This window comes from Bradyrhizobium sp. 40, from assembly GCF_023100925.1.
GTDB lineage: Bacteria > Pseudomonadota > Alphaproteobacteria > Rhizobiales > Xanthobacteraceae > Bradyrhizobium.
Map to the genome: position 1 here is coordinate 2550675 of NZ_CP064688.1, position 57671 is coordinate 2608345.

The 57671-nt window shown below is 64.6% G+C and carries 47 protein-coding genes (1 of these 47 only partly in view); 26 read left to right on the plus strand and 21 right to left on the minus strand.

Annotated elements, in window-relative coordinates; genetic code table 11:
* Window positions 1-250 precede the first annotated feature (250 nt).
* Window positions 251-580 (plus strand): hypothetical protein, encoded by a 330-nt coding sequence (locus tag IVB40_RS12155; RefSeq protein ID WP_197031123.1) that lies wholly within the window; start codon window positions 251-253, stop codon window positions 578-580.
* A 91-nt stretch (window positions 581-671) separates the two neighbouring features.
* Here the strand turns inward: IVB40_RS12155 and garD are convergent, their stop codons facing one another.
* The 10 genes from garD to IVB40_RS12205 all read right to left on the minus strand — a co-directional run bounded on the left by garD (window position 672) and on the right by IVB40_RS12205 (window position 15182).
* The gene (gene garD / locus IVB40_RS12160; RefSeq protein WP_247818925.1) at window positions 672-2213 is read right to left on the minus strand and encodes a galactarate dehydratase; all 1542 of its coding nucleotides are present in this window, start codon (window positions 2211-2213) and stop codon (window positions 672-674) included.
* Window positions 2214-2337: 124 nt separating this feature from the next.
* Window positions 2338-3786 carry an aldehyde dehydrogenase family protein gene (locus IVB40_RS12165; protein WP_027566860.1) on the minus strand — a complete coding sequence of 483 codons (1449 nt, stop codon included), beginning with the start codon at window positions 3784-3786 and terminating at the stop codon, window positions 2338-2340.
* Between the two features lie 20 nt (window positions 3787-3806).
* Window positions 3807-5150, minus strand: a complete 1344-nt coding sequence (gudD, locus tag IVB40_RS12170) for a glucarate dehydratase (RefSeq protein ID WP_247818926.1) — start codon at window positions 5148-5150, stop codon at window positions 3807-3809.
* Window positions 5151-5175: 25 nt separating this feature from the next.
* Window positions 5176-6120 (minus strand): 5-dehydro-4-deoxyglucarate dehydratase, encoded by a 945-nt coding sequence (gene kdgD / locus IVB40_RS12175; RefSeq protein ID WP_027518956.1) that lies wholly within the window; start codon window positions 6118-6120, stop codon window positions 5176-5178.
* Window positions 6121-6244: 124 nt separating this feature from the next.
* On the minus strand, window positions 6245-7150 hold the full coding sequence (locus tag IVB40_RS12180; protein WP_247818927.1) for a LysR substrate-binding domain-containing protein: 906 nt from the start codon (window positions 7148-7150) through the stop codon (window positions 6245-6247).
* 122 nt (window positions 7151-7272) lie between these two features.
* The gene (locus IVB40_RS12185; protein WP_247818928.1) at window positions 7273-8625 is read right to left on the minus strand and encodes an MFS transporter; all 1353 of its coding nucleotides are present in this window, start codon (window positions 8623-8625) and stop codon (window positions 7273-7275) included.
* 126 nt (window positions 8626-8751) lie between these two features.
* Window positions 8752-9870 carry a hypothetical protein gene (locus IVB40_RS12190; protein ID WP_247818929.1) on the minus strand — a complete coding sequence of 373 codons (1119 nt, stop codon included), beginning with the start codon at window positions 9868-9870 and terminating at the stop codon, window positions 8752-8754.
* An 8-nt stretch (window positions 9871-9878) separates the two neighbouring features.
* Window positions 9879-11849, minus strand: a complete 1971-nt coding sequence (locus IVB40_RS12195; protein WP_247818930.1) for a S8 family serine peptidase — start codon at window positions 11847-11849, stop codon at window positions 9879-9881.
* Between the two features lie 143 nt (window positions 11850-11992).
* Window positions 11993-13945, minus strand: a complete 1953-nt coding sequence (locus IVB40_RS12200) for a hypothetical protein (protein ID WP_247818931.1) — start codon at window positions 13943-13945, stop codon at window positions 11993-11995.
* 154 nt (window positions 13946-14099) lie between these two features.
* On the minus strand, window positions 14100-15182 hold the full coding sequence (locus IVB40_RS12205) for a YbhN family protein (protein ID WP_027566867.1): 1083 nt from the start codon (window positions 15180-15182) through the stop codon (window positions 14100-14102).
* A 426-nt stretch (window positions 15183-15608) separates the two neighbouring features.
* On the opposite strand from IVB40_RS12205, the gene IVB40_RS12210 reads away from it, so the two are divergent.
* From IVB40_RS12210 to IVB40_RS12220, 3 genes are all read left to right on the plus strand, one after another.
* Window positions 15609-16115 carry a ferritin-like domain-containing protein gene (locus IVB40_RS12210; RefSeq protein WP_247818932.1) on the plus strand — a complete coding sequence of 169 codons (507 nt, stop codon included), beginning with the start codon at window positions 15609-15611 and terminating at the stop codon, window positions 16113-16115.
* Window positions 16116-16274: 159 nt separating this feature from the next.
* Entirely contained in the window at window positions 16275-17678 is a 1404-nt protein-coding gene (locus IVB40_RS12215) for an MFS transporter (RefSeq protein ID WP_247818933.1), read from the plus strand.
* Between the two features lie 112 nt (window positions 17679-17790).
* Complete coding sequence (locus tag IVB40_RS12220) at window positions 17791-20190, plus strand: EAL domain-containing protein (protein WP_027566870.1); 2400 nt, start codon at window positions 17791-17793, stop codon at window positions 20188-20190.
* 2 nt (window positions 20191-20192) lie between these two features.
* Here IVB40_RS12220 and IVB40_RS12225 read toward each other — a convergent pair whose 3' ends face one another.
* Window positions 20193-20627: a hypothetical protein gene (locus IVB40_RS12225; protein WP_027566871.1), complete on the minus strand. Its 435-nt coding sequence runs from the start codon at window positions 20625-20627 to the stop codon at window positions 20193-20195.
* A gap of 79 nt (window positions 20628-20706) precedes the next feature.
* Between IVB40_RS12225 and IVB40_RS12230 the strand changes: the two genes are divergently transcribed.
* Window positions 20707-21294 (plus strand): hypothetical protein, encoded by a 588-nt coding sequence (locus IVB40_RS12230; RefSeq protein ID WP_247818934.1) that lies wholly within the window; start codon window positions 20707-20709, stop codon window positions 21292-21294.
* An 80-nt stretch (window positions 21295-21374) separates the two neighbouring features.
* Entirely contained in the window at window positions 21375-22028 is a 654-nt protein-coding gene (locus tag IVB40_RS12235) for a YdcF family protein (protein ID WP_247818935.1), read from the plus strand.
* On the opposite strand, the gene IVB40_RS12240 is transcribed toward IVB40_RS12235, so the two are convergent.
* Window positions 22029-23372, minus strand: a complete 1344-nt coding sequence (locus tag IVB40_RS12240) for a PLP-dependent aminotransferase family protein (RefSeq protein ID WP_247287368.1) — start codon at window positions 23370-23372, stop codon at window positions 22029-22031. It abuts the gene before it with no gap.
* A gap of 184 nt (window positions 23373-23556) precedes the next feature.
* Between IVB40_RS12240 and IVB40_RS12245 the strand changes: the two genes are divergently transcribed.
* The gene (locus IVB40_RS12245) at window positions 23557-23793 is read left to right on the plus strand and encodes a DUF1127 domain-containing protein (RefSeq protein ID WP_027566875.1); all 237 of its coding nucleotides are present in this window, start codon (window positions 23557-23559) and stop codon (window positions 23791-23793) included.
* A 421-nt stretch (window positions 23794-24214) separates the two neighbouring features.
* Here IVB40_RS12245 and IVB40_RS12250 read toward each other — a convergent pair whose 3' ends face one another.
* The 3 genes from IVB40_RS12250 to IVB40_RS12260 form a co-directional block, all read right to left on the minus strand.
* Window positions 24215-24682 carry a hypothetical protein gene (locus tag IVB40_RS12250; RefSeq protein WP_247818936.1) on the minus strand — a complete coding sequence of 156 codons (468 nt, stop codon included), beginning with the start codon at window positions 24680-24682 and terminating at the stop codon, window positions 24215-24217.
* A 47-nt stretch (window positions 24683-24729) separates the two neighbouring features.
* A complete protein-coding gene (locus IVB40_RS12255) occupies window positions 24730-25155 on the minus strand; it encodes a universal stress protein (RefSeq protein ID WP_007602088.1) in 426 nt (141 codons plus the stop codon).
* A gap of 70 nt (window positions 25156-25225) precedes the next feature.
* Window positions 25226-25759: a histidine phosphatase family protein gene (locus tag IVB40_RS12260; RefSeq protein ID WP_247287367.1), complete on the minus strand. Its 534-nt coding sequence runs from the start codon at window positions 25757-25759 to the stop codon at window positions 25226-25228.
* A gap of 92 nt (window positions 25760-25851) precedes the next feature.
* Between IVB40_RS12260 and IVB40_RS12265 the strand changes: the two genes are divergently transcribed.
* From IVB40_RS12265 to IVB40_RS12305, 9 genes are all read left to right on the plus strand, one after another.
* On the plus strand, window positions 25852-27375 hold the full coding sequence (locus IVB40_RS12265) for an FAD-binding oxidoreductase (protein WP_247818937.1): 1524 nt from the start codon (window positions 25852-25854) through the stop codon (window positions 27373-27375).
* A gap of 56 nt (window positions 27376-27431) precedes the next feature.
* Window positions 27432-27944, plus strand: a complete 513-nt coding sequence (gene msrB / locus IVB40_RS12270) for a peptide-methionine (R)-S-oxide reductase MsrB (RefSeq protein ID WP_247818938.1) — start codon at window positions 27432-27434, stop codon at window positions 27942-27944.
* A gap of 177 nt (window positions 27945-28121) precedes the next feature.
* On the plus strand, window positions 28122-30374 hold the full coding sequence (locus tag IVB40_RS12275; RefSeq protein WP_027566879.1) for a flagellar hook-basal body complex protein: 2253 nt from the start codon (window positions 28122-28124) through the stop codon (window positions 30372-30374).
* 35 nt (window positions 30375-30409) lie between these two features.
* Window positions 30410-32293, plus strand: coding sequence for a flagellar hook-associated protein FlgK (flgK, locus tag IVB40_RS12280; RefSeq protein ID WP_247818939.1), 1884 nt, complete (start codon window positions 30410-30412; stop codon window positions 32291-32293).
* A 21-nt stretch (window positions 32294-32314) separates the two neighbouring features.
* Entirely contained in the window at window positions 32315-34693 is a 2379-nt protein-coding gene (locus IVB40_RS12285) for a flagellar hook associated protein (protein ID WP_247818940.1), read from the plus strand.
* Between the two features lie 71 nt (window positions 34694-34764).
* Window positions 34765-35547 carry a hypothetical protein gene (locus tag IVB40_RS12290; RefSeq protein ID WP_027566882.1) on the plus strand — a complete coding sequence of 261 codons (783 nt, stop codon included), beginning with the start codon at window positions 34765-34767 and terminating at the stop codon, window positions 35545-35547.
* The gene (locus tag IVB40_RS12295; RefSeq protein WP_247818941.1) at window positions 35537-37186 is read left to right on the plus strand and encodes a hypothetical protein; all 1650 of its coding nucleotides are present in this window, start codon (window positions 35537-35539) and stop codon (window positions 37184-37186) included. Before IVB40_RS12290 ends, IVB40_RS12295 begins: the two co-directional genes overlap by 11 nt.
* A 1-nt stretch (window position 37187) precedes the next feature.
* Window positions 37188-38441, plus strand: coding sequence for a hypothetical protein (locus IVB40_RS12300; protein WP_247818942.1), 1254 nt, complete (start codon window positions 37188-37190; stop codon window positions 38439-38441).
* Window positions 38438-39934 carry an aspartate aminotransferase family protein gene (locus IVB40_RS12305; protein WP_247818943.1) on the plus strand — a complete coding sequence of 499 codons (1497 nt, stop codon included), beginning with the start codon at window positions 38438-38440 and terminating at the stop codon, window positions 39932-39934. Before IVB40_RS12300 ends, IVB40_RS12305 begins: the two co-directional genes overlap by 4 nt.
* A 121-nt stretch (window positions 39935-40055) precedes the next feature.
* Here IVB40_RS12305 and flbT read toward each other — a convergent pair whose 3' ends face one another.
* Window positions 40056-40496: a flagellar biosynthesis repressor FlbT gene (gene flbT, locus IVB40_RS12310; protein ID WP_106946838.1), complete on the minus strand. Its 441-nt coding sequence runs from the start codon at window positions 40494-40496 to the stop codon at window positions 40056-40058.
* A gap of 319 nt (window positions 40497-40815) precedes the next feature.
* Here flbT and IVB40_RS12315 point away from each other — a divergent pair, with 319 nt between their 5' ends.
* The 6 genes from IVB40_RS12315 (at window position 40816) to IVB40_RS12340 (ending at window position 51623) form a co-directional block, all read left to right on the plus strand.
* Window positions 40816-43089, plus strand: coding sequence for a DUF1522 domain-containing protein (locus IVB40_RS12315; protein WP_247807527.1), 2274 nt, complete (start codon window positions 40816-40818; stop codon window positions 43087-43089).
* A 359-nt stretch (window positions 43090-43448) separates the two neighbouring features.
* Entirely contained in the window at window positions 43449-45722 is a 2274-nt protein-coding gene (locus tag IVB40_RS12320; protein WP_247818944.1) for a DUF1522 domain-containing protein, read from the plus strand.
* Between the two features lie 325 nt (window positions 45723-46047).
* Complete coding sequence (locus IVB40_RS12325) at window positions 46048-48321, plus strand: DUF1522 domain-containing protein (RefSeq protein ID WP_247400452.1); 2274 nt, start codon at window positions 46048-46050, stop codon at window positions 48319-48321.
* Between the two features lie 214 nt (window positions 48322-48535).
* Window positions 48536-50824: a DUF1522 domain-containing protein gene (locus tag IVB40_RS12330; protein ID WP_027567590.1), complete on the plus strand. Its 2289-nt coding sequence runs from the start codon at window positions 48536-48538 to the stop codon at window positions 50822-50824.
* A 290-nt stretch (window positions 50825-51114) separates the two neighbouring features.
* Window positions 51115-51483 (plus strand): flagellar biosynthesis regulator FlaF, encoded by a 369-nt coding sequence (gene flaF, locus IVB40_RS12335; RefSeq protein WP_007612319.1) that lies wholly within the window; start codon window positions 51115-51117, stop codon window positions 51481-51483.
* Window positions 51480-51623: a hypothetical protein gene (locus tag IVB40_RS12340; RefSeq protein ID WP_155809706.1), complete on the plus strand. Its 144-nt coding sequence runs from the start codon at window positions 51480-51482 to the stop codon at window positions 51621-51623. Before flaF ends, IVB40_RS12340 begins: the two co-directional genes overlap by 4 nt.
* A 3-nt stretch (window positions 51624-51626) precedes the next feature.
* On the opposite strand, the gene IVB40_RS12345 is transcribed toward IVB40_RS12340, so the two are convergent.
* From IVB40_RS12345 to IVB40_RS12360, 4 genes are all read right to left on the minus strand, one after another.
* Window positions 51627-51986: a hypothetical protein gene (locus tag IVB40_RS12345; RefSeq protein WP_027567591.1), complete on the minus strand. Its 360-nt coding sequence runs from the start codon at window positions 51984-51986 to the stop codon at window positions 51627-51629.
* 159 nt (window positions 51987-52145) lie between these two features.
* Window positions 52146-52643, minus strand: a complete 498-nt coding sequence (locus tag IVB40_RS12350; RefSeq protein ID WP_027518929.1) for a hypothetical protein — start codon at window positions 52641-52643, stop codon at window positions 52146-52148.
* 11 nt (window positions 52644-52654) lie between these two features.
* Window positions 52655-53020, minus strand: coding sequence for a flagellar assembly peptidoglycan hydrolase FlgJ (gene flgJ, locus IVB40_RS12355; protein ID WP_027567592.1), 366 nt, complete (start codon window positions 53018-53020; stop codon window positions 52655-52657).
* Window positions 53020-54144 carry a flagellar basal body P-ring protein FlgI gene (locus tag IVB40_RS12360; protein WP_007602120.1) on the minus strand — a complete coding sequence of 375 codons (1125 nt, stop codon included), beginning with the start codon at window positions 54142-54144 and terminating at the stop codon, window positions 53020-53022. Before IVB40_RS12360 ends, flgJ begins: the two co-directional genes overlap by 1 nt.
* A 270-nt stretch (window positions 54145-54414) precedes the next feature.
* Here IVB40_RS12360 and IVB40_RS12365 point away from each other — a divergent pair, with 270 nt between their 5' ends.
* Window positions 54415-54828 carry a flagellar assembly protein FliX gene (locus IVB40_RS12365; protein ID WP_027567593.1) on the plus strand — a complete coding sequence of 138 codons (414 nt, stop codon included), beginning with the start codon at window positions 54415-54417 and terminating at the stop codon, window positions 54826-54828.
* A 4-nt stretch (window positions 54829-54832) separates the two neighbouring features.
* Here the strand turns inward: IVB40_RS12365 and IVB40_RS12370 are convergent, their stop codons facing one another.
* Window positions 54833-55204 carry a helix-turn-helix domain-containing protein gene (locus IVB40_RS12370; RefSeq protein WP_247287345.1) on the minus strand — a complete coding sequence of 124 codons (372 nt, stop codon included), beginning with the start codon at window positions 55202-55204 and terminating at the stop codon, window positions 54833-54835.
* A 149-nt stretch (window positions 55205-55353) separates the two neighbouring features.
* On the opposite strand from IVB40_RS12370, the gene IVB40_RS12375 reads away from it, so the two are divergent.
* From IVB40_RS12375 to IVB40_RS12385, 3 genes are all read left to right on the plus strand, one after another.
* The gene (locus tag IVB40_RS12375; RefSeq protein ID WP_247818945.1) at window positions 55354-55965 is read left to right on the plus strand and encodes an NAD(P)-dependent oxidoreductase; all 612 of its coding nucleotides are present in this window, start codon (window positions 55354-55356) and stop codon (window positions 55963-55965) included.
* 216 nt (window positions 55966-56181) lie between these two features.
* The gene (gene dksA, locus IVB40_RS12380) at window positions 56182-56547 is read left to right on the plus strand and encodes an RNA polymerase-binding protein DksA (RefSeq protein ID WP_008554760.1); all 366 of its coding nucleotides are present in this window, start codon (window positions 56182-56184) and stop codon (window positions 56545-56547) included.
* 519 nt (window positions 56548-57066) lie between these two features.
* Window positions 57067-57671, plus strand: the 5' portion of a protein-coding gene (locus IVB40_RS12385) for a fumarylacetoacetate hydrolase family protein (protein ID WP_247287342.1). 175 nt of this gene lie beyond the right edge of the window; 605 of the gene's 780 nt are visible here — the first part of the coding sequence; its start codon is at window positions 57067-57069; the stop codon falls past the right edge of the window.

Consider the following 57671-nt stretch of genomic DNA (forward strand, 5'->3'; position numbering starts at 1 on the left):
CAGCGGAGACCTTGGCGCGCGAGCAGCGGTCATACCCGTCGAAAGACCAATGGGTGCCGGACGCGCGCCAGTAGTTCCCCGGAATGCGCGGTGGCGCCGGATTTGCATAGCTATCCGCAAAGCTGTTGGGGGAATGAGTCGCCATCCTTGACGCCTTCGCCGAGTCGCGGAGGCGGACGGCAACTATCGCCCCGCGGCGATGACCTCGATCCGCGGAGACGACATGAGACGTGCAATACCGCGTGCCGCCATGCTGCTGGTTCTGACGGTGCTGCTGACCGCCCCGACGATGGCGCGTGACGACGGCCGCTACGCCAACTCGCCGTTAAAGCCCTGGTTCGAGAGCCTGCACAGCGAATACGGCCAATGCTGCTCGGATGCCGACGGCTATGTGGTCGCGGATGTCGACTGGGAATCCGACAGGGGCCGCTATCGCGTGCATCTCGAGGGCGAATGGGTCGTCGTGCCCGAAGGCGCCGTCATCACCGAGCCGAACAAGATCGGCCGCACCATGGTGTGGAAGCACTACATCGACGGCCATCCACGCGTGCGCTGCTTCATGCCGGGCAGCATGACGTAAACGGAAGCGTCATCCCAGGCGATGCGTAGCGCCGAAACGAGGCTCTCGCACCAACGCATCCGCGCGGCGAGACAGCGTCCGCGCCCAGTGCTCAGGTCACCGGCGCCGGATTGAACAGCGTCAAATCGTTGTGGATGCCCCAGCGATCCGACCAGGGTTGCGTGCGGCCGCTGGCGACGTCGAGGATCAAGCGGAACAGGTCCCAGCCGGTCTCCTCGATGGTCTTGTCGCCGGTGGCGATGCCGCCGGCATCGAAATCGATCAGGTCCTTCCAGCGTCGGGCCAGCTCGGTGCGGGTCGCGACCTTGATGACGGGCGCAGCCGCAAGGCCATAGGGCGTACCGCGGCCTGTGGTGAACACCTGCAGCGTCATGCCGGAGGCGAGCTGGAGCGTGCCGCAGATGAAGTCGGACGCCGGCGTTGCCGCAAACAGCATGCCCTTTTGCGTCGCCTTCTCGCCGGGCGAGAGTACGCCGGTGATTGCGGACGATCCGGACTTGACGATCGAGCCCAATGACTTCTCGACGATATTCGCCAAGCCGCCCTTCTTGTTGCCCGGCGTGGTGTTGGCGCTGCGGTCCGCGCCGCCGCGGGCCAGATAGGAATCGTACCAGGCCATCTCGCGGACCAGCGCGCGGCCGACGTCCTCGTTGATGGCGCGGCGGGTGAGCAACTGGATCGCGTCGCGCACTTCGGTGACTTCCGAGAACATCACGGTGGCGCCGGCGCGCACCAGCAGGTCGGCGGCGAAGCCGACGGCAGGATTGGCGGTGACGCCGGAGAAGGCGTCGCTGCCACCGCATTGCAGGCCAATGACGAGATCGGCGGCCGGGCAGGTCTCGCGGGTGCGCTTGTTGAGGATCTTCAGGCGGGCTTCGGCCTGGGTCATGATCGCATCGACGATGGCGCCAAAACCGTCGAAGGCTTCGTCCTGCATGCGCACGATGGCGTTGCTGACGCCTTCCGGCACCAGACGCTCGGGCGCGAGCTTCTCGCAACCGAGGCTGATGACCAGGATCTCGCCGCCGAAGTTCGGGTTCTGCGCGATGTTTTGCAGCGTGCGGATCGGAATCACGGCGTCGGGCGCGTTGATGGCGACGCCACAGCCATACGCATGCGTCAGCGGCACGACGTCGTCGACGTTCGGGTATTGCGGCAGCAGCTCGGCGCGGATGCGCTTCACCGCATATTCCATCGTGCCCTTGACGCATTGCACGGATGAGGAGATGCCGAGGATGTTCTTGGTGCCGACCGAGCCGTCGGAGTTGCGAAAGCCTTCGAACGTGAAACCATCGAGCGGCGGCAGCGGCGCGGGAACGGCGGTCGAGATTTCCAGCTTGTCGAGGGCAGGGGCCTCCGGCATGCGGATGCGCGCTTCGTCCACCCATTCCCCGGCCAGGATCGGCGCGAGCGCATGGCCGATCACCTCGCCGTAGCGGATGATCGGGGCGTCCTGCGGGATGTCGACCAGCGCCGTCTTGTGGCCTTGCGGCACGAAGGCGCGCAGCGTCAACCCGCTGGCGAAGCGGGAGCCGGCGGGAAGCCCGAAATCATTGACCACGATCGCGACGTTGTCGCGCTCGTTGAGCTTGATGTAGCGAGGCTGTTCCTTCGCTGCGACTGACTGGTCCATCTGCGCTTGCCTCCGAAGCCGTAGGGTGGGCAAAGGCGCAACGCGCCGTGCCCACCATCTTCACACCGAACGTAAGGCGGTGGGCACACTTCGCTTTGCCCACCCTACGATATCTGGCCCGTGGTTAGCCGGGAAAGGTATAGGCGGTCTTCACCGTCGTGTAGAACTCGCGGGCATAGGAGCCCTGCTCGCGGGCGCCGTAGCTCGAACCCTTCCGGCCGCCGAACGGCACGTGATAATCGACGCCGGCGGTCGGCAGATTGACCATCACCATGCCGGACTCGCTGTTGCGCTTGTAATGCGAGGCGTATTTCAGGCTGGTGGTGCAGATGCCGGAGGCAAGGCCGAACTCGGTGTCGTTGGAGATCGCCAGCGCCTCCTCGTAGTTCTTGGCGCGAATGACGGCGGCGACCGGGCCGAAGACTTCCTCGCGCGAAATGCGCATGTTGTTGTTGGCCTCGGTGAACAGCGCCGGCTGCAGGTAGTGGCCGGGCGTTTCGCGCTTGAGCAACTCGCCACCCCAGGCGAGCTTGGCACCCTCGTCCTGGCCGATCTTGATGTAGCGCAGGTCCTGGTCGAGCTGGCTCTGGTCGACCACGGGGCCGATATGCACGCCGGCCTTGAGCGCGTCGTCCACCGTCAGGCCTTTCAGGCGCTCGGTCATCGCCGCAACGAAGCGATCATGGATGCCTTCGGTGACGATCAGGCGTGAGGACGCCGTGCAGCGCTGGCCTGTGGAGAAATAGGCGCCGTTAACGGCGACTTCGACGGCGGTCTTGAGGTCGGCGTCGTCGAGCACCACCAGTGGGTTCTTGCCGCCCATCTCGAGCTGGAATTTCTTCATGTTGCTCGAGGTCACGCAGGCCTGCGCGATCTTGCGGCCGGTCTGCACCGAGCCGGTGAAGGTGATCGCGGCGACGTCGGGATGCTCGATCAGGGTCTGGCCGACCACGGAGCCCGAGCCGACAACGAGGTTGAACACGCCGGACGGGATGCCGGAGCGGGTGATGATCTCGGACAGCGCATGCGCCGAGCCCGGCACCAGCTCGGCAGGCTTGAACACCACGGTGTTGCCGTAGCAGAGCGCCGGGGCGATCTTCCAGGCGGGGATCGCGATCGGGAAATTCCAGGGCGTGATCATGCCGACGACGCCCATCGGCTCACGGGTGAGCTCGACGTCGATGCCGGGACGCACCGAGGCACCCTTCTCGCCGATCATGCGCAGCGCCTCGCCGGCGAAGAATGCGAAGATCTGGCCGGCGCGGGCGACCTCGCCGATACCCTCGGGCAGCGTCTTGCCTTCCTCGCGGGCGAGCAGGCGGCCGAGCTCTTCCTTGCGGGCGATGATCTCGAGCGAAATCTTGTTCAGCGCGTCGTAGCGCGCCTGCGGCGTCGACTGCGCCCAGGCGGGGAAGGCGGCCTTGGCGGCTGCGATGGCCTTCTCGGTCTGTGCCTTGTCGGCCTTGGCGTATTCGCCGACGACGTCGTTGGTGTTGGAGGGGTTGATGTTCTTGGTGACGGCGGAGCCATCGACCCATTCGCCGCCGATGAAGTTCTTCAGGATCGCAGTCATAATCTCTTCCTCCGAATTTTCTAACGCACGAGGCAGGGACGCTTGTCGTCGAAGGTCCAGCCGGGGATCAGGTCCTGCATGGCAATAGCGTCATCGCGGGCGCCGAGTCCATGCTGCTTGTAGAGGTCATGCGCGGCGTCGATGGCGGCCCTGTCGATTTCGATACCCAGGCCCGGCCTCTCAGGCACGGCGATCTTGCCGCCCTTGATCTGGAGTGGCTCCTTGGTCAGCGCCTGGCCGTCCTGCCAGATCCAGTGCGTGTCGATCGCGGTGACCTTGCCGGGGGCGGCGGCGCCGACATGGGTGAACATGGCGAGCGAGATGTCGAAATGGTTGTTGGAGTGCGAACCCCAGGTCAAGCCGTTGTCGCGGCAGGTCTGGGCCACGCGCACCGAGCCTTGCATGGTCCAGAAATGGGGATCGGCCAGCGGAATGTCCACCGCGCCGAGGCGCAGCGCATGGGACAATTGCCGCCAGTCGGTCGCGATCATGTTGGTCGCGGTCGGCAGGCCGGTCGCACGGCGGAACTCGGCCATGATCTCACGGCCGGAGAAGCCACCTTCGGCGCCGCAGGGGTCCTCGGCATAGGCAAGGATGCCGTGCATGTCCTTGCAGAGGCTGACAGCCTCGTCGAGCGACCATGCGCCGTTCGGATCCAGGGTCACGCGCGCATTCGGAAAGCGCTTGGCGATCGCGGTGACGGCCTCGATCTCCTGCTCGCCGCGCAGCACGCCACCCTTGAGCTTGAAATCGGCGAAGCCGTAATGGTCGTGGGTGGCTTCCGCGAGCCGCACCACGGTTTCCGGCGTCATCGCCTCCTGATGGCGGAGGTTGAACCATTCGCTCTTGCCGGTCTCGCCGCTGACATAGCCGAGCTTGGTTTTACTGATGTCGCCGACGAAGAAGAGATAGCCGAGGGTCTCGACGCTGTTGCGCTGCTGGCCCTCGCCGAGCAGGGCTGCGACGGGCAGGTTGAGATGTTGACCGAGCAGATCGAGCAGCGCCGATTCCACGGCCGTGACGGCGTGGATCATGACGCGGAGATCAAAAGTCTGCTTGCCGCGGCCGCCGGCATCGCGATCGGCGAATGCGGTCCTGATATCGGCGAGGATGTTGTTCATCGCGCCGACGGTCTTGCCGATCACGAGATCACGGGCGTCCTGCAGCGTCTGCCAGATCTTCTGGCCGCCAGGAACCTCGCCGACGCCGGTGTGACCGGCATTGTCGGTGAGGATGACGATGTTGCGGGTGAAGAACGGCGCATGCGCGCCGCTCAGATTGAGGAGCATGCTGTCACGGCCTGCGACCGGGATCACCTGCATCGCGGTGACGACCGGTGCGCCAGTGATCTCGGTCTTGGCCATCGCAGGCTCCTCGCTGTGTCGTTCGTTATTCTGCAGCCTGTTGTGACGATCGGATGGCGGGCAAATTCTTCACCAGCGCCGTGACTTCCGCGATCTCCTGCTCGGTGAGGTCGGTCAGCGGCGGGCGGACCGGGCCGGAATCACGGCCGATCACCTTCATGCCGGCCTTGATGATCGAGACCGCATAGCCCTTCTTACGGTTGCGGATCGCGATCAGCGGCAGGATGAAGTCCTTCAAGCCGGCGTGGATCGTCGCGTGATCGCGCTTGCGCACGGCGGCATAGAAGTTGGTGGCGAATTCCGGAACGAAGTTGAACACCGCCGAGGAGTAGGTGGTCACGCCCATGTCGAGATAGGGCAGCGCGAAGGTCTCCGCGGTCGGCAGGCCGCCGATATAGGTCAGGCGGTCGCCGAGCTTGGTGTAGACCCGGGTCATCAGCTCGATGTCGCCGATGCCGTCCTTGTAGCCGACGAGGTTCGGGCAGCGTTCGGCGAGGCGGGCGAGCGTATCGGGCTGGAGGATGGCGTTGTCGCGGTTGTAGACGATGACGCCGATCTTCACGGAGGCGCATATCGCTTCCACGTGGGCAGCAAGGCCATCCTGCTCCGCATGGGTGAGATAGGGCGGCAGCAGCAGCAAGCCGTCGGCGCCGGCCTTCTCCGCGCCGATCGCGATCTCGCGCGCGGTGGCGGTGCCGTAGCCGGTGCCGGCGAGGACGGGCACGCGGCCCTTGGTCTCGTCCACGGCGATCTTGACCACCTGCGGAACCTCGGCGGCCGTCAGCGAGAAGAACTCGCCGGTGCCGCCGGCGGCGAACAGGCCTGCGACGTCATAGCCGCAGAGCCAGTCCATGTTGGCGCGGTAGGTCGTCTCGTCGAAGGAGTAGTCCGCCTTGAACGGCGTGACGGGGAAAGACAGCAGGCCGGATCCGATCTTCTGGGCCATTTCCTGCGGGGTCATCTTGCTCATGGGCGCTGCTCCCTGGTCTCATGTTGTGGAGGACGCAAAGGCTGCGCGTCCATGCGCCGTGGTTTAGGAGACCGTTCGATGCGGGTCCAAGCCAAAGCCTATATCGACCGATGCGAATTCAGCATCAATCTTCCATCACCTCCGCCGAGGACAATTCGCTCGCGATCTTGACGAGCGCCGACAGCAGCGGATTCTCGTCGTCGCGGCGCCAGACCATGAACAGCTCGACCGGGACGCGGGTGCGCAGCTTCAGCGGCCGCAGGCGGACGTCCGCGATCTTCAGGCTCGCCGCCGCCGCCGGCACGATGGCGAGGCCGAGGCCGGCGCGCACCATGGCGAGGATCGAGTGGATCTGGCTCAGGTGCTGGACATAGCGCGGCAGGATGTCGGCGCGGGTGAACAGCGCCACCAGTACGTCGTGGAAGTAGCGGCTCTCATAGGGCGAATACATCACGAAGGGCTGGTTGTCGAAATCCTTGATCGTAATGGTCTCGGCATTCGCCAGCGGATGCCTTTTCGGGATCGCGGCGAGCAGGGGCTCGGCGACGACGCGGCGGCTGGCGATTTCGGGGCGCGCGATCGGGGGCCTGAGCAGGCCGGCATCGATCTGGCCCGAGGTCAGCGCCTCGAACTGGTCGCCCGAGACCATCTCCTTCAGCGAGAAGTCCACCTCGGGCAGCTTGGCGCGGCAGGCGGCGACGAGCTCGGGAAGGAAGCCGTAGGCAGCGGCCGCGGTGAAGCCGATCTTCAGCGAGCCGGACTTGCCGAGCGCGATACGGCGGGCGACCTGCGAGGCGCTTTCCGCAAGCTTCAGGATGCGCCGCGCTTCCGGCAGGAAGCTGCGCCCGGCCGGCGTCAGGCGCACCGAGCGGCTGGTACGCTCCAGCAGCGGCGCATCGATGATGTGCTCGAGCACCTGGATCTGCCGGGACAGCGGCGGCTGGGTCATGTTCAGCCGCGCGGCGGCGCGGCCGAAATGCAATTCCTCCGCCACCGTGACGAAACAGCGGAGCTGGTTGAGGTCGAACATCGATACATGCCTTAGATGGATAAGGCGTTTCCCCGGCGCTTCTAGCATCGATTACTCCCAAAACAAAGACGGCGGCCGTGAAGCCGCCGTTAAGTTGCCTGGTCAAGCTCCCATGGGAGCCCTCAGGAGGAACGTTTGAGCACCACGCGCTCGATCTTGCCGACGACCACGAGATAGGCGAATGCGGCCACCAGCGCATTGGCGCCGACGAATATCAGCGCTCCGTTGAAGGAGCCGGTCGCGGCCAGGATGTAGCCGATCACGATCGGAGTGCTGATCGAGGAGAGATTGCCGAAGGTGTTGAACAGGCCGCCCGAGACGCCGCCGGCTTCCTTCGGCGAGGTGTCGGAGACGACAGCCCAGCCGAGCGCGCCGATGCCCTTGCCGAAGAAGGCGAGCGCCATGAAGCCGACCACCAGCGCCTGGCCGTCGACATAGTTGCAGGCGATGATCGACATCGACAGCAGCATGCCGCCGACGATCGGGATCTTGCGCGCCATCGTCAACGAGCCGGTCTTGCGCAGGATCGCGTCGGAGATGACGCCGCCGAGCACGCCGCCGATGAAGCCGCACAGCGCCGGCAGCGTCGCGACGAAGCCGGCTTGCAGGATCGAGAGGCCGCGCTCCTTGACGAGATAGACCGGGAACCAGGTCAGGAAGAAATAGGTCAGCGTGTTGATGCAGTACTGGCCGAGATAGACGCCGAGCATCATGCGGTTGGAGAGCAGCTGGCGGATATGGTCCCATCCCGGACCGGAAGCGGCCGCGCGTTCATGCTTCAGGTCGTCTTTGGGAGCGTCGAGGTCGACCAGCGCACCACCTGCCTTGATGTAGTCGAATTCGGCCTCGTTGACGCCGGGGTGCTCTTTCGGCCCGTAGACGGTCTTGATCCAGACCATGCCCATGATGATTCCGAGCGCACCCATCACGAAGAACACGTAGCGCCAGCCGTAGCCGTGTGCGATCCAACCCATCAGCGGCGCGAAGATCACGGTGGCGAAATACTGCCCGGAATTGAAGAACGCCGACGCGGTCCCGCGCTCGTTGCTCGGAAACCAGGCCGCGACGATGCGAGCATTGGCGGGGAACGAGGGCGCTTCGGCGATACCGACGAGGAAGCGCAGGCCGAACAGCACGAGGATCGCGGTGCCGGCGCTGAAGAATCCGACCCAGCCCTGCAGCGTCGTGAACAGCGACCAGACGATGATGCTGAAGGCATAGACGAGGCGGGAGCCGTAGCGGTCGAGCAGCCAGCCGCCCGGCACCTGCGCGATCACATAGGACCATCCGAACGCCGAGAAGATGTAGCCCATTGCGACCGGATCGAGATGCAGTTCCTTGGAGAGCGCGGGGCCCGCGATCGACAACGTAGCACGGTCGGCATAATTGACGGTCGTGACCAGGAACAACATGGTCACGATGAACAGCCTGACGCGAGACCTTCTCACGTCCGCTGCGGACATCACTGCGCTCATTGCGCGCCTCCTTAGAACTCGAAACGTTTCCCCACTGCGATTCCTAGAGGTGCGCGCGGCAAAGTGTCCAAGTTCAAGGCAGTATCGATCGATGCCGATTTTGGATTGATGGAACGGGAGTCGACGTCATCCGAGTTCTATAGTGAGGGATGGAGCGCTCTTTGCGCGGATTTCGAACTCGAATGACCGCGTTTTCTGCAACTTCGTCAGTTGCGTCTTGAGGCCCTTCACTTCATTTGTGAAGTGCAGCGTATAGTCGCCGTCGCCTCGGACACTCACGATGTTCTCTATCGTATCGCTATCCGGGTTCCCGTACTTGCCGTCAGCCGAGATCACGTAGTGCTTTGCGGGAAACGACCTGAGGAACTTCTCGGTGATGTTGCGGTCGCTACCATGGTGCGGCATCTTCAAGATGTCGAGCTTCGAAGGCAGATCTAGACCTGCGTCCTTGAAGCCATCGACGATGTCGTCCCCGCGCGCGTCGCCGGTCAGCAAGATCTTACGTTTGGCGATTTCGACCAGCATCACGAGGCTCGACAGGTTTGTTGGGGACTCGTCAAGATCGTCGCGGAACAACGCAGCGAGCGCTGCGGCGTTGCCGGATTCGCTCTTCCATTTTTGTCGAAATGCGTCCAGCCGCGATTTAATCGGTCCGACGAGCGTGACCTTGGCGCCATCCACGACCTTGCTCCCGCTCTTCGAGGATAAGGTGCCACCGAACGGCTCGTTTCCGCTGAGCTGAAGTTTAGTCAGATAGTCCCGCAGCTCACGACCCTGGCCGATGCTGGCAAGAACGGCAACCGCGCGCTGGTCGAGCGAGCCGTCGCCTATGTTGAGTTGGGGATCGGCACTGGCCATCGCCACCTGAGCCTTCGCTTGCGTGCCGGCGAGAGACGTCATGCCTGCCTGCAAGCTGGCGGAACTGCCGACGATGTCACGGAAGCTGTTGTGCCAAAATCGCTTGATTTCGAGAAAGTCCGCGGCACCGTCCTCCTGTTCGGCGAGCCCTTTGGTCATCTGCAAGATTCCAGTGACGTGGTCTTCGTCGACATGGCTCAGCATGGCAAGATCGACCGCCAGTTCGGAATCGTCGCCTCGCAACTCTTCCAATCGCGGTTTCAATGTCTGTTTCCAAACTCCCTTCGGCCCGCCGTCGATGATCCAGAGACGCTTCCTGTTCTTCCAGGGGTATTGAATAAGCAGGGCATCGCCGTGCTTTGCATTCAAGGCCTCAAATCGGATCATGACGGCTCCTAGACGGATTGCAGCGCGCGTAGCACGTCGAGCATGCCTGCCCCCTGGAAGCTTGCTTCGCGGCCGAGATCAGTGGCCGTCTTGCAGAGGATTTGCTTGATCATGGTTGGCCTGCCGATCAGCTCGCGGTGGCGCGCCATCAGCAATGCCGCTGCGCCGCTCACATGCGGCGCTGCCATGCTTGTCCCATCCATGCGCTTTGAACCGAGATTCGGTATGGGAGCCGTGATCTTCTCTCCAGGAGCGACCAGATCCGGCTTGCGCCGTCCGTCTCCGGTCGGCCCTCTACTCGAGAAGTAGCTCACGCCGTATGTGTGGGGCTCGCTGCGATGAGTTGAACCTACCGTAATCACGGCGTCTGCATTCCCCGGATCCGTGATGCTCGCGACGCGGTAGCTTCCAAAGTCGCCGCCGCCTGTTTCGGGATGCTGGTTGAATCCCTGATTCCCGGCCGCCGCGACCACCACCACCCCGTCGCCGACAAGTCTGGAGCATTCGTCGCAGATCGGAGTACGTCCACAGGCGTAACTCATGACCTCGTGCCGTATCGAGAGGCTTAGGTTGACGCCATGGATGACCGGATTTGCGCGAAAGCGATTGAGATGCGCAACGACCTGCAGCGCCGCCATGATCACGAACTCTTCCGCCTCACCGTTCTGGTCAAAGACACGAAAATCGTAAAGGGTAAGGTCGGGGCAGATTCCGAAGAGAGGGCCGTTATCGTCATTGTCCTGCTCGGGCCAGTTTCCCGCCAGAATGCCGGCAACGTGTGTGCCGTGCTCTTGCGAGGGTGGCTCGTACCTGTCGTAAGGGACCGTAATCAGTGGCAGCAACATGTCCCAATCAATTTCCCGGCCAAGGTTGACCCGGCGCGTAAGATCCACAAGCTCCTGCTGTTGCTGTTGGGTGACGACGACTTGTCGCCCGCCCGAGGTCTTGAAGCGGCCACTTTGAAGCGCGAGCAACGTTCGCAAGTATGTGAAGTCATATGTTTTCTTGATCCTCGAGTGCTCGGGCAGAATGCCCTGTCCGGGCTCTGAATACTTGCTCCTAGCGCGGTCAAGAAAAGCAACATGGGTGGCGTCGATGCCGCAGTCGATGACGGCCCAGGCGATCCCCTTCGTATTGATCTTGAACAAGTTGTGTGCCGCGTCCGCCTTCACGGCTTGCCGGGACTGAAACAGCGACACAGTCGTGCGGCGATTGAGTGATATGCTCCAAATCAGCTTTCCGTCCTCGTCGCCGGGAATTTGCTTGAACCGGCGGAATTGGCTCAGAAATCCTTCCGTGATGCTCCTGATATCCCGAAAATTATTGGCGTCGGTTTGCAGAACTTCGGCCAGGTCTTCGGGATCGGGACGCTCGCGCCAACTGTCGATGAACCCAGCCAAGACAATGAAGCGGAAGTAATCCCATTGTTGGCTGGTATTGACGACGGTCTTGAACTTCGTTCGCTGCGTTTCCAGTTGCGACAGCCGCTCTTCGACCTCCTGGAAAGAACGCAATTGCATGGGAAGGTCACGCCACCAGTTCGTCATGGGAATGACGACGCGCATCAGCTCTGCAAATGTCAGCTTGGCTACGACCGAGGACCTGCTGTACGCGATCATCGTCTCGCTTTTGAGCGTGCTGGTCGTTCTGCCGGAGTTCCTGTGATAGCGCAGCAATCGCTGCTCAAGCGACTGCGCAATGGCACCGGGCGCGTGTCCCGTCTTGGGAGTTAGGATGATGTCGACGCGCACCCCCTTGTCGGCCTTGGCGTAGGCCAGCCACACGTCCGGCAGGATGGGGCTATCTTGCGTGAAGCGCTGGTGACCAAATGTCCTGAAAATGAGGCTTCGCCATGTGTCCTCGGACAGACGCGGTGATTCCTGATCCCGGCCTCGCGAAGCTTGGGTCGCCGATCTGCTACGCTGCGTGGGACCTCGCGGTCGCTTCTTGGCCGGACCTCTCGCTGATCGCTTCGCCAAGGCAGCCTCCTCCGTGTGACGTAGGCGGGCGTGCGAGCATTTGGTCTGACCCAAGCCCCTGCGCCCAACTTTAGCGTGCATTGGCGAAGTCGTGCATTCAATTTAGGCCGGAGAGGTCGCCTGCGCCATTTTGGCGCAGGTGCCTACTGCTGCGCCGCCGGCAGCAGCGGCGCGAGCAGCCCGCGTGTCACGCCCGGCGGTGCCGCATCCAGCCCCAGCACGGCGCTTGCGGCCGGCAGTGCCGCGTCCGCCATCGCGGCGTGGCCTTCGGCGCTCGGATGCACGGCGCCGCCATAGACGGCGGAGAGCACGCCCCAGGTCGCGTCGTGGATGTCAGTCGGCTGGCTTGCTGCCGGCAAGCCTTGCGGATAGGTCATCGCGGCGAAATAGCTGTCATTGGCGTCGCGGATCCAGCGCGCGCGCGGCAGATAGGCGCGGAATTCGGAGGCGCCGCGGCCGCACAGCATCGGCTGGCTCGCCGCGCTCACGATGTCAGGATTGAAGCTCTGGCCGTTCTCGGCAAAGCAGGTGCGGTCGAATTCGGGATCGTTGCCCGAATGCGCGCAGAAGCCGTGATCGGCGAACGCCGCCTGATGCGAATCCACGAAGGTCATGCGGTCGGCCTCGGGATCGCGGCACAGCGCGCCGCGGGTGCAGGTAGCGAGCCCCTTCAGTTGCGGCAGGAATTCGGTGTCGACGAAGGTCGACACGCGGGCGAGGCGCTGCGGATCGGCGTTGAAGGACGGATGGATGTCGAAGCCGGCGCGGCCGCCGCGGCAAGGCACGCCGCCATCGGCGAGCGCCGGGTTGGCGTAGGAGACGTAGACCACATGCGAGAGGTCGCCACCGACCAGCGGCTTCAGCGCCTCGCGTAGCTTGACGAAATTCTGCGGCAGTTCGCGCGCCAGCGCATCTCGGGAATCATCGACGCTCGCCATCACGCCGGAGCGCCGGAATATCGCGCGCTCGGTTGCGGTCTCGACGATCACGTCGGCGACGAGGCCGGAGAAATAGACGTCGTTGGCGCCGACCGAGAGCAGCACGAGGTCGAGCGTGCGCTCTGGCTGCCGTTTCCTGGCAGCGGTGAGCGCCTCGCGCAGCTCGGCGACCTGTGCGTTCACGCTGATGTTGCAGACGCCGGTCTTGCCGGGCGGGCATTCACGGGCACGCTGCGAGCCGAGCAGCCCGTCGCTGATGCTGGCGCCAGTGCAGGCGAGCGGCAGAAACGTCACCGCGACGTGGGTGTAGCGTACCGCGAGCGCCAGCGCGGTGCGGGCCTGGTAGCTGTAGAGCGATCGATGGCAGGGCGAGTTGAACCAGAGCGCGCTGTAGCGCTGCCAGTTGGCAAGCGTATCCGGCGCTTCGCAGGCGCGGCCGCCCTTGAAGCCGGCGCGGCTCGGCCGGTAATACTGCGCGCCGGCGGTGCCGAGATAGGAGCGGAAGCAAAAACCTTCGTCCGACAGCGCCAGCGGCCGGTCCGGATTGCCTTCGCCCGAGGCGATGCTGTCTCCGAGGCCAGCGACGAAGATGTCGCGGACCTGGATCTCGGTCTGGACCCGCTGGGTCGGATCGGAGCCGGAGGAGACGTCGACGCTCGCGACCGTCTGCTTGCCGTAGCGGACCCGCAGATTGATCGGCTCGGCGCAGTCGAAGGTGGATTGTTGCGGCCCGTCGCCGTCGTCGAACGACCAGGCGCAGGTGGCGCCGACCGGCACCGCGCCGGCGAGACGCACGGTGACGGGATGGTCGAGGGGGGTGAGGTAGTTTTCCTTCGTGTTGTCGCGGGTGCAGGGCTGGTTGACCCGGCCCTGGAGGTCGATGCAGAGCCGGTTGACCATGTTCCGGGCCCAGCCGCGGCCCTCGCTCTGGAGCTCCAGCGATTGCTCGGCGGCGAGGATGCTGCGGTTACGTGCGTTCTCGACATGGAGCAGGAAGTCGCGCTCTTCGCGGAACAGCCGGAAGCGGTTGCGCACCTCCCAGCTGATCTGCATGGCGCCCGCGTCCTGCGCGGCCGCCCGCTCCAGCGGCAGGGCGGTGAGGAGCCCGGCGAGCAGCAGGGCACCAGCGAGGAAACGGCGAAGGGATACAAGGATCATGGCCCGCATTTTCAACGGCAAAGTTGAGGCGGAAATAAGAGAGCTGCTCTCCGCCTGCAACATCGGTCTGACGGTTTTGCTGGCCGGCGTCTAGCGGACTATCGTTGGAGCATGATCTTTCCGGAAAACCGCTTCGCACTTTTCCGCATCATGCTCAGCGTTTGCTGGCCTGCCGCAGCGACCGCTCGCGCTCAATCGCTGCCACCTGCTTGGGCAGGTTGGCCTGCGCGCAGGCCTCCGCCAGCCTTCGGCGCTCCTGCCAGGGCTCCACCACATTCATCCAGAGCTCGCGTGTGCCCATGATGGAGATGGCCAGTCCGAACGGGATCACGAAATAGAGAATGCGGAAGACAAGGAGCGTGGCCAGAAGCTGCTCGCGGCCGAACTCCGGCAGCGCCACCAGCATGGCGGCGTCGAACACGCCGAGCGAACCGGGGGCGTGGCTGGCAAAGCCGAGCAATGTCGCCAAAATGAACACCACGGAGAGCGACAGGAAGTCGATCTGCGGCGTGGCCGGCACCAGAAGGTACATCGCCAGCGCGCAGAATCCGAGATCGACGACGCCGATCAGGATCTGCACCAGCGTCAGCGGCGCTGACGGCAGCACCACCTTCCAGCCCTTCTGGCCCAGCTCGCGGCGCTTCTCGCCCATGCACAGCCAGACCAGATACGCGCCGATCGAGGCGAGGCCGCCGAGCGCAATCAGCCGGTTGATCGACGACGGCAGCTGATCCATGTAGGAGGCGGCATCCGGATGGATGGCCATGCCGATCGAGAGCACGAAGATGTTACCGAGCCAGAAGGTCAGGCCCGACAGGAAGCAGATTTTTGCGACATCGATCGCATTCAGCCCGTAATCCGAATAGATCCGGAAGCGGATCGCGCCGCCGGTGAAGACGGTGGCGCCGATATTGTGGCCGATCGAATACGATGTGAAGCTGGAGAGCGCTGCGATGCGATAGGGCACGTGCTTCTTGCCGATCGTTCGCAGTGCAAAAAAATCGTAGAAGGTCAGCGTACAGAACGCGAAGCATACGCAGATCGCCGCCAGCCCGATGTTACCGCGGGGGATCTCGGTCAACGCGGTCAGGATGACCCCGGTGTCGATGCCCTTGAGCGTCCGTACCAGCGTGGTGATCGCGAACGCAATGATGAAGACGCTCGCCGCAACGCCGAGTCGCCGCCAGCCGATCCATCTCTTGAAGCCGCGCTTCAGCGCGGTCAGCAGTCCGTGCATTCATCCTCCCGGCGGGGGGCAAGACCGACCAGGCCAGACATTGGCCGGTCGGATGCGATCAGTGCCCGATGTGGGCTTGGATCGCTAGGCATGATGTAGCTCATTTAAGGCAAAAACAGTGACTTGTGCAGCCCTTGACAAGGATAGGTTCTGCCTTGGACCAGCTTGGACCAGCCACTTTGTCATACGCGGTTCACATCGGACGCGCGTTAAGCATATGAGTCGTGGGATCGGTCGCGTCCGTCCGTGACATGGTCTCAGATCCTGCACGGCCAACATTGTTCCAGCGCAAGGGATGCGGGCTTTTTTGGAACGACGATGCCGCGCGCTGGTTAGTGCCGCATCAGCAATCGAACATGGCGGAATAACCGGCTTCTCCTGCAAGCCGGTGCCTCCGTGTTCCCACAACCCGAGAGGATTGGACCGATGGGATTGTTCACAAAAGACATCAAAACCATGAACGACCTGTTCGTGCATCAGCTCCAGGACATCTATTACGCCGAGCAGCAGCTCACCAAGGCTCTGCCGAAAATGGCGGATAAGGCGACCGATCCGCAGCTGAAGCAGGGCTTTTTGACGCACCTCGAAGAAACCAAGGAGCACGTGAAGCGCCTCGAGGAAGTGTTCAAGATGCACGGTGCGCAGGTGAAGGCGGTCGATTGCCCGGCGATCGACGGCATCATCGAGGAAGCCGACGAGACCGCCGGCGAAGTCGCCGACAAGGCGGTGCTCGACGCCGCGCTGATCAACGCGGCACAGGCGGCGGAGCATTACGAGATCGTCCGCTACGGCAGTCTGATCGCCTGGGCGAAGCAACTCGGCCGCAACGACTGCGCCAGCGTGCTCGCCAAGACGTTGGAAGAAGAGAAAGCGACCGACAAGAAGCTGACTACGCTTGCCGAGAGCAAGGTGAACCTGCGCGCGGCGAGCTAGGGCCAGGCGCGGCCTGGATCAGGACAGAGCGTCGCGCGGTCGTCCGCGCGACGCGCGCGCATCACATATCCATCATGCATTCATCATTCGATCGTTGTCGTAACATGACGGCGGGTTGGAAGCGTATCGTTCGCATGGGGCTGCAACCGAGATGGCAGCATGCGAGTAAGCACCGTCAAATACGAAGCCTTCGGAGCCGGCGCGCCGCATGCCGGCTCGCGCCTTGCGACATCCCTCACTCTTGCCGCGATGAGCCTTGGTTATGGCGTGGTGCAGCTTGACGTCACCATCGTCAACACCGCGCTCGATGCGATGGGCAGGACGCTCGGAGGCGGCGTCGCCGAGCTGCAATGGGTGGTCAGCGCCTACACCATTGCGTTTGCCGCGTTCATCCTGACGGCCGGCGCGCTCGGCGACCGCATCGGCGCCAAGCGCGTCTTCATGGCGGGATTCGCCATCTTCACCGTGGCCTCGCTCGCCTGCGCGTTGTCGCCCAATGCGACCGTGCTGATTGGGGCGCGGCTGGTCCAGGGCCTGGCGGCGGCGATCCTGGTGCCGAACTCTCTTGCCCTGCTCAATCATGCCTATCCGGACGACCGCGAGCGCGGCCGCGCCGTTGCAATCTGGGCCGCCGGTGCGAGCCTCGCGCTCACTGCCGGCCCCTTCGTCGGCGGCGCGCTGATCACGCTGGTCGGCTGGCGTGCGATCTTCCTGGTCAATCTGCCGGTCGGGCTTGTTGGCCTGTGGCTGAGCTGGCGTTACGCCAGCGAAACCACGCGGGCGCGCTCGCGCGAGATCGATCTGCCGGGCCAGCTCGCGGCGATTGGTGCGCTGGGGGCGCTCGCCGGCGCGATCATCGAAGGTGGCGCGCTTGGCTGGGACCATCCAGCCGTGGTCGCGGCCTTCGTCGCAGCCGCAATTCTCGCCGTGCTTTTCGTCTGGCGCGAGAGCCGTGCGGCACAGCCGATGTTGCCGCTGTCGCTGTTCAGCCACCGGCTGTTCGCGCTGACCTCGCTCGTCGGCCTGCTCGTCAACATCGCGATCTACGGCCTGATCTTCGTGCTCAGCCTGTATTTCCAGAGGATCAACGGGCTGTCGGCATGGTGGACCGGTCTCGCCTTCGTGCCGATGATGGGCGTGGTGCTGCCGGTCAATCTGCTGGCGCCGCGCCTCGCCGAGCGTATCGGCCCGTGCCCGACCATCGTCGTCGGCGCCTGCGTCTCGGCGCTCGGTTGCGTCGGCCTGCTCTGGATCGAAGCCGGCACGAGCTATTGGGCGATCTTTGCGCAGATGATCGCGATCAGCAGCGGACTTGGGCTGCTGGTGCCGCCGCTGACCTCGACCTTGTTGGGCAGCGTCGAGAAGGCACGCTCCGGTATCGCTGCGGGCGTGCTGAACGCGACGCGACAAACCGGGAGCGTGCTCGGCGTCGCGCTGTTCGGCTCGCTGGTGGCCTCGGAGGGCGCGTTCATGACGGGCCTGCACCTGTCGCTGGTCGTGTCGGCGGCCGTGCTGCTGCTCGCCGCCGCCGTGATCGGCCTCGGCGCGCCGGCGCGCGGATGAACAATCCGAGCGAATGCACACAGCTTCCGTTCACCATCCCCGAAACAGGCGCGTAGCCGGTTACCGACTGTCCATCTCTGTCGGTTCAAGTGCGGGTCGATAGGGGCCCGCAATGTATCAAGTTCTCTACTGTCTCACCGAGGAGCACGACTGGCGGCTCGTCGCGCTTGGCGGCGCGGTGTGCCTTCTCGCAAGCGCGGCGGCGATCAGCCTGTTTCACCGGGCGCGCGCGACGCACGGCTCCGGGCGCCTGGTCTGGATCGCCCTGGATGCCGCCGTCAGCGGATGCGGCATCTGGGCGACGCATTTCATTGCGATGCTCGCCTACGGGCCGGGCGGCGCCGGCGCCTACAACATCCCGGTGACGATCCTTTCGCTGATCTTCGCGATCTCCTTAACCTTCGTGGGGCTGAGTCTGGCGGCATCCTCCGCGCGCGCGCCGTGGATCGTGCTCGGCGGCGCCATCGTCGGCACCGCGGTCGCGACGATGCATTATACCGGCATGGCGGCGCTGGAGATGCCGGCACGCGTCGACTGGATCGGGAGCACGGTTGCCGCCTCGGTGCTGTTCGGAATTGTCTTTGCGGCGCTCGCGCTGTTTGTCGCTGCGCGGCGCGACGACCTGTTCCATGCGCTAACCGCGAGCACCCTGCTGACGGTCGCCATCGTCGCACATCATTTCACCGCAATGGGCGCCGTCGTTCTGACGCCGGATCCGACGCTCGCGACCAGCGGGTTATCGATCCCGGCGGCCTCGTTATCCTTCTTCACAGCGGGTGCCGCGGTCGCGATCATCGCGATTGCGCTCGTGGCCGCGCTGCTCGACCGCCGCGCCAAGGGCGAATTGGGCCGCCAGCGGATCGTGCTGGACACGGCGCTCGAGAACATGTCGCAGGGACTGTGCATGTTCGATGCGGACGGCAAGATCATCCTGTTCAACGAGCGCTATGCCGCGATGCTCGGCCGCACCGACATCCTGCTCACTGGCCGGCTGCTCGTCGACGTGCTGCGAGAGGAGCAGGCGAAGGGTCAGTGGCAGGGCGATGCCGGCGAATTCTTCGCCCGCCTCGTCGCCGACGCGCGCGAGAGCCGCACCACGACGGACGTCGTGACCAGGTTCGGCCGCTCCATCCGGGTCGTGAACCAGCCGATGCAGGGCGGCGGATGGGTCGCGACCTTCGAGGACATCACCGAATGGCTGGAGGCCCAGGCCAAGATCTCGCACATGGCCCGCCATGACGCGCTGACCAGCCTGCCGAACCGTGTGCTGTTCCACGAGCAGCTCGTGCAGGGACTGCGCCGGACCAGATCGGGCGACCAGCTCGCGGTGCTTTGTCTCGATCTCGATCACTTCAAGGACATCAACGACTCGCTCGGCCATCCCATCGGCGACGCGCTGCTCAAGGAGGTCGGGCGCAGGCTGAAGGCCACCGTCGGCGAGAGCGACACGGTGGCGCGGCTCGGGGGCGACGAGTTCGCCGTGGTTCAGATCGGACGTTCGGAGGAAACCGCGGCAAGATCCCTTGCCGGCCGCCTGGTCGAGGTGATCTCGGCGCCCTATGAGATCGACGACCATCAGATCATCATCGGCGTCTCGATCGGCATCTCGCTGTCGCCGCAGGACGGCAGCAATCCCGACGAGCTGTTGAAGAACGCCGACCTCGCGCTGTATCGCGCCAAGGCTGACGGCCGCGGCACCTATCGGTTCTTCGAGACCGGCATGGATGCGCGCGCGCAGGCGCGGCGTCTGCTGGAGATGGACCTGCGCGCCGCCCTGCAACGCGACGAGTTCGAGGCTTACTATCAGCCGATCCGCGACGTCGTCAGCGGTCGCGTCGTCGCGTTCGAGGCGCTGCTGCGCTGGAACCATCCAGAGCGCGGCCTGATCGCGCCGATGAACTTCATTCCGCTGGCCGAAGAGACCGGACTGATCATCCAGCTCGGCGAATTCGTGCTGCGCTCCGCCTGCACCGACGCGGCCACCTGGCCCGACGATGTCGACGTCGCCGTCAACCTGTCGCCGGTGCAGTTCAAGAATCCGAACCTGATCGCATCCGTGACCGAGGCGCTGGTCGCGTCCGGACTCGACGCGCGCCGTCTCGAGCTCGAGATCACCGAATCCGTGCTGCTCCAGAACAGCGAGGCGACGCTGGCCACGCTGCACGACCTCCGCGCCATGGGCGTACGCATCTCGCTCGACGATTTCGGCACCGGCTATTCATCGCTGAGTTATCTGCGCAGCTTCCCCTTCGACAAGATCAAGATCGACCGCTCCTTCGTGTCGGAACTCGCGACGCGTGAGGATTCCATGGCGATCATCCGCGCCGTGACCGGGCTGGGCCGGAGCCTCGGCATCGTCACCACGGCTGAGGGGGTGGAGAACGACGCGCAGCTCGAGCTGCTCCGGCGCGAAGGCTGCACCCAGGCGCAGGGCTATCTGTTCAGCAAGCCGCGGCCCGCTGCCGATGTCGCGATCATGCTGGACCGACCGCCGTTGCGCGCGACCGCCTGAGGTTAGCCGCGGCGCAGTGCGAAATGCGCGCCGCAGAACGCCATCACGGCACCGAGGCCTAGCGCGGCAATCCCCGCCAGCACGCCCGAGACCGTCGGCACCGGGCTCGGCGCCGAGGCCACCTGGCCTGCGCCCGCAAGCAGCAGCACGCCGACCGCGATCAGGAATTGCCGCATCCGTTGCGGGATCTGGCCCGAGACGGCGCTCTGCATCAATGTCGCCGTGAAATAGCCGCCGGAGAAGCCGACGGAGGCGATCAGCCACCAGGCGATCGCCGCGCCCGCCGGTATGAACTCGTGCGTATCCGAGTGCCAGAGGCCGCCGAGGTCGAGCCCGTAGCGCGCGCCCAGCATGTGCACGGCGAGCGCGAGCAGCACGCCCGAGATCACGGCGGCGCCGAGAATCAGGCGGCGCGGAAAAAAAATCGTCTCAGCCATGTCCCGCTTGTAGGATGGGGCAGGGCGCTCACGCAAGCGGATCGCAGATGGGATCGCCCGGATTGGATCGATTGTGAAGATGCAGGATTCGGGAGCTGAGGCGGCTGCGGGCGCGAGCTACGCCTACAAGGCGTCGCTGATCGGCTCGGCGCATCGCTTCGAACTGACGGAGGAGGGGCTGTCCTGGCACATCGGCGGCCGTTCGGCCCTGTGGCGTTATGACGAGATCAGTGCAATCCGGCTGTCGTTCCGCCCGGTGTCGATGCAGCAGCACCGCTTTCGCGCCGATGTCAGCCACACCGGTGGCGGCCGTATCGCGATCCTCTCGACGAGCTGGCAAACCGCGGCCCTGATGGCGCCGCAGGACAATGGTTTTCGCGACTTCATCGTCGCGTTGCACGCGCGCATGGCGCAGGCCGGCAGCCGCGCCGAATTGACCGCGGGCCTCGGCCGCAGGACCTACGCGACAATGCTGGCTTTTCTTGCGGTGCTTGCAGTGGCGATGACGGGGCTCCTGATCCGCGCGCTCGCGATCGGCGAATTCGCCGGGGCGCTGTTCATCATCGGCTTTGCCGCGCTGTTCGCCTGGCAGATCGGCGGGTTCGTCCGGCGCAACCAGCCGCGGAGCTACAGCTTCGATCGCGTGCCGAGCGCCTTGCTGCCCTAAATAGCCTTGCTGCCTTGGGTGCAATGGGCCGCAACCAAACGTGACTTCGCGCCGTTGCGGCGGTATCGCATCGTGCTGCCATGTCAACCATGGACCGCGGCACGCGTAGGCCTTCGGCGGATGAGATCTCCGAGATCAACCGCGCACATCTGATCGATACGCCGCTGCAGCCGGCGGACCTCCTGTTCATGTTCGGCACCCGAGAGGACGTCACGCTGCGGGCCGATACGGCGGCGCGACTATGGCGCCAAGGCTATTTCCGCTGGTCGATTGTCAGCGGCGGCGTGACGGCGGGCTCGGAGCAATCCGAGTGCATGATCATCAAGGCGGCGATGGTCGCGGCGGGCATTCCGGCCGACCGAATTCTCGAGGAACATCGTGCCCGAAACACCGGCGAGAACGTGATCCTCTCGCTGCCGATCATTGACGCGGCGCTCGGGCTGCACAATGTCCGCAGCGTGATCTGCCTCGGCAACACCTGGACCGCGCGGCGCTATCCGATGACGCTGCACCGGCACTGGCCGGAGGTCGAGAAAATGCTGCTCACGGTCGACAGCTTTGCGACGCCGCGCGCGCTCTGGCACACCGATCCCGAATTTCGCCGCCGCATGCTGCACGAATGGGACAAGATCGAGCCTTACAAGGCGAGGGGCTTCATCGCGGAATGGCCCGAGGCCTGCTTGACGCGTTTTCTTGACGCGAACCGGTACCCACTTCGCTCGAGAACGCTTTAGCTACTCCGTCGAGTCGAAATCCTCTTCCTTGGTGCCGAGCAGCGACGCGATCGTGCGCAGGCCGGAATCGAGCTGCTCGAACGAGGGCGGGGCGAGCGCGAGCCGCACTGCGTTCGGCGCGTGACCATGGGCGATCGCGAAGGTCGAGGACGGTGTCAGCGCGATGCCGCGCCGGGCTGCTGCGGCGACGAAGGTCTGCGAGCGCCAGTGTGCCGGCAGCGTGAGCCAGAGGTGATAGGAGCGCGGATCGGCGGCGAGCTGGTAGCCGGCGAGCAGCCTTGCCGCAGCCTGCTGGCGGCGCGCGGCGTCGACGCGTTTCAGCCGCGTCAGCTCGGCGACGGTGCCGTCTGCCATCAGCCGCTGCCCGGACGCCAGCGCATGGCCGGACGCGATCCAGCCGCCGGTGCGGACCGCGCTCATCACGCTCTCACGCAATCGTGGCGGCGCGACCAGGATGCCGAGCGCGAGGCCCGGCGCGACCTTCTTGGACAGGCTGTCAATCACGATGCAGCGGTCGGGTCCGAGCGCGGCCAGCGGCGTGTCGTCGGCCAGGAAGCCGTAGACGGCGTCCTCGATGATGGTGAGATCGAGTTTCTCGGCGACGCGCATGATGTCCGCGCGCCGTGTCGCGTTCATGGTGACGCCGAGCGGGTTCTGGATGATGGGCTGGAGATACAGCGCCGACAGATGCGCCTCGCGATGCGCCTTCTGGATGGCGTCGGGGCGCGCGCCAAATTCGTCGATCGGTATCGGGACCAGCGTCACGCCGAGCCGCGCGGCGATGCTCTTGACGTAAGGATAGGTCAGCGCCTCGACGCCGCAGCGGCCGCCGGTGGGAACGAGGGCTGCGAGGGCGGCCGCGAGCGACTGCTTGCCGTTGGCGGTGAAGACGATCTGCTCGGCCTGCGGCGCGAAATCCTTGCGCGCGAGATAGGCGGCGGCTGCATTGCGCGCGCTCTTGGTGCCGGTGCTGGTGGAGACGCGCAGTGCGGATTCTAGCGCGTCGACGCGTTCGAGGCCCGCAAGGCTCTTGGCGATCATCGCCCATTGCTGCGGCAGCAGCGGATAATTGACCTCGAAATCGATCCGCGCGTCGCGCGGCTCGCTCAGCGCCTCGACCTCGCGCCTGATGGCGCCGGAGATGAAGGTGCCGCGGCCGACTTCGCCGACGACGAGGCCGCGGCGGAGCAACTCCGTATAAACCCGGCTCGCGGTCGAGACCGCGATGCCACGGTCATAGGCAAAATTGCGCTGCGGCGGCAGCCGATCGCCCGGTCTTAACGTGCCGTTAGAGATATCGAGAGCAATGGCATCGGCAAGCTTCACGTATTCGAACTTGGACATTATTGCACCGAGAGCAATGTTTCACTTGCTCCGAGTAGTGTAGTGGAGCATTTAAGTTCCATCAAGCTTCACGATTGAGCCGAGGAGAGCGAGAGCAATCCGAAGGCAAATGAGGTGCAGGCGCTCGGGCGCTTGCGCCAACGGCATCCGCTTCGCCGCGTGGACAACAGGCCGGAGAAGGACAATGACCACGATCTCGCAGACCGCCGGGCGGAGTTTACGCTCATCCTCGTCGGACGGATTTTTCCGCAAGCTGGCCAACGGCGCCTATGCGCTGTTCGACCGCCTGGAGCAACGCTCCGCCGTCAAGACGCTGAACGACCTCGATGACCGGGCCTTGCGCGACATCGGGATCACGCGCAGCCAGATCGAGGACGCGGTCTACGGCCAGGCCAAAGCAGAGCTGACGCGGTATCTGTAAGCGCTTCGCTCGTGTCCCGGACGCGCTGCAGCGTTCTGACGCTGCTGCGCGGAGCCGACGAGACTGAGTTTTCGGGCACACCTGTTTCAACATCGTCATTGCGAGCGCAGCGACGCAATCCAGAATCCCACCTCGGAAAGACTCTGGATTGCTTCGCTGCGCTCGCAATGACGGCGTTTGGGGGTAGCACTGTCGCTCCTTTAGCTCGCGCCTTCATCGCAGGCACACCTTCGCCCTCTCGCGGCTTGTTTCGCCCGAGCTTTGCTTCATCGCCTTGCCCTCAGTTGAAAGAGGGCGCAGGGAAGACCGGGCGCCGGCTGGCACCCGCGGTCCACTGTGCGAAGTTGCAGTAGGAAATTTGCACAGCGGCATACAGGTGAAGCCAAAACGTCCGGCCTTCCCTGCGCAGCGGTTTTACGGCTTATGCCGTGCTCTCCCCGGGGAGCGATGCACTATTGCCCCCGTCGCCTTGCGGATGGCTGATGCTGCGAACCCGGTCGGGCCGCCACATCACCACAAGACTTGACGCACAGACCCCGGGCGTCAGGACGACACGGTTTTGCCGTACGCTGATCACACCGGTCGTGTGCGCGACGCTTTCGCTCACGGTTGCCCGCCCTGCGAAGCCATTCGCACCGGTGTGGCCCGCGTCCGCCGCTGTCCGGCCCGCGTTCGTGACGATCGCGATACGCCCCTCTTCCTTGGGCCGGGTTGCCGCGACACATACGCCGTTTCCGAATTTCGGTAAAGTGGAATATTTTCCGTGGCAGGTTTTGACCCGCTGCTTGGGTGTTTTGCCCGTCAGGCAATGCAAGGGCTTGTAGCCCGGATGAGCGAAGCGACATCCGGAAATCGTGACACGAGCTGCCCCGGGTATCGCTTCGCTCATCCGGGCGACAGCCTGGCTGCTTGCAATGCTGAGTTTTGCCGCAACCCTCAGTGCCTCACCACCAGCACCGAGCATTTTGCGTAGCGCACGACATGCCCGGCATTGGAGCCGAGGAAATAGGTGCGCATCGCCGGCCGGTGCGAGGTCATCACGATCAGCTCGGCCTTCATGTGCACGGCTTCCTCCAGGATCTCGTGATAGATGCCGCCCTGGCGCACCACGCTGGAGATGCGGGAAGGCTCGATGCCGGACTCGCGTGCGACGATGGCGAGGGCTTCTTCCGAGGTCTGGCGCTGCTGTTCGTCGAAATCGGCCGGCACGTATTCGGCCAGCATCACCGGCGTCATCGGCAGCACGTTGAGCAGGCGCACCACGCCGCTCCAGGTCTGTGACAGCGTTGCCGCGGTCGCGATCGCCGGCTTGGCCAGATCGGTGTCGGCGAGGTCGATGGGCACGAGGATGGACTTGAACATCTGCGCCTCCAAATCTTCCAGTCAGGACGTCTTGCCGGCACGTCGCGCGATCAACCCGATCGAAGCAGCCTTAACTTCGAAGCAACCTCGGACTGACGAACAGCACCAGCTTGCCGCGGCGGTAAGCCACGTCACCCCAATCCTTGACGTCAAAGTCGAAGATCGCAAGCCCCGACGTGGGCAGGTTGTCGGCGAGCGCCTTGGCGGCGGCGGGATCGCCGCCGCCCGTCAGCATCAGGGCGATCTCGTGCATGCCCGGATTGTGGCCGACCACCAGCAACTGCTTCGGGTCGGCCGGGACGGTTGCAGTGCGAATGGATTCCAGGATCTGGGCGGGATCGGCGGCGTAGAGTTCCGGCAGGATCTCGACCTGCGGCGCGGCGACGCGGTCCTTCATGGTCTCCCAGGCGATGTCCCAGGTCTGCCGGGCCCGGACCGCATGCGATACCAGCACGGCCTCGGGAAAGGGGGGATGGGAGGCCATCCAGTCGCCGATCTCGGCGGCATCCTTGTGGCCGCGGTCGTCGAGCCGGCGGTCCTGGTCACGGCCGCTCGGCGCGTCGGTCTCGGTCTTGGCGTGACGCAGCAGCAGCAAACGGCGCATGGCATTCTCGAATCGTTACACGACCAGGATAATCTACAGGCGCTGGTCGAGGACAAGGTGACAAGCGGCCGCTCAGTCCTTTAAGAAACGACATGAGCGAGACTTTCACAAGCGTGTCCCAGGAAGAAGCCGGCTTTCGCGACCGTGCGCGGCTGTCGTTCGACCTCGATGCGGACATTTGCGTCATCGGGGCCGGGCTTGCAGGGCTCTCCATTGCGCTCGAGGCGGCCCGGCTGGGGGCCAGCGTCGCGGTGCTCGAGGGCCGCCACATCGGCTGGAACGCTTCCGGCAATCAACTCGGCACCGTGATGCCGGGCTTCGCGCTGCCGCTAGCCGAGCTGATCGAGCGGATCGGATTCGAGGACGCGCGGGAATTGTGGACGCTGTCGAAAGCGGGCGCCGAGTTCGTCCGGGCCAACGCCACGGAAGAGAACATGCCGGGGATCGGCCCGACCGCCGGCGTGCTCGAGGTCTCCAACGTCGATGCCGGCGACCGGCTGATCAGCCGCTTGCAAATGCTGAACGAGGATTTCGACACCGAGGCCGAGGGCTGGCAGGTCGATCGCGTCCGCGAGGTGCTCAAGACCGATCACTACTTCCATGGCGTGTATTATCCGAGGGCGTTCCAGGTCGACGGGCGCAAATATGTGCACGGCCTCGCGGCGCTGGCGCGGCGGGCGGGGGCGCGCATTTTCGAGGATACGCCGGTCGTCAGCATCGATCATTCCGGCATCCGCAAGCGCATCGTCACGCCCTCGGCGCGGCTGCGCGCCACCCATATCGTGCTCGCCGGCAACATCCATCTCGGTGCGCCGTTGCGGCGCCTGTCGGAGACGCTGCTGCCGGTCTGGCGCTATGCCGGCATCACCGCGCCGCTCGGCGAGCGCGTGCACGAGATCATCGCCTTCAAGGGATCGGTGATGGATTCCGACGGCGTCGATCATTTCCGGATCGTCGATGGCGACCGCCTGATGTGGGAGAGCCCGGAGACCACCTGGGCGGCGCGACCACAACGCTTTGCGGGCGCCGTCAAGCGGCGGATCCGGTCCATCTTCCCCCAACTCGGCAATGTCGAAATCACCGAGACCTTCGGCGGCGCCACCGGCCAGACCGTGCATGGCATGCCGCAGATCGGCCAGTTGCGCAAAGGCCTGTGGGTGGCCAGCGGGTTCGGCCGCCAGGGCATGAACACCTCGGCCATGGCCGGGCAGATGATCGCGCGCAGCATCCTGTGGGGCGACGATCGCTGGAAGCTGTTCTCACCGTTCGAGCTGGTCTGGGCGGGAGGAACGACGGGGCGGGTTGCCGGCCAACTGGTCGGAATCTGGGGCAGGGCGAGTTCCGCTGCCGCAGGCTCGCTTGCCCGCTATCGTGAACGTGCCAGGGTCAAGGACAGAGAACGCGAGACACGCCTCGCCGAAGCCAACCGGGCCGCCGGCACCGGTCCGCGCCGGCCTCCGTCAGGCGTCAGGCCGCGGCTTACCCAGCCGCCGAAAACTGCGGCAGAAGCCATTGAACCAGCCTCGGAACCAGCCCCGGAACCAGCCCCGGAACCGGTCTCGCGCGACGACAGCGGCCCGCAAGAGACCCGAGAAAAATCCCGCCCGGAAGTGTAACGTCTGCCGTGAGAGCCCGTATCTCAGGGCGTAGACGCTCCCGCATGGAGAATGAGATGTTTGACCGCCGCATCCTGTTGACGACCGTCGCCGGCCTGTTCGGCCTTGCGGCCTTCCGCTGGCTCAGAGCATCGCCCGCGGAGGCTGGAGAGAAAGCCGCGCAAAAATTCGAGATCGAGAAAACGGACGCCGAATGGCGTGCCCGCCTCACCCCGCAGCAATATGAGATCCTGCGCAAGGAGGGCACCGAGCGGCCGGGCTCCAGCCCGCTGCTCAAGGAGCACCGCAAGGGCATCTTCGCCTGCGCCGGCTGCGACCTGCCGCTGTTCGCCTCCGACACCAAATTCGAGAGCGGCACGGGCTGGCCGAGCTTCTACCAGCCGATCGAGGGCAATGTCGGCAAGACCGAGGATCGCACCTTTGGCATGCTCCGGACCGAGGTGCATTGCCGGCGCTGCGGCGGCCATCTCGGCCACGTCTTCGACGATGGTCCGAAGCCGACCGGACTGCGCTACTGCATCGACGGTTTCGGGCTGGTCTTCCATCCCGCGGCGGCGTCCGCAACCTAGGTTTCGTCCGGCAATTGTTGCCGGTCCCGGCAATTGTGCCCCGGTCGTCAGACTGGGGCTTTTTCATTAAGTCATTGATTTCGTGAAAGTAACCGCATTGGCATAGCCCTTGCGACAGTCTCCTCCGACTGCGGCCATGGTCGACCGGCCGCCGAGATCGGATCTGGAGACAAAGTTATGGGTATCTTCGATGCAATGAACACCTCGGTGGGTGGCCTGCAGGCGCAGTCCTACGCGCTGCAGAACATTTCCGGCAACATCGCGAACTCATCCACCACCGCTTACAAGGGCATCGGCACCAGCTTCGTCGATCTCATTCCCGACTCATCGGTCCCGAGCAAGCAGGTCGCGGGCGGCGTGACGGCCAACGCCAAGGCCACCATCACCACGCAGGGTACGATCTCGGGCTCCAGCGTCGCCACCAACATGGCGATCACCGGCGACGGCTTCTTCTCGATCCAGAAGGCGACGGGCGTCGTCGACAACGCGCCGGTGTTCAGCGGCGTCACCTATTACACGCGGCGTGGCGACTTCCAGCTCAATGCCAACGGCAATCTGGTCAACGGCGCCGGCTACTATTTGATGGGTGTCACGGTCGACCCGAAGACCGGCAACCCGCAAGGCAACGTTGCGACAGTCCTGAAATTCCAGAACAACTTCATCCCGGCGCAGGCGACCACATCGATCCAGTACGCGGCCAACCTGCCGACCCAGCCGAACACCGTGGCGAGCACGACGGCGGCGACCAAGACGCTGCTGGCGGCCGGCGGACTGAACCCATCGGACTTCGCGGCCAACCCGCTGCCGGTCGGCACGCCGCCTCCGCCGTATGCAAACGCCACAACGTCCGGCGCTGCCGCGACCGGCAATATTCGCTCACCATACTCGTCGACCACGGCGACCGGCACAGCGGCGCTCCAGAACAACTCTGCGGCGGTCGCATCGACCACAACTTCGCTCGACAACGCCCTGGGTACGCATCTCGCCTCCACCACCCTCACCGCGCTCAGCGGCCAGGTGCTGACCGTCAACGGCAACACGATCACGTTCAACGGCGGCACCACTGTCGTGACGGCCGGCAGCAATACCACGATCGGTCTCGGCGCGGGCACGACGGCCACGGTGGCCAGCATCATCTCCGCGATCCAGTTGGCCGGCGGCGCCGGCGTTACCGCATCGCTCAACCCCAGCGGCAACATCGTGATCTCCAGCGGCACCAGCACCGACGTACCGGTTGGTAGCGGCCAGGCAGCCACGGCGCTCGGCATCAGCAGCGTAACGCGCGGCGGCAACGTGCTGTCCTCCCCAGCAATCTCGGGCGCCACGGTGCTGAGCGGCGCGGCGGCGGCCGGCGGCGCCGAGGTGATCACATCGGGCTTCTCCGCCGGCGACGTCATCACGGTCAATGGTCAGCCGCTGACCTTCATGGCGGCCGGCGCGTCAGGCCCGAACCAAATCAACGTCACCGACAACATCACGATGCTGCTCGGCAAGATCGACGCGCTCTCCGGTGCAACGGGGTCGTCGGTCAGCAGTGGCGGCGTGATCACGCTGAACACCGGCACAGCTTCCAACCTGTCGGTGGCGAGCTCCAACAGCGCAGCCTTCGCCGCGCTCGGCTTCACCTCGACCATCACCAAGAATCGTGACGGTGGTGGCGTTGCCGGTACCGGCGGCGTGATCGGCAATGACATCGCCACCTTCACCAAGGAATCGATCAGCGGTGGCGCGGTGACCGCCTACAACGCGGCCGGCACGCCGGTGAACCTGCAATTGCGCTGGGCCAAGACCGACAGCGCCTCGCTGGGCGCGGGCCATGCCGATAGCTGGAACATGTTCTACCAGACCGACCCGAATGCGACCGGCACGACCGTCGGCTGGGTCAATACCGGCCAGGCCTTCACCTTTGCCGCCGACGGCTCGCTAACCTCGCCGAGCGGCTCGGGGATCACCATCAACAACGTCAGCGTCAGCGGCCAATCGCTGGGCTCGGTCTCTTTCAACATCTCCTCGGGCGGACTGACGCAATATGCCAGCACCAGCGGCGCGGTCACCATCAACACCATCACCCAGAACGGCTATGCCGCCGGTCAGCTTCGCTCGGTTGCCGTCAACAACAACGGCCTCGTGGTCGGGACTTTCTCCAACGGCCAGAACCTCGACCTCGCACAGGTCTCGTTGTCGCACTTCAACGGCACCAACTACCTGAAGGCGCAGGACGGCGGCGCATACTCAGCGACCGAACAGTCGGGCGCAGCGATCGATGGCGCTTCCGGTTCGATCAGCGGCTCGTCGCTGGAAGGCTCGAACACCGACATCGCCGACGAATTCACCAAGCTGATCGTGACCCAGCAGGCCTATTCGGCCAACACCAAGGTGATCACGACGGCGAATACGATGGTGCAGGACCTCTTGAACGTGTTGCGCTGATTGAGGCGTGACGTAACCAAAGGCGGCAAGTCAACATGGGTTTGAGTTCAGCCCTCGCCAGTGCGATGAGCGGTCTGCGTGCCAATCAGGCTGCGCTCTCGATCGTTTCCTCGAACGTCGCCAACTCGCAGACGCCGGGTTACGTCGTCCAGACGCCGAACCAGATCGAGGTCACCACCGGCGACTTCGGCTCGACGGTGACGACGACCGGCGTCAGCCGCGAGCTCGACACCTATGTGCAGAAGCAGCTGCGCACCGAGACCGGCGGCGGCGGCTACGCCGACCAGATGGCCAACATTCTGAAGCAGCTTCAGAATGTCTATGGCACGCCCGGCAACAGCGGTACGCTCGAAACCGCGCTGAACAGTTTCACCACGGCGCTGCAGGCGTTGTCGACCAACGCGGGCTCGTCGTCGGCGCAAACGGTTGCGCTCGGCGCCGCGCAGACGCTGGCGCAGCAGCTCAACCTCACCACCAAGGGCATCCAGTCGCTGCGCTCCAACGTCGAGCAGGATCTCAGCACCTCGGCGCAGCAGGCCAACGCGGCGATGCAGCAAGTCGCCGACATCAACTCCAGACTCCAGGGCCTGTCGGAACACGACCCCTCGGCTGCGACGCTGATGGACCAGCGCGACCAGGCCATCAACACGTTGTCGAAATATGTCGACGTCCACGTCACCGTCGACGGGTCCAATCAGGCCAACATCTACACCACCACCGGCATCCAGCTGGTCGGCGCCGGGCTGGCCTCGCAATTCACCTTTGCGTCCGCCGGCGCGCTGTCGGCGACCTCGCTCTACAACATCGATCCGGCCAAATCCGGCGTTGGCGCGTTCAACATCAAGCTCCCGAACGGATCGTCGGTCGACGTCATCGCCAACAACGTGGTGTCTTCGGGCCAGATCGCGGCCGATCTGAAGCTGCGCGACCAGACGCTGGTGCAGGCGCAGAACCAGATCGACCAGTTCGCCGCAACGATGTCGAGCGCGTTGTCGGACAAGACCGCGGCCGGCAGCACGGTCACCGGCCCGCCGGCCGGCTTCGATCTCGACCTTGCCGGGGCGGCCCCGGGCAACAGCGTCAACTTCAGCTACACCGACACGACCACCAACACGAAGCGACAGGTCACGCTGGTCAACGTAACTGATCCGGCGGCGCTGCCGCTGCAGAACCCCACCAACGCCAATCCGATGCAGATCGGGGTGAACTTCTCCGGCGGCATGAGCGCGATCGCCTCGGCGCTCAACACCGCACTTTCCGGCTCGCATCTGTCGTTCGCCGCCGCCCCGTCGCCGGCGACGGTCACCACATTGCGGGTGACCGACGACAACAGCGGCCTCGCCAAGGTCAATTCGGCCTCGATCACCAAGACGATCTCGTCGCTGACCTCGGGCAATCCGCAACTGCCGCTGTTCACCGATGGCGGCCAGGCGCTCTACACCGGCGCGATCACAGCATCGGGTTCGCAGATGACCGGCCTTGCCGGGCGCATCGCCGTGAACACGCAGCTCGCGACCGACCCGACCAGGCTGTCGATCTACAACACCTCGCCGGTGACGCCCACCGGCGACACCGCGCGCTCGGACTATCTCTATTCGCAGCTCACCTCGGCGGTGTTCTCCTATTCGCCGCAATCCGGTCTGGGCTCGGCGAGCCAGCCCTTCACCGGCAGCGTCTCGAACTACCTCCAGCAGTTCCTGAGCGTTCAGGGCAATGCCGCGACCCAGGCGACCCAGCTCCAGCAGGGCCAGAGCGTCGTGGTCTCGACGCTGCAGGCCAAGTTCAACTCGACCGCCAGCGTCAACCTGGACTCGGAGATGTCGAACCTGATCCAGCTCCAGAATGCCTATGCCGCCAACGCTCATGTCATGTCGGTGGTGCAGAGCATGATGAATACGCTGCTCCAGGCTCAAGTGTAACAAGTAACAGGGCTCTGAAACATGTCGATCAGCAGCATCAACTACTCCTCGTCGGTTCTCGGCTCGCAGATCCGCAACATCAACCAGCAGCTCACCGACCTGTCGACGCAGCTCTCGACCGGCAAGCTGTCGCAGAACTATTCCGGCATGGGCACCAACGAGGGCTTTGCGATCGCCGGGCGCGCGCAGCTCTCCAACATCGCCGCCTATACCGACACGATGACCAACGTCAACGTCAGCGTCAACCTCGCCAATACCGCGTTGCAGTCGCTGACCACGATCCGCAACACGGTGCAGACGGGTTCGGCCAACACCGCGCAGGATCTCAACGTCAACGGCCAGACGGTTGCGCAGAACACCGCAGCTGCGCAATTCGGCTCGATGGTCGGCGTTCTCAATACGCAATCCGGCAACCGCTATCTGTTCTCCGGCACCGCCTTCAACACGCCGTCGGTCGCGAACGCCGGCGACATCATCAACGGCACCACGACGCAGGCGGGCTTCAAGACCGTCATGGCGGAGCGTCAGGCCGCCGACCTCGGCGCCAACGGCATGGGCCGGCTGGTGCTGGCGACGCCACAGCCGACGCCGAGCTCGGTGATGGTGTCGGAGGACGCGGCCGTATCGCCATTCGGCCTGAAGATCGCTGCAGTCTCCTCGACGTTGACCGGCGCGACGGTCACCGGCCCGAGCGGCTCGCCGGTGTCGTTCTCGGTTGACCTCAACGGCGTCAATCCGAAAAATGGCGACAAGCTCAGCGTGCAGTTCACGCTGCCCGATGGCTCGACCGAGCAGATTGACCTGACGGCGTCCACCGCGACGCCGACGCCTGTCGGCAGCTTTGCCATCGATGCAAGCGTCCCGGTCAACCCGAACAACACGGCGACGAACCTCAACACCGCGCTGAACACCGCGATCAAGAAGCTCGCCGGCACCTCGCTGGTGGCGGCCTCCGCCGTCACCGCCGGCGACAATTTCTTCAATACGGCGGGATCAGCCACCGCGAATGTGGCGGCCACCGGCAATCTGCGCTCCTATACCTCGACGACCGGGACGGGCTCGGTCGCGTTGCAGGACAGCGCATTGGCGATTGCGTCTACGACCACGTCGCTCGATTCTTCGGCGACCCCCCATCTCAACGGGACCATTCTCAACGCGCTCGCCAACGCTCCGACCGGTACCACCCTGACCATCACCGGCGCGAGCGGCGCCCATACCATTACCTTCGACCCTAACGTCACCACTGTCACGACGGCTAGCGGCAATACCACGATCGGATTGGCTTCGGGCAGCGCCGCGAAGGTGTCTGATATCTTGAATGCAATCGCGACTGCCGCCGGCATCCCCGCCGCCAACGTGACTCTGAGCGCCGGCGGCAATATCCAGATCGCGACCGGCACCGGCACGGACGTGGCGGTCACCGGCGGCGCGGCGGCCACGGCGCTCGGTCTCAGCAGCGTGACGCGCGGCAGCGTGGCGTCGACGCCTCAGATCACCGGTTCAACTGTGCTGAGCGGCACTGCGACCACGGGCGGCCCGGAAGTCCTGTCAGCGGCGTTCCAGGCGGGGTCGGCGGGTCCGCCTGCCATTAATCCCGATACGATCACGGTGAACGGTCAGACGCTGACTTTTGTCGCCTCGGGCGCCAGCGGCCCAAACCAGATCAACATCACGGACAACATCACAACTCTGCTTGGCAAGATCGATCAGATCACCGGCACCACGAAGCCGTCGACCATCCATGGCGGCGTGATCACGATCAACACGGACGATCCCGGGAGCCTCAACATCACGAGCTCGAACAGCACGGCGTTCGCGGCGCTCGGCTTCACGACCTCCCCGGTCACGGCGGCAAAGGCTCCGCTGCGCGTCGGCTCGTCGCCCCTCGGCTCGGCGACGACGCTGGTGAACGGCTCGGCCACCACCGTGCAATGGTACCTGGGCAATGACGGCCCCGGCTCGCCGCGCTCCACCGCGATGGCCCGGGTCGACGATTCCGTCACGGTGCAGTATGGCGCGCAGGCGAACGAGGACGCGATCCGCAAGGAGCTGCAGGCAGTCGCCGTGTTCGGGACGTTCTCGACCTCGCCGACCGGGCAGTATTCGGGCGGGCAGGTCGCCGCACTGAGCCTGCGGGTGACGCAGGCCCTGACCAAGCAGCCCGGCCAGCAGCGCATCGAGGACATCCAGACCGACATCGCGATGGCCCAGAACACCATGAAGGACGCGGGTACGCGCCAGACCCAGGCCAAGGCGCAGCTCCAGACTATCATCGACCAGGCGGAATCGGCGCCGCCGGACCAAGTTGCGAGCGAGATCCTGTCGCTCCAGAATGCACTCCAGGCATCCTACCAGGTGACCTCGAACCTCGCGCAGCTCTCGCTCGTCAAGTTCCTGTAAGCGGGCGTTAAGGCGCCGTTAACCATGCCTCTTTACCTCTTGGTGAGGATTGCAGCGGGGCGGAGCTGACGATGTCGGAGAAGATGAAACTGGTGGTGGCCACGCCATGTTTCGGCGGGCAGGTGACGAGCATCTATGCGAGCTCGATCTTCGCGCTCCAGCGCGCCGTGCACGGCATGGCCAATCTCGAGCTCAAGGTGCTGCTGCGCGACGGCGATGCGCTGATCACGCGCGCGCGGGCCAATCTGGCCGCGATGTTCCTGGACGATCCCGAAGCGACGCATTTCCTGTTCATCGATGCCGACATCGGCTTCAAGCCGGAGCAGGTGTTCCGGTTGATCGAGTGCGGCGCGGACGTCGTCGCCGGCTGCTATCCGATCAAGCGGATCAACTGGGACAAGGCCGCGCGGGCGATCCAGTCCGGCCGCGCCGACGTGCCGGCCGCATCGCTCGACTACGTGCTCGAGATCGAGGACCCCGACCGCATCGTGGTGGTGAACGGCTTCACGCGTGTGCGCTACGCCGGCACCGGCTTCCTGATGATCCGGCGCTCCGTGCTCGAGGCGATGTGCCGCCATCCGGACTACGCGGCCTTGCAATTCTTCCGCGAGCATTCGCACGATACGCTGGCGGCGAGCCAGAACCGGTTTGCCTTGTTCGAATGCATGATCGATGCGGCGACCGGCACTTATCTGTCCGAGGACTTCGCCTTCTGCAAGCGCTGGACCGACATCGGCGGCGAGATCTGGGCCGACATCCAGAGCTCGCTCGATCACGTCGGACCGTCGGTGTTCCACGGCGACATCACCTCGCAATTCGCACCGGCGCCCGCGGCGGCGGCCGATGCGGCGTGAGCCTTTCGGGATGAGCGCCGGCGCATCCCGTCTGTCAGCCAGCGAGCGCGCGTCCGACGGCGGCTCGCGCTATCGCCTGCGCGATCTCTTCACACCGCTGGATACGCTGCTCGCCTCCGGCGGAGACCCGCGGCTGGCGCTCGATCCGAACGACCGTGTCAACGCCTATGGCTGCGCGGCGTCGCCGGAGCCGGAGCTCTGGAATTTCGCCTCCGCAACCGCGTCGACGATCTCGCAGATGGCCTATGACCGTGCCGCGTTGGCGCGCGAAGAGCTGATGCACAAGTGCCTGTTCGACGAGGTCGAAATCGCCTTTGACGCCCGCTGCGAAGATATGCGCGAGGAGCTGCGCGGCCACCTTGCGCTCTCGTCGCGCATCGACATCGTGTTCTCGCCGTCCGGCACGGACTCCCAGCTTCACGCCCTGTTCGTGGCGCGCGCAGTGCTCGGCGCGGCGCCGGTGACGATCGTGGTCGGCGCCGACCAGACCGGAAGCGGAACGCCGCATACTGCACGCGGCCACCATTTCAGCACGATGACCGCAGGCGGCATGGCCGTGCGCAAGGACGGCGCGGTGACGGGGCTCGCCGGCGACAGCATTGCTGTGCCGCTGATCGACATGGCGGCCGGCATTGCGATGCGCACCGATGCCGATGCCGCCGTGCTGCGCGCGGTCGAGACCAGCCTCGCGCAAGGCCGCCGCGTTTTGTTGCAGATCATGGATTCGTCAAAATTCGGTTGGCGCGCTCCAAGCGAGGCCTGTCTCGATGAGATCGCGCGGCGCTGGCCGCGCAAGGTTCAATTCGTCGTCGATGCTTGTCAGGCGCGGCTCGGCCGCCGGCGGCTGCGCGCCTATCTCGACCGCGGTTACATGGTGCTGATCACCGGTTCGAAATTCTTCGGCGGACCCGCCTTCAGCGGTGCGCTGCTGCTGCCGAAAGGCCTGTCGCGGTCGATCGACCGGATGGGCGCGATCGCGCCTGGCATCTTCGGTTATGCCGGCCGCTGCGACTGGCCGGTGGCGTGGACGACGCTACGCTCGCGCTTCGAGCGCCGGCCGAATTTCGGTCAATGGCTGCGCTGGGAGGCGGCGCTGGCCGAGATCGGCAGCTACTACGCCGTGCCCGGGGCTTTCCGCGCCAGGGTGCTGGCCGAGCTTGCAACTGGCATCGACAGCATGATCGCGTTGTCGCCGTCGCTTCGCGCCGTTCCCACCGCGATCGAGAAGTCAGGCCCGGACGACGAGGAATTCGCACAAGCCACGATCTTTCCGTTCACGCTGCTGCGCGGCGGCAAGCCGGTCTCGATCGCCGAGACCAGCGCCGTGCATCGGGCGCTGGCGTGCGACATGGCCGAGGAGATCAGCGGCAGCGCGGCGGACCGGCAAGTGGCCGCCCAGCGCTGTCTCGTCGGCCAGCCGGTCCGACTGGAGCGGCAGGACAGCGCGCCGCAGGCCGTGTTGCGCCTCTGTGTCGGCGCACGATTGGTGACCGAGGCGTGGTCGCCGGATACAATGCAGGCGCAACGCAATGTGCAGCAGGTTCTCGATCGCATCGCCCATGTGCTGGTGAAGATCGAGCTGCTGCTTGACCGTGGCGCGGTTGCGGCCGTGCCGGCAAAGTCCGCGTTCGAGGTGTGAGATGCAACTTCCAGTTTCCGCGCCGAGCGGTGTGACCGCGCCGAACCATGCCGACCGCATCGGCTTTGCGCAGTTGACGCGCCGCGCCTTTGAGGGCGGCGACCTGCATCCGTTGCGCGAGCGGCTGCTGGCGCGGATCGAGGAGGGGACGGCGGAGGCGGGCGAAGGCCTCGATCTCTCGCTGATTGCCCAGCTTCTCGGCGAGAAGGAGGCCGGGCTGGTGATCCAGACCGAGGTGCTCTCCTTCCACCAATTGTTTCGTACGCCTTGCGTTGCTGCCAAACCCCGGTTGCGCGTGCTCGCGCTCGCCGCCGATATCGACATGGGCGGCAACACGCCGATCGACTTCCTGCTTGAAGACTCCGACATCGAGCTGTTGACGCTTTACGTGGTCAAGGGCATCGGCCTGCCGGAGACTTTGCCCGAGCACGACGTCGCTGTCGTGATCGCATCCGATTCCGAGGAGTGCCGGGAGGCGCTCGCGCTGATCGAGAAGGCCGCGCCGCGTTGGCCGAGGCCGCTGCTCAATCGTCCGGATCTCATCGGCAATCTCGATCGCGACAAGCTCTATCGTCTGCTGGCGGGCGTGCCCGGCCTGGACATTCCCGCGACCATCCACGCGACGCGCGCGCAATTGTCGGATCTCTCCACGGGGAATATCGCCTGCGAGGACATTGCGGGCGAACTGCACTTTCCGATGATCGCGCGGCCGCGCGGCTCGCATGCCGGCGTCGGGCTTGCCAAGCTCGATGACGCGGCGGCGCTCGCGACCTATCTCGCCGATCGGCAAGAGCAGGATTTTTTCGTCGCGCGCTTCGTCGACTATGCGAGTCCGGACGGGCTCTATCGCAAATATCGTCTCGCAATGGTCGACGGCAAACCCTATGCCTGCCACATGGCGATCGCCGATCGCTGGGACATCTGGTATCTCAACGCCTTCATGGCGTTCAGCGAGGAGAAGCGGGCCGAGGAAGCCGTCTTCATGCTCGACTTCGATCATGCGTTCGCGGCGCGCCACAAAATCGCGCTCGACGAGATGAGCAGGCGCGTCGGCCTCGACTACTTCATCGTCGATTGCGCCGAGAACCAGAACGGCGAACTCCTGGTCTTCGAAGCCGACAACACCGCCGTCGTGCACAACATGGATCCGCCGGCCGTGTTTCCGTACAAGCCGCCGCAGATGCGCAAGATCTTTGCGGCATTCACGGCGATGTTGTCGCGGCATGCGCGAGCGGGCGAGGAGAGTGCAGCATGAACGAGATCATCCGCAACACGCAAAGCTCCGTCACGCACACCTCGCTCGATCCGCAGGACTGGAGCGAGTTTCGCGCGCTCGCCCATCGCATGCTTGACGAAACGATCGACGGCATCGCCAACGTTCGCGCGCGCCCGGTGTGGCAGCCAATCCCCGACGGCGTCCGCGCGGCATTCAAGGCCGACGTGCCGCGCGAGGCGAGCGATCTCGCCGACGTCTATCGCGACTTCTCCGAACATGTCGCGCCCTATGCGACCGGGAACGTTCATCCCGGTTTCATGGGCTGGGTGCATGGCGGCGGCACAGCGGTCGGCATGGTCGCGGAAATGCTCGCGGCGGGCCTCAACGCCAATCTCGGCGGCCGCGACCACATGCCGATCGAGGTCGAGCGCCAGATCGTCCACTGGATGCGCAGCCTGTTCGCCTTCCCGGAAAGCGCGAGCGGCATCTTCGTCACGGGCACGTCGATGGCCAATCTGATGGCGGTGCTGGTGGCACGTACGAGCGCGCTCGGCACGCTGGCGCGGCAGTGCGGCATCGGCAATGACGGTGCGCTTCTCACCGCCTATACATCGCAGGCCGCGCATGGCTGCGTCTCGAGGGCGATGGACATCGCCGGGCTTGGCACCGATGCGCTGCGCAAGATCGGCGTCGATGCCGATCATCGCATCGACGTTGCCGCGCTCCGTGCGCAGATTGCGATCGATCGCGAGGTTGGCTTCAAGCCGTTCCTCGTCGTCGCATCCGCCGGTACGGTCGACATCGGCGCGGTCGACGATCTCAAGGCGATCGCGGAGCTGTGCCGCGAGGAGGGGATCTGGTTTCACGTCGACGGCGCCTTCGGTGCGCTCGCGATCCTGTCGCCCGAGCTTGCGCCGCTGCTCGGTGGCATCGAGCTTGCGGATTCCATTGCGCTCGACTTCCACAAATGGGGACAGGTGCCTTATGACGCCGGCTTCCTGCTGGTGCGCGACGGCGAGCAGCATCGGCAGGCCTTTGCGCAGCCCGCGGCCTATCTGCGCCGCGAGGCGAGGGGGCTTGCGGCCGGCGCGATCTGGCCCTGCGATCTCGGCCCCGATCTGTCGCGCGGCTTCCGTGCGCTGAAGACGTGGTTCACGCTGAAGACGTTCGGCACAAATCGGCTCGGTGCGGTGATTGCGCGAAGCTGTGCGCTGGCGAAATATCTGGAGACGCGCGTTCTCGCAGAGCCGCGGCTGGAATTGCTGGCATCGGTCAATCTCAACATCGTCTGCTTCCGTTACCGCGCTGCCGACGAGGTCAATCGCGAGATCGTCGCCGACATCCAGGAGTCCGGTATCGCGGCGCCCTCGAGCACGACGCTGGACGGCAGGTTTGCGATCCGCGCCGCGATCGTCAATCACCGTACCGAGGAGTCCGACATCGATGCGCTGGTCGCAGCCGTACTGGAATTCGGCGGACGACGGAGCGGGGGAGTGATCGAAGTCGAGGCGCCGCCGCTCGCGGCACAGTAGCTCGATGTATGTCTGAAACGACAACGGCCCCGGAGAGGATCCGGGGCCGTTGTCGTTTATGAGGCTTGGTCGTTCGTCCGGCCCGGTCGTTCGCGCCGCGTGGGCCTGCGAGCGCGTGGGATCAGGCGGCGGTGCTGACGTCGTTCTGGCCCGCTTCCGTCTTGGGATGCGTGGCCTCGAACTGGCCGCGCAGCTTCTCCTCATAGGCGATCAGCTTGCGGGCATCCTTCAGTGCGCGATAGAGGTCGCCGTTGAGGATGTTGTTGTTGATGCCCTCGATGATCGGCCAGGAACTCGGCACCGCGGTGACGATGTCGCGCACCAGGTTGAAATAGGTGCCGTGCTGGGTCTGTGGATCCGGCGAGATGTACATGAGCTGGACCGCCAGATAGACGAGCTTGGCGGGCGAGTCGGCGGTCTCCGGCGTGAGGATGTCGCGCTCGCGCAGGATCGGCACGTTGTCGCCGTCGATCAGAAGGCGGGCGCGCTGGTCGGTGTTGGTTATTACGCAGTTACCGACGATGATGCGTTCGTGCGGTCTGAGCTCGACCTTGAGGGCCATGCCTGTTCTCCATCAACGCTTTCGTAACCGAGCGTGTGTTGCGGCGGATCAGGGCGCAATACTCCATCAAGACTAGTTAACGAGTTGTAAATCCCGGCCGATGCCGCGGAAAAACTCAATCATATCAAGGCCAAAAACGCCCGGCTGCGTGGCGTCGCGAGTGTGCGAATGGGCCGAATCGCGCGCCGACTCAGCAAAAGCGCCGATTTCATTTCATGTTTCGTTAGAGGACTCCGCCCCACGGTCCGCCGGTCGCTGGGTCACTCGATCCATGCAGACGCGTAACAGTAAGCGTCGTTTACCAGAAAGGTAACACCCAATGTCCGGTATCGTTCTCTCCTCCTCGGTTCGTCAGAACCTCCTCTCCCTCCAGTCCACCGCTGATCTTCTCGCCACCACGCAGAACCGTCTGTCGACCGGCAAGAGCGTCAATTCGGCTCTGGACAATCCCACCAACTTCTTCACGGCACAGTCGCTCGACAACCGCGCCAGCGACATCAACAATCTGCTCGATGGCATCGCCAACGGCGTGCAGGTGCTGCAGGCCGCCAACACCGGCATCACCTCGCTGCAGAAGCTGATCGACTCTGCGAAGTCGATCGCCAACCAGGCGCTGCAGACCACCGTCGGCTACTCCACCAAGTCCAACGTCTCCGCCACGATCGCGGGTGCGACGGCGGCCGATTTGCGCGGCACCACGAGCTTCGCCAGTGCGACCGCAAGCAGCAACGTCGTGTTTAGCGGCGCGGCGGGCGGCACCACGGCGGCGACCGGCACCACGACGCTCGGCGCCACCATCGGCTCCTTTGCAAGCACGGGCGCGACGGCCGGTGACGGCACCACGGCCCTGACCGGCGCCATCACCCTGATCGCCACCAACGGCACGACCGCGACCGGCCTGGCCGGCAACGCCCAGCCTGCCGATGGCGACACGGTGACCGTGAACGGCAAGACCATCACGTTCCGCAGCGGCGCGGCTCCGGCGTCGACCGCCGTTCCGAGCGGTTCGGGCGTCAGCGGCAACCTCGTCACCGACGGCAGCGGCAACACCACCGTCTATCTCGCCACCGCGACCGTCAACGATCTCTTGTCCGCGATCGATCTGGCCAGCGGCGTCAAGACCGTCTCCATCACCTCCGGCGCTGCGACGATCTCCACGAGCGCCAGCCAGCCAGGTGCTGCCGTCTCGACCGCTGCAGGTGGCGCCGTCACGCTGAAGAGCTCGACGGGTGCGGATCTCAGCGTCACCGGCAAGGCCGACCTGCTCAAGGCTCTCGGCCTGACGACTGCTGTGGGCGGCGGCAACGCCACCGTCAACGTCAACCGGACCACGAGCTCGGCCTCACTGGGTGCGACGATCGCCGACGGTTCGACGCTGAACGTCGACGGCCACGTCATCACCTTCAAGAACGCGCCGATCCCGGGTTCGACCGGTGCTCCGAGCGTTCCGAGCGGTTATGGTACGAGCGGTAACGTCCTCACCGACGGCAATGGCAACTCGACGGTCTATCTGCAGGCCGGCACGGTCAACGACGTGCTGAAGGCGATCGACCTTGCCACCGGCGTGCAGACCGCGACGGTCAATGCCAACGGCACCGCGACGCTTGCGACCGCCACGGGCCAGACCAACTCGTCGATCAATGCCTCGGGTCAGCTCAAGCTCTCGACCGGCGTCAATGCCGACCTCTCGATCACCGGTACAGGCAATGCGCTGAATGCGCTTGGCTTCGCCGGCAACACCGGGACCTCGAGCGCGTTCACCGCGGCCCGCACCTCCGGCGTCGGTGGCCTCAGCGGCAAGACCTTGACCTTCTCCTCCTTCAACGGCGGCACGGCGGTCAATGTCACCTTCGGCGACGGCACCAGCGGCACGGTCAAGACGCTCGATCAGCTCAACACGAAGCTTCAGGCCAACAACCTGACGGCGACGATCGACGCCAACGGCCTGCTGACGGTCTCGACCACCAACGACTACGCGTCCTCGACCATCGGTTCGAGCGCCGCGGGTGGTGCGATCGGCGGCACGCTGACTTCGGCGCTGACGTTCTCGACGGCTTCCAGCCCCGTCCAGGACACGGTTGCCCAGACCTCGCGTTCGAACCTGGTGTCTCAGTACAACAACATCCTGAACCAGATCGACACGACCTCGCAGGACTCCTCGTTCAACGGCGTCAACCTCTTGAACGGCGACCAGCTCAAGCTGGTGTTCGACGAGACCGGCAAGTCGAACCTCAGCATCACCGGCGTGACCTACAACTCCAAGGGTCTCGGCCTCGCGGCGCTGACCAGCGGTGTCGACTTCATCGACAACTCCGCGACCAACAAGGTGCTGTCGAACCTGAACGCCGCGTCGAGCACGCTGCGCTCGGAAGCTTCGAGCCTCGGCTCGAACCTCTCGGTGGTGCAGGTTCGTCAGGACTTCAACAAGAGCCTGATCAACGTGCTGCAGACCGGTTCGTCCAACCTGACCCTGGCCGACACCAACACCGAAGCGGCCAACAGCCAGGCGCTGTCGACCCGCCAGTCGATCGCGGTCTCCGCGCTGTCGCTGGCCAACCAGTCGCAGCAGAGCGTGCTCCAGCTGCTCCGCTAACAAGCGGACGAACATCGTAAGACGACTATTGCGGCGGGGCTTCGGCTCCGCCGCTTTCTTTTTGCAACGGCATCAGAGTGCCGCTCGACGAAGTGCAACGATGCATTCGGATGCAGCCGATTGCTTACTCTGAGTTATGGTTGACAAGTCGCAAACGCCGGGTCGTTGCGCGAAAAAGCATCATGCTATCATGACGATATGGACGAGCCTGAGATGGCTCCGATTGCGCATATGGTGAATCCGCGCAAGGACTGGCGCGACACGCTTCATGCTTTGTTAGCCGTCTGTGTTCACCGTCCCGGACATCGATTAATCCTAATCGAAGTTTGTTGCGTTGCGTACCAGAAGGGTAACACTCAATGTCCGGTATTGTTCTCTCCTCGTCGGTTCGTCAGAACCTGCTCTCCCTCCAGTCCACCGCTGATCTTCTCGCCACCACTCAGAGCCGTCTGTCGACCGGCAAGAGCGTCAATTCGGCCCTGGACAATCCCACCAACTTCTTCACCGCACAGTCGCTCGACAACCGCGCCAGCGACATCAACAATCTGCTCGACGGCATCGCCAACGGCGTGCAGGTGCTGCAGGCCGCCAACACCGGCATCACCTCGCTGCAGAAGCTGATCGACTCTGCGAAGTCGATCGCCAACCAGGCGCTGCAGACCACCGTCGGCTACTCCACCAAGTCCAACGTCTCCACCACCATCGCCGGTGCGACATCGGCCGACCTGCGCGGCACGACCAGCTTCGCCAGCGCGACCGCGAGCAGCAACGTCGTGTATAACGGCACGGCCGGCGGTACCACGGCGGCGACCGGCACCACGACGCTCGGCGCCACCATCGGCTCCTTTGCAAGCACGGGCGCGACGGCCGGTGACGGCACCACGGCCCTGACCGGCGCCATCACCCTGATCGCCACCAACGGCACGACCGCGACCGGCCTGGCCGGCAACGCCCAGCCTGCCGATGGCGACACGGTGACCGTGAACGGCAAGACCATCACGTTCCGCAGCGGCGCGGCTCCGGCGTCGACCGCCGTTCCGAGCGGTTCGGGCGTCAGCGGCAACCTCGTCACCGACGGCAGCGGCAACACCACCGTCTATCTCGCCACCGCGACCGTCAACGATCTCTTGTCCGCGATCGATCTGGCAAGCGGCGTCAAGACCGTATCCATCACCGCGGGTGCTGCGACGATCGCGGTGAGCAACAGCCAGCCAGGTGCTGCCGTCTCGACCGCCGCAGGTGGTGCCGTCACGCTGAAGAGTTCGACAGGTGCGGATCTGAGCGTCACCGGCAAGGCTGACCTGCTCAAGGCTCTCGGCCTGACGACGGCTGTGGGTGGCGGCAACGCCACCGTCAACGTCAACCGGACCACGAGCTCGGGCTCGCTGGGGGCGACGATCGCCGACGGTTCGACGCTGAATGTCGACGGTCACGTCATTACCTTCAAGAACGCGCCGATCCCGGGCTCGACCGGTGCTCCGAGCGTTCCGAGCGGTTATGGTACGAGCGGTAACGTCCTCACCGACGGCAATGGCAACTCGACGGTCTATCTGCAGGCCGGCACGATCAACGACGTGCTCAAGGCGATCGACCTTGCCAGTGGCGTGCAGACCGCGACGGTCAATGCCAACGGCACCGCGACGGTTGCGACTGCGGCCGGCCAGACCAACTCGTCGATCAATGCCTCGGGTCAGCTCAAGATCTCGACCGGCGTCAATGCCGACCTGTCGATCACCGGCACCGGCAACGCGCTGAACGCGCTTGGCTTTGCCGGCAACACCGGGACCTCGAGCGCCTTCACCGCCGCGCGCACCTCCGGCGTCGGCGGCCTCACCGGCAAGACCTTGACCTTCTCCTCCTTCAACGGCGGCACGGCGGTCAACGTCACCTTCGGCGACGGTACCAACGGCACGGTCAAGACGCTCGATCAGCTCAACACGAAGCTTCAGGCCAACAACCTGACGGCGACGATCGACGCCAACGGCCTGCTGACGGTCTCGACCACCAACGACTACGCGTCCTCGACCATCGGTTCGAGCGCCGCGGGTGGTGCGATCGGCGGCACGCTGACCTCGTCCCTGACGTTCTCGACGGCTTCCAGCCCCGTCCAGGACACGGTTGCCCAGACCTCGCGTTCGAACCTGGTCGGCCAGTACAACAACATCCTTGCGCAGATCGACTCGACCTCGCAGGACTCCTCGTTCAACGGCGTCAACCTCTTGAACGGCGACCAGCTCAAGCTGGTGTTTGACGAGACCGGCAAGTCGAACCTGAGCATCACCGGCGTGACCTACAACTCCAAGGGTCTCGGCCTCGCCTCGCTGACCAGCGGTGTCGACTTCATCGACAACGCTGCCACCAACAAGGTGCTGACCAACCTGAACTCGGCGTCGAGCACGCTGCGTTCGGAAGCGTCGAGCCTTGGTTCGAACCTCACGATCGTGCAGGTGCGTCAGGACTTCAACAAGAACCTGATCAACGTGCTGCAGACCGGTTCGTCCAACCTGACCCTGGCCGACACCAACGTCGAGGCGGCCAACAGCCAGGCGCTGTCGACCCGCCAGTCGATCGCGGTCTCCGCGCTGTCGCTGGCCAACCAGTCGCAGCAGAGCGTGCTGCAGCTGCTCCGCTAACTAGCGGACGACATCGCAAGCAAGATCTGGCGGCGGGGCTTCGGCCCCGCCGCTTTTTTTGCGCGTCAGCTGTCATTCGAGTAGCCTTGCGACGCTCTGAAAAGTAACCAGCGGTTATGGTTAATGGAGAGTAAGCGTGGATAAATGCCAATGATTTCAACCTGATTGCCGGCCGGGACCACGCCTTCCGCGCGCTTATGGTGAACCCGCGCTTAATGCGGACGCGCGTCGTTTCACCCTTTGTTAGCCATGTCGGGGCACGCTGTCCCCGTCACTCGATCTGAAGCGATCGAACGAAGACGCGTAAACCAGAAGGGTAAGAGTCATGTCCGGTATTGTTCTCTCTGCGTCGGTTCGTCAGAACCTGCTGTCTCTCCAGTCCACCGCTGATCTTCTCGCCACCACACAGAACCGTCTGTCGACCGGCAAGAGCGTCAACTCGGCCCTGGACAATCCCACCAACTTCTTCACTGCACAGTCGCTCGACAACCGCGCCAGCGACATCAACAATCTGCTCGACGGCATCGCCAACGGCGTGCAGGTGCTGCAGGCTGCCAACACCGGCCTGACCTCGTTGCAGAAGCTGATCGACTCTGCGAAGTCGATCGCCAACCAGGCGCTGCAGACCACCGTCGGCTACTCCACCAAGTCCAACGTCTCCACCACGATCGCTGGTGCGACGGCGGCGGACCTGCGCGGCACGACCTCCTTTGCCAGCGCGACTGCGAGCAGCAACGTGCTCTATAACGGCACGGCCGGCGGTACCACGGCCGCAACCGGCACCACGACCCTCGGCGCCACCATCGGCTCCTTTGCAAGCACGGGCGCGACGGCCGGTGATGGCACCACGGCCCTGACCGGCGCCATCACCCTGATCGCCACCAACGGCACGACCGCGACCGGCCTGGCCGGCAACGCCCAGCCTGCCGATGGCGACACGGTGACCGTGAACGGCAAGACCATCACGTTCCGCAGCGGCGCGGCTCCGGCGTCGACCGCCGTTCCGAGCGGTTCCGGCGTCAGCGGCAACCTCGTCACCGACGGCAGCGGCAACACCACCGTCTATCTCGCCACCGCGACCGTCAACGATCTCTTGTCCGCGATCGATCTGGCAAGCGGCGTCAAGACCGTATCCATCACCGCGGGTGCTGCGACGATCGCCGTGAGCAACAGCCAGCCAGGTGCTGCCGTCTCGACCGCTGCAGGTGGCGCCGTCACGCTGAAGAGCTCGACGGGTGCGGATCTCAGCGTCACCGGCAAGGCTGACCTGCTCAAGGCTCTCGGCCTGACGACGTCTACCGGTGCGGGCAACGCCACCGTCAACGTCGCACGGACCACGAGCGCCGCCTCGCTGGGTGCAACCCTTACGGATGGTTCGTCGCTGAACGTCGATGGTCATACCATCACCTTCAAGAACGCGCCGATCCCGGGCTCGACCGGTGCTCCGAGCGTTCCGAGCGGCTTCGGTGCCAGCGGTAACATCCTCACCGACGGCAACGGCAACTCGACCGTCTACCTGCAGGCCGGCACGGTTGCCGACGTGCTCAAGGCGATTGACCTTGCCACCGGCGTGCAGACCGCGACGATCAACGCCAACGGCACCGCGACGCTTGCGACCGCCACAGGCCAGTCGAACTCGACGATCAATACGTCCGGTCAGCTCAAGCTCTCGACCGGCATCAATGCCGATCTGACGATCACGGGCAGCGGCAATGCACTGAATGTATTCGGGCTGGCCGGCAACACCGGCAGTGCGTCGGCATTCACCGCGGCGCGCACCTCCGGGGTCGGCGGCATTGCCGGCAAGACCTTGACCTTCTCCGCGTTCAACGGCGGCACGGCGGTCAATGTCACCTTCGGCGACGGCACCAACGGCACGGTCAAGACGCTCGATCAGCTCAACACGGCGCTTCTGGCCAACAATCTGGCTGCAACGATCGACGCCAACGGCCGGCTGACCATCACGGCGTCCAACGACTACGCGTCCTCGACGATCGGTTCGACCGTCGCAGGCGGTGGCATCGGCGGCACGCTGACTTCGGCGCTGACCTTCTCGACGGCTTCCAGCCCCGTCCAGGATGCGGTTGCACAGACGGCCCGTGCGAACCTGGTGTCTCAGTACAACAACATCCTGAACCAGATCGACACGACCTCGCAGGACTCCTCGTTCAACGGCGTCAATTTGCTGAACGGCGATCAACTCAAGCTGGTGTTCGACGAGACCGGCAAGTCGAGCCTCAACATCACCGGCGTGACCTACAACTCCAAGGGTCTGGGCCTCGCTGCCCTGACCGTCGGTGTCGACTTCATCGACAACGCCGCGTCCAATCGCGTGCTGACCAACCTGAACGCCGCGTCGAGCACGCTGCGCTCGGAAGCCTCAGCGCTCGGTTCGAACCTCTCGGTGGTGCAGGTGCGTCAGGACTTCAACAAGAACCTGATCAACGTGCTGCAGACCGGTTCTTCGAACCTCACGCTGTCCGATACCAACGTCGAGGCGGCCAACAGCCAGGCGCTGTCGACCCGCCAGTCGATCGCGGTCTCCGCGCTGTCGCTGGCCAACACTTCGCAGCAGAGTGTGCTCCAATTGCTCCGCTAAGTAACTGGTATCATTAAATAAAATAAGAGCGGCGGGGTCATTTGCCCCGCCGCTTTTTTGCGTCTGGAGGGGGCAGGGACGTTCACCGCCCATTAACCCTATCCCTTAAACCGGCGTTAACCATACTTTAAAGGACAGCCTCTAAGACTGGACAAAAGCCCGCTTTCAAGACCGCGCGGCCGATTCGTACCCGGTTCAAGAGGAAGACTCGCCAATGTCCAACATCGTTCTCTCGGCGTCCGTTCGCCAGAACCTGTTGTCGCTGCAGTCGACGGCCGACTTGCTGGCCACGACGCAGGAGCGGCTGTCGACCGGTAAGAAGGTCAACACAGCGCTCGACAATCCCACCAACTTCTTCACGGCCCAGGGGTTGGACAACCGGGCGAGCGACATCGGCAACCTGCTGGATGGCATCAACAACGGTGTGCAGGTGCTCCAGGCCGCGAACACCGGCATCACCTCGCTGCAGAAGCTGATCGACAGCGCCAAGTCGATCGCCAACCAGGCGTTGCAGACCACGGTCGGCTATTCCACGAAATCGAACGTCTCCACCACGATTCCCGGTGCGACGCCCGCCGACCTGCGCGGCACGACCTCCTATGCGAGCGCGACCGCCAAGAGCAACGTGCTCTATACCGGCGCAGCCGGTGGCGTGACCCCGGTCACGGGAACCGCCGCGCTCGGCGCCTCGCTGGGCTCGAACGCCGGCACGAATGTCGGGTTTGCCGCGACCGCGGCCGACGGCACGACTGCACTGTCCGGTACCACCACACTGGTCGGCACCACGACATCCACCACCTTCGGCGCGCCGCCCGCGGACGGCGACACCATCACGGTCAACGGCAAGACCATCACCTTCCGCACCGGTATCGCGCCGACGACGCAGCCGACCGGCTGGGGCCTCAACCCCAGCGGGCACATCGCCACCGACGGTAACGGCAATTCGATCGTCTACGAGGGAACGCCGGCTGCGCCCGGCGCGACCGTCAACGACGTCCTCAGCGCGATCGACCTCGCCAGCGGCGTCAAGACCGCGGCAATCAGTGCAGGCGCGGCAACCATTACGGTCAGCGGCTCGAGCGGTCCGATCGGCACCCTGCAGGTGGCGTCGTCCGTCACGGGCGGCCAGGTCACGCTGAAGAGTTCGACCGGCGCCGATCTGAGCCTGACCGGCAAGGCCGACTTCCTCAACAAGCTCGGTCTGACCGCGGCGACCGGCGCAGGCAATGCGAGCGTGACTGCGGACCGATCGACGACCGCGGGCTCGCTCGGCTCTCTCGTTCAGGACGGCTCGACGCTGAACATCGACGGCCACACCATCACTTTCAAAAACGCCCAGTCGCCCCAGTCGGCGTTGAGCGTCACCTCCGGCGGCGTCAACGGCAACATCGTCACCGACGGCAACGGCAATTCGACCGTCTACCTCCAGAGCGCGACGCTCTCCGATCTGCTCAACTCGATCGACCTTGCCACCGGCGTCAAGACCGCCAGCATCTTCAACGGCTCGGCGACGCTGTCGACCACCGCGGGCCAGATCCCCTCGTCGGTGAACAGCAGCGGTCAGCTTGCGCTCTCCACCGGCATCAACGCCGACCTGTCGATCACCGGCACCGGCAATGCGCTCAACGCGTTCGGTCTCAGCGGCAATACGGGAACGGCGACCGCTTTCGCCGCGGCGCGCAACTCCGGTGTTGGTGGCGTCGCCGGCAAGACGCTGACCTTCACCTCCTTCAACGGCGGCACGCCGGTCAACGTCACCTTCGGCGACGGCACCAACGGCACCGTCAAGACGCTCGACCAGCTCAATGTGCAGCTTCAGGCCAACCACCTGACGGCGACGATCGACGCCAACGGCGTGCTGACGGTCACCACCGTCAACGAGTACGCATCCTCGACCCTCGGCTCGACTGCCGCCGGCGGTACGGTCGGCGGGACGCTCACCGGCGTGCTGGCCTTTACCACCGCGCAGCCACCGATTCAGGATCCCGTCGCGCAGACCGCGCGCTCCGGCCTGGTCAGTCAGTTCAACAACATCCTGGCGCAGATCGACACGACCTCGCAGGACTCGTCGTTCAACGGCGTCAACCTGCTCAACGGCGACACGCTGAAGCTGGTCTTCAACGAGAACGGCAGCTCGACGCTCGGCATCAACGGCGTGGTGTTCAACGCGGCCGGCCTGGGTCTCAGCAATCTCGTTCCCGGCACGGACTTCATCGACAACGGTGCCACCAACAAGGTGCTGGCCAGCCTGAATGCCGCCTCGAGCACGTTGCGCTCCGAGGGTTCTTCGCTCGGTTCGAATCTGTCGATCGTGCAGGTGCGTCAGGACTTCTCCAAGAACCTGATCAACGTTCTGCAGACCGGCTCGGCCAACCTGACGCTGGCCGATACCAACGAGGAAGCGGCGAACAGCCAGGCGCTGTCGACCCGCCAGTCGATCGCGGTGTCCGCGCTGTCGCTGGCCAACCAGTCGCAACAGAGCGTGCTGCAGCTGCTCCGCTAATTTCGCGGCGCAGGTCGCTCATCGATTTCGCGGCGGGGCTAACGCTCCGCCGTTCATTTTACTGAGATCGCTAAGGCAGGATTAGCTGAGATCGACGCGCACCACGCGCGACGTGTTTACAGCGTGCACATGCGCGTCTAGCTTCACGATGACGAAGAACTCCGAGACCCGTAATAATCCGGAGTGCTTCCAAGCACACATGTAAGCAAATCTTAAGCGGTGCTGCCTAGGGTCAGGAAAGAAATCCTTAAGCGCGTTCAACGCGCTAGGTAACCTCCAGGGTGTGATTGATGTCGAATTCCGCTGCCTCGGCCTACGCGCGTGTTGCAACGACCACCGCATCTCCTCGCGACATCGAAGCGCAGACCCTGCTCAAGGCCGCGAACAAGCTTCAGGATGCGATCAACAGCGCCGAGCCGTTCAGCGAGCAGACCACGCAGGCCCTGATGTTCAATCGCAAGCTCTGGACGATTTTCCTGAGCGAGGCCATGCGCGAGAACAATCCGCAGCCGATCGACGTCCGGCAGAAGATCGCCAACATCAGCGTGTTCGTGCTGAGCCAGACCGCCGCGCTGCAGATGAGCCCGCAGTTCGATCACTTCCGTCCGCTGATCGAGATCAACCGCAATATCGCCGCTGGTCTCTCCGGCCGTCCGTGATCGAGCACGGCTCGTTCCGCTTCGGCAACACCAAATCCACGCTGACGGATACCGGCAAGACGCAGATCAGGAACGTCGTCACCGGTCCCGCGACCGGTTCGAGCGATCTCGATGTTGCCGTTGCGAGGCTCGACGCCTGATGGTCAGGCGCTGCGGTCCGTGCTGGCCGGACGCGAGGGCTCGGATTTCAAATCCTGCGCATGGAAATAGGCCCGCCGGCGCAGCATTGCTTCGTCGGGGAACTGGTTGACCACCGCGTCGGTCCTGTCGTTGACGACCTGGAAGACGAACGACGCCGCCGCCTGGTCGAACACGACCTGGCGTGAGACGTTCTCGCTGCTTCGCAAATCATTGCGTGCAGGCGCGCTCGCCTCGCCAGCGGCCACTGTCTGGCTCACGGGCAGATCGGTTTGCACGGCCTCGTTCGCCGCCGCATTGGACGTCGTTACGATCTGCACGGCGACCGGTATCCCCACCGGCCTGATGCTGAAATCTGTACTCATGGCAGCCTCCTGGTTGCCTCACGTGAGTCAAATCCCAACCCCTCTCAATACGCAACCATGGAACACCAGGATTGAACACCCGGTAAGGAAACGTGCCTAACCGCGCGACGATGTTGCCGCGCGGTTTTTCGTAAAATTGTCGTTTGTTGTTGCGCGCGCTCAGAGCGAGCGGCTGACCGCGAGCGGCGTGATGTGGCGTGGGCCCGGCGTGGCGCGGCGTCCCGCGGCCGTGTAGGTGTTCGGCACGTTGCGCTTCTGGATCTCGGCGTTGACGCCGCGCACGACGCTCTCCGAAACGGCGTGAGCGGTTGCGAGCACGGTGAGATTGACCTGGAGCATCGCGCGGAATGCATCGTGGTGCCGATGCAGCGTCGAGAGCAGCTCGGGCGCGGATTTGGCGAGCTGCGCCTGGTTCGCCTTCAACTGGGTGACGGCGCCGACATAGTTTCGCGACAGCTCCTGCTTCTTGCTCTCGAGGGTCATCGCCTCGCGGACCTGGCCGGCACGTACCAGCTCGGTCTCGCGCTCGATCAGGCCGAGCAGCGCACTCATCGCATCCATCAACTGCTCGGCGATCTTGCGCGCCTCGGCGCTGCCGGGTGCGGTGTTCGGGCGCTGCGCTTGCACCGGCTGACGCGAGGCGTTGAAGTGGTTCATCTCGTTTGACCTTATGCCGTGCGGATCGTTTTTGCCTGCTGCATGATCAGGGTGCGATAGACGTCGGTGGCGATGCCGACGCCGCCGGCGTTGGCGAAATTCTTGGAATATTGTTCGGTCAGCATCGAGCGCCATACGCCGGTGCCAGGGGTGTCGCCGAACGGGCCTTCGCCCTTCAAACCCGAGGTCATCTGCGAGAACATGCTGTTGAGGAACATCGCCTCGAAGTCGGTGGCGATCTTCTGCGCCTTGGCCTGCTGCTTCGGCGGGACCTTTTGCAGTGCCGCCGCGAGATCGAAGTCCGGCCGGCCGTTGCGGCTCTCCACCGAGAAGGCGGAGCTGGCGACACGTGCGGTGTTGACCATGCCGGTCTGCATCACATCACCTCGATGTCGGCTTCGATCGCACCGGCGGCCTTGATCGCCTGCAGGATGCTGATGAGATCGCGCGGGCCGATGCCGAGACCGTTGAGGCCGTCGACGAGCTGCTGAAGCGAGACGCCGTCCTTGACGACGGCAAACTTCTTGCCGTCCTCGGTGACGCTGACGCTGCTGCGCGGCGCGACCACGGTCCGGCCCCGGGACAGCGGGTTGGGCTGGCTGACCTGCGGGCTCTCGGAGATCGTGACGGTGAGGTTGCCCTGTGCGACCGCAACGGTGGCGACGCGGACGTCGCGGCCCATCACGATGATGCCGCTGCGTTCGTCGATGATGATCTTGGCGGCGAGATCCGGATCGACCTGGAGCTGCTCGATCTCGGTGAGAAAGGCGACGACGTTGCCCTTGAACTCCGGCGGGATCGCAAGCTGCACGGTCGATGGGTCGATCGGCTCGGCGGTCTTGACGCCGAGATAGTCGTTGATCGCGGCGGCGATCCGCTTGGCCGTGGTGAAGTCGGCATTGCGCAGCGCAAGCCGAACGTTCGGCAGGCGATTGAGCGCGAACTCGATCTCGCGCTCGATGATGGCACCGTTGACAATGCGTCCGACCGTCGGCACGCCACGCACGATTTTCGCCGCCTCGCCCTCGGCCTGGAAGCCGGAGATCGCGAGTGAGCCCTGTGCGACCGAATAGACGTTGCCGTCGGCGCCGAGCAGTGGGGTGACGAGCAGGGTGCCGCCCTGGAGATTCTTGGCGTCGCCGAGCGCGGAGACGGTGACGTCCATGCGCGTGCCCTGGGTGGCGAAGGCCGGCAGATTGCCTGTCACCATCACGGCGGCGACGTTGCCGGTACGGATGGTGGCGCCCCGGATGTTGACGCCCATGCGCTCGAGCATCGCTTGCAGCGACTGCTTGGTGAAGGGGATGTTGTTGAGGGTGTCGCCGGTGCCGTTGAGGCCGACGACGAGTCCGTAGCCGATGAGCTGGTTCTGCCGCACGCCTTCGATGTTGGCGAGATCCTTGATGCGCGATGTCGCGCTTGCAGAATTGACCGAGAGCACCAGCGCTGACAGCGCGGCGCAGGCCACCCCCACAAGTCTCACCCAACGAACGCTTGGCATCCTCTGCTCCCCGAGGCTCCTCAAATCAAAGGACCATCACGACACTCCCATGACGAGCTGGTCCGACGCTGTCCTTGCGAGCGCTGTGCCAACTCGGGGCAGCGGGGGTAGGTCGCTGAATAGGTTGAATAAATCTGTTTCGAGCGACCTCAGCCGGTGTTGTCCCTGAGGAGCGAAACTGCCGCCCGTCGGCAGATTTTGCCGGGCTGTTTACGGGCCGTTAACCATAAAACGGCGAATGTGGCGCATCGATCACCCGGATTGCTTCCGATGCGCATCTACGGACCGAACGGCACCATGCTTGGAACGCCGGCCAACCAGGCCAGACGGACGAGCTCCGGCGGCTTCGTGCTACCCGACACCTCGTCGGCGCCGGAGACGCGAGGCGCCGCCGCACCGAAGGCGGCCGCCAACATCGACGGGCTGCTGGCGCTGCAAGGCATCGAAGAGGATCCGATCGAGCGTCGCAAGCGCTCGGTCGTGCGCGGAAAGACCGCGCTCGACGTGCTCGACGATCTCAAAATGGGACTTCTCTCCGGCAAGCTCGACGCCTCGACCGTGATGCGGCTGCGTGACGCTGCGGCGAACCTGAAATCGTCCTCCGGCGACTCCGGCCTGGATTCGGTGCTGTCGGAGATCGAGCTGCGAGTCGAGGTCGAGCTCGCCAAGGCCGGGCAGGCATAGCGTCCTACGCCGCTTCATCCTTCAGGTGCGCGTCGTAGCGGCGCTGGGCGGCGAGCACGTCTTTCAGATTCTGTTCGGCCCAATCGCGCAGCGGATCGACGGCTGCGGCGAGCGTCACGCCGAGCTGCGTGATCGAGTATTCCACGGTCACCGGCACGGTTGCGATGGCGTGACGCTTGATCAATCCGTCGCGCTCGAGCGACTTGAGAACCTGGCTCAGCATCTTCTGCGAAATGCCTTCGATCGTGCGGCGCAACTGATTGAAGCGCATCGGCTCCTCGCGCAGCAGCAGCAGGATCAGCACCGCCCATTTGTCACCCACGCGGTCGAGGATCTGTCGCGTGGGGCAGTTCGCTGCATAGACGTCTGGCTTCATCGTCGGGTCCTCACGATCCATTCCGCTCATTTGCCGGCCGCCGCCGGTTACCCCTGCGTAATCAGGTAAGCACAAAGTGCTCTCTTAACACCAGCGCTCTTTGCGATATCTAGTCACCATTGGTTACTACAGAAGCGAAGGAGCTTTCCATGAAAATCGCAGTTGCCGGCGCCTCGGGCCGGGCCGGGTCGGAGATCACCAAAGAACTGTCCCATCGCGGCCACACGGTTACGGCCATCGCCCGCAACCCGGAGAAGATCGCGGCCTTGCCGAACGTCACGCCCACCAAGGGGGACGTGCTCGACCAGTCAGGCCTTGCCAAGTTGTGGGCCGGGCACGATGTCGCCGTGAGTTCCGTACACTTCCTGGCCAGCGACGCGCTCAAGCTGATCGGCGCGGCCAAGGACTCGAAGGTTGGTCGTTACCTCGTCGTCGGCGGAGCCGGTAGCCTGGAGGTCGCTCCGGGCGTCAAATTGGTGACAACTCCCGGTTTTCCGGCTCAGTACAAGGCTGAGGCGGAGGCGGGTTCGGCCTTTCTCGACCTGCTGCGGCAGGAAAAGGCGCTGAACTGGACTTTTATCTCGCCGTCGGCCCTGTTCATCGAGGGGGAGCGCACCGGCAAGTTCCGGCTTGGCACCGATCAGCTTCTCGCAGATGCGAACGGCAAAAGCTGGATCACCTTCGCGGATTACGCCATCGCGCTCGCCGACGAGATCGAGCGGCCGGCCCATGAGAGGCAACGTTTCACGGTCGGCTACTAGGCCTACGGCCGCTCCCGGGCCCTTCAGGATAAACCTTTCCTGTGCAAGGGCTTGGGGGCGCCGGTCGGGCTATCAGGGAAACATTGTCTGTCACAGGAGGCCGCTATATAACGCCCCGCTCAGCGGACCCCGTTCCGCGTACGAGTCGTTGCTTAGACAGATAGGCCGCCCTTGGAAAAGTTGAAAAACTACCGACCGACCGAAAAAGAGCCTTTCATGAACGACAGGCAGAAGGAGTACTTCCGCTTGAAGCTCCTCGCCTGGAAGGATGAGATCCTCAAAGAGTCCAAGCTCACCCTGCAAGCCCTGCAGGAGGAGAACGTGAACCACCCCGATCTCGCCGATCGGGCATCGTCCGAAACCGACCGCGCCATCGAACTCCGTGCCCGCGACCGCCAGCGCAAGTTGATCGCCAAGATCGACGCCGCGCTCCAGCGTATCGAGGACAACACCTACGGCTATTGCGAGGACACCGGCGAGCCGATCTCGTTGAAGCGGCTCGAGGCCCGTCCCATCGCGACGCTCTCGGTGGAGGCGCAGGAGCGCCACGAGAAACGCGAGAAGGTCTATCGCGACGAATAGAGTCCGAGCCGCAGCGATGCGGCTCTTTGTTTTTGAACGCAAGGTGCGCCTTTTCGCGCCGTGATCAGCATTTTGCCTGTCGCTTGCAACCGCGCGTTCGACGCGCGAGCGCAATCACGAAAAGTGAATCGCGATCAATGGGCTAGACTCAACTCCTCCGAGCTCACGTGAGTTCGGATGAGAAACAGCCTTCACTTCAGGTGCGGGAGGTTTTGCGAGTCGCATCAAGGACATCGACTCGAATGCTGAGGCACTGATCCAGCAGCTTCACGCGTTGCTGCAATCAGGCCTGGTGCGACGCTGCAGGGTACGCATCCTCATAAAGCCCGGACCAGCTCAATATTTCCTTAAACGCCGGCGCCGCCCGTGAGGCTTGCCGTGATGTGGCCGGCCAGCGTCCGCATCTCATCCAGCTTGGGCCGGCAATGACGTGCTGCCGCGCGGCCCCCTGCGCTTGTCACGCCCCGGCGGGGATGCTGAAGTGGCGCCCTCGATTGTGGTGTGTAGGAGCGGGCGCCGATGGACAGAATTCTCGCAGCCGCAAAGGCGATCGCGCTGGCACGCCGCAACCATGCGCCGCTCGCGGCGCTCGAAGTTCCTCCCGCCGATGAAGCCGAGGGCTATCAGGTCCAGCGCGCGCTGCACGATCTGCTGCTGCCGCATGCCGGCCCGCTCGTCGGCTACAAGATCGGCTGCACCAGCCAGGTGATGCAGGATTACATCGGCATTCCACACCCCTGCGGCGGCGGCGTGTTCCAGAAGGGCGTGCACGACAGCGGCGTGCGGCTCGCGGCTGCCGATTTTGTCCGCGTCGGCGTTGAATGCGAGATCGCGGTGCGGCTGAAGCGCAATCTCGCCGCCGGCGAGGCGCCATTCACGGCCGAATGGGTCGGCGAAGCCGTCGAGGCCTATCATCCCGCGATCGAGATCGTCGACGACCGCTATGTGAAGTGGGAAACAATGGGCGCGCCGACGCTGATCGCCGACGATTTCTTCGCCGCCGGCTGCGTGCTGGGCGAGGTCGTGCCGCGCTCGTCGGTGCCGGACCTGAAGGCGGTCAAAGGCCGCGCCATCGTCAACGGCGAAGAGGTGAGCCACGGCACCGGCGCCGACGTGCTCGGCCA

Coding starts and splice junctions, on each gene's coding strand:
- IVB40_RS12245 (WP_027566875.1), top strand. CDS start 23,557: ATGACCACGATCTCGCAGACCGCCGGGCGGAGTTTACGCTCATCCTCG.
- IVB40_RS12370 (WP_247287345.1), bottom strand. CDS start 55,204: ATGAAGCCAGACGTCTATGCAGCGAACTGCCCCACGCGACAGATCCTC.
- IVB40_RS12275 (WP_027566879.1), top strand. CDS start 28,122: ATGGGTATCTTCGATGCAATGAACACCTCGGTGGGTGGCCTGCAGGCG.
- dksA (WP_008554760.1), top strand. CDS start 56,182: ATGAACGACAGGCAGAAGGAGTACTTCCGCTTGAAGCTCCTCGCCTGG.
- IVB40_RS12200 (WP_247818931.1), bottom strand. CDS start 13,945: ATGATCCTTGTATCCCTTCGCCGTTTCCTCGCTGGTGCCCTGCTGCTC.
- IVB40_RS12330 (WP_027567590.1), top strand. CDS start 48,536: ATGTCCAACATCGTTCTCTCGGCGTCCGTTCGCCAGAACCTGTTGTCG.
- IVB40_RS12365 (WP_027567593.1), top strand. CDS start 54,415: ATGCGCATCTACGGACCGAACGGCACCATGCTTGGAACGCCGGCCAAC.
- IVB40_RS12215 (WP_247818933.1), top strand. CDS start 16,275: ATGCGAGTAAGCACCGTCAAATACGAAGCCTTCGGAGCCGGCGCGCCG.
- msrB (WP_247818938.1), top strand. CDS start 27,432: ATGTTTGACCGCCGCATCCTGTTGACGACCGTCGCCGGCCTGTTCGGC.
- IVB40_RS12220 (WP_027566870.1), top strand. CDS start 17,791: ATGTATCAAGTTCTCTACTGTCTCACCGAGGAGCACGACTGGCGGCTC.
- gudD (WP_247818926.1), bottom strand. CDS start 5,150: ATGGCCAAGACCGAGATCACTGGCGCACCGGTCGTCACCGCGATGCAG.
- IVB40_RS12375 (WP_247818945.1), top strand. CDS start 55,354: ATGAAAATCGCAGTTGCCGGCGCCTCGGGCCGGGCCGGGTCGGAGATC.
- IVB40_RS12210 (WP_247818932.1), top strand. CDS start 15,609: ATGGGATTGTTCACAAAAGACATCAAAACCATGAACGACCTGTTCGTG.
- IVB40_RS12205 (WP_027566867.1), bottom strand. CDS start 15,182: ATGCACGGACTGCTGACCGCGCTGAAGCGCGGCTTCAAGAGATGGATC.
- IVB40_RS12180 (WP_247818927.1), bottom strand. CDS start 7,150: ATGTTCGACCTCAACCAGCTCCGCTGTTTCGTCACGGTGGCGGAGGAA.
- flaF (WP_007612319.1), top strand. CDS start 51,115: ATGTCGAATTCCGCTGCCTCGGCCTACGCGCGTGTTGCAACGACCACC.
- IVB40_RS12190 (WP_247818929.1), bottom strand. CDS start 9,870: ATGATCCGATTTGAGGCCTTGAATGCAAAGCACGGCGATGCCCTGCTT.
- IVB40_RS12285 (WP_247818940.1), top strand. CDS start 32,315: ATGTCGATCAGCAGCATCAACTACTCCTCGTCGGTTCTCGGCTCGCAG.
- IVB40_RS12185 (WP_247818928.1), bottom strand. CDS start 8,625: ATGAGCGCAGTGATGTCCGCAGCGGACGTGAGAAGGTCTCGCGTCAGG.
- garD (WP_247818925.1), bottom strand. CDS start 2,213: ATGGACCAGTCAGTCGCAGCGAAGGAACAGCCTCGCTACATCAAGCTC.
- IVB40_RS12240 (WP_247287368.1), bottom strand. CDS start 23,372: ATGTCCAAGTTCGAATACGTGAAGCTTGCCGATGCCATTGCTCTCGAT.
- IVB40_RS12235 (WP_247818935.1), top strand. CDS start 21,375: ATGTCAACCATGGACCGCGGCACGCGTAGGCCTTCGGCGGATGAGATC.
- flbT (WP_106946838.1), bottom strand. CDS start 40,496: ATGGCCCTCAAGGTCGAGCTCAGACCGCACGAACGCATCATCGTCGGT.
- IVB40_RS12295 (WP_247818941.1), top strand. CDS start 35,537: ATGCGGCGTGAGCCTTTCGGGATGAGCGCCGGCGCATCCCGTCTGTCA.
- IVB40_RS12250 (WP_247818936.1), bottom strand. CDS start 24,682: ATGAGCGAAGCGATACCCGGGGCAGCTCGTGTCACGATTTCCGGATGT.
- IVB40_RS12155 (WP_197031123.1), top strand. CDS start 251: ATGCTGCTGGTTCTGACGGTGCTGCTGACCGCCCCGACGATGGCGCGT.
- kdgD (WP_027518956.1), bottom strand. CDS start 6,120: ATGAGCAAGATGACCCCGCAGGAAATGGCCCAGAAGATCGGATCCGGC.
- IVB40_RS12360 (WP_007602120.1), bottom strand. CDS start 54,144: ATGCCAAGCGTTCGTTGGGTGAGACTTGTGGGGGTGGCCTGCGCCGCG.
- IVB40_RS12260 (WP_247287367.1), bottom strand. CDS start 25,759: ATGCGCCGTTTGCTGCTGCTGCGTCACGCCAAGACCGAGACCGACGCG.
- IVB40_RS12230 (WP_247818934.1), top strand. CDS start 20,707: ATGCAGGATTCGGGAGCTGAGGCGGCTGCGGGCGCGAGCTACGCCTAC.
- flgJ (WP_027567592.1), bottom strand. CDS start 53,020: ATGCAGACCGGCATGGTCAACACCGCACGTGTCGCCAGCTCCGCCTTC.
- IVB40_RS12315 (WP_247807527.1), top strand. CDS start 40,816: ATGTCCGGTATCGTTCTCTCCTCCTCGGTTCGTCAGAACCTCCTCTCC.
- IVB40_RS12255 (WP_007602088.1), bottom strand. CDS start 25,155: ATGTTCAAGTCCATCCTCGTGCCCATCGACCTCGCCGACACCGATCTG.
- IVB40_RS12345 (WP_027567591.1), bottom strand. CDS start 51,986: ATGAGTACAGATTTCAGCATCAGGCCGGTGGGGATACCGGTCGCCGTG.
- IVB40_RS12320 (WP_247818944.1), top strand. CDS start 43,449: ATGTCCGGTATTGTTCTCTCCTCGTCGGTTCGTCAGAACCTGCTCTCC.
- IVB40_RS12265 (WP_247818937.1), top strand. CDS start 25,852: ATGAGCGAGACTTTCACAAGCGTGTCCCAGGAAGAAGCCGGCTTTCGC.
- IVB40_RS12225 (WP_027566871.1), bottom strand. CDS start 20,627: ATGGCTGAGACGATTTTTTTTCCGCGCCGCCTGATTCTCGGCGCCGCC.
- IVB40_RS12325 (WP_247400452.1), top strand. CDS start 46,048: ATGTCCGGTATTGTTCTCTCTGCGTCGGTTCGTCAGAACCTGCTGTCT.
- flgK (WP_247818939.1), top strand. CDS start 30,410: ATGGGTTTGAGTTCAGCCCTCGCCAGTGCGATGAGCGGTCTGCGTGCC.
- IVB40_RS12305 (WP_247818943.1), top strand. CDS start 38,438: ATGAACGAGATCATCCGCAACACGCAAAGCTCCGTCACGCACACCTCG.
- IVB40_RS12350 (WP_027518929.1), bottom strand. CDS start 52,643: ATGAACCACTTCAACGCCTCGCGTCAGCCGGTGCAAGCGCAGCGCCCG.
- IVB40_RS12290 (WP_027566882.1), top strand. CDS start 34,765: ATGTCGGAGAAGATGAAACTGGTGGTGGCCACGCCATGTTTCGGCGGG.
- IVB40_RS12165 (WP_027566860.1), bottom strand. CDS start 3,786: ATGACTGCGATCCTGAAGAACTTCATCGGCGGCGAATGGGTCGATGGC.
- IVB40_RS12300 (WP_247818942.1), top strand. CDS start 37,188: ATGCAACTTCCAGTTTCCGCGCCGAGCGGTGTGACCGCGCCGAACCAT.